At 66.4% G+C, this 55,497-nt stretch carries 54 protein-coding genes (1 of these 54 only partly in view); 23 read left to right on the top strand and 31 right to left on the bottom strand.

Annotation, left to right across the window (positions count from 1 at the left end; genetic code table 11):
- The 22 genes from EP380_RS09740 to EP380_RS09635 all read right to left on the bottom strand — a co-directional run.
- On the bottom strand, positions 1-10 hold the 5' end (the start) of the coding sequence (locus EP380_RS09740; protein ID WP_127598303.1) for a DUF1467 family protein. It extends 260 nt beyond the left edge of the window; the window shows 10 of its 270 coding nt (coding positions 1-10); its start codon is at positions 8-10; the stop codon falls past the left edge of the window.
- A gap of 30 nt (positions 11-40) precedes the next feature.
- Positions 41-445, bottom strand: a complete 405-nt coding sequence (gene mce / locus EP380_RS09735) for a methylmalonyl-CoA epimerase (RefSeq protein ID WP_127598301.1) — start codon at positions 443-445, stop codon at positions 41-43.
- Between the two features lie 65 nt (positions 446-510).
- Positions 511-2,184 carry a ribonuclease J gene (locus tag EP380_RS09730; RefSeq protein WP_106569604.1) on the bottom strand — a complete coding sequence of 558 codons (1,674 nt, stop codon included), beginning with the start codon at positions 2,182-2,184 and terminating at the stop codon, positions 511-513.
- Positions 2,185-2,201: 17 nt separating this feature from the next.
- Complete coding sequence (locus tag EP380_RS09725; protein ID WP_106569605.1) at positions 2,202-3,032, bottom strand: biotin--[acetyl-CoA-carboxylase] ligase; 831 nt, start codon at positions 3,030-3,032, stop codon at positions 2,202-2,204.
- Positions 3,033-3,036: 4 nt separating this feature from the next.
- Entirely contained in the window at positions 3,037-4,473 is a 1,437-nt protein-coding gene (gene nuoN / locus EP380_RS09720; RefSeq protein ID WP_106569606.1) for an NADH-quinone oxidoreductase subunit NuoN, read from the bottom strand.
- Between the two features lie 12 nt (positions 4,474-4,485).
- Positions 4,486-6,003: an NADH-quinone oxidoreductase subunit M gene (locus EP380_RS09715; RefSeq protein ID WP_127598299.1), complete on the bottom strand. Its 1,518-nt coding sequence runs from the start codon at positions 6,001-6,003 to the stop codon at positions 4,486-4,488.
- Between the two features lie 3 nt (positions 6,004-6,006).
- A complete protein-coding gene (nuoL, locus tag EP380_RS09710) occupies positions 6,007-8,007 on the bottom strand; it encodes an NADH-quinone oxidoreductase subunit L (RefSeq protein WP_127598297.1) in 2,001 nt (666 codons plus the stop codon).
- Between the two features lies 1 nt (position 8,008).
- On the bottom strand, positions 8,009-8,317 hold the full coding sequence (gene nuoK / locus EP380_RS09705; protein ID WP_106569609.1) for an NADH-quinone oxidoreductase subunit NuoK: 309 nt from the start codon (positions 8,315-8,317) through the stop codon (positions 8,009-8,011).
- Positions 8,318-8,328: 11 nt separating this feature from the next.
- Complete coding sequence (locus EP380_RS09700) at positions 8,329-8,949, bottom strand: NADH-quinone oxidoreductase subunit J (RefSeq protein WP_127598295.1); 621 nt, start codon at positions 8,947-8,949, stop codon at positions 8,329-8,331.
- 115 nt (positions 8,950-9,064) lie between these two features.
- A complete protein-coding gene (gene nuoI / locus EP380_RS09695; protein ID WP_106569611.1) occupies positions 9,065-9,556 on the bottom strand; it encodes an NADH-quinone oxidoreductase subunit NuoI in 492 nt (163 codons plus the stop codon).
- Between the two features lie 2 nt (positions 9,557-9,558).
- Positions 9,559-9,750, bottom strand: coding sequence for a hypothetical protein (locus tag EP380_RS09690; protein ID WP_127598293.1), 192 nt, complete (start codon positions 9,748-9,750; stop codon positions 9,559-9,561).
- 1 nt (position 9,751) lies between these two features.
- Positions 9,752-10,798 carry an NADH-quinone oxidoreductase subunit NuoH gene (nuoH, locus tag EP380_RS09685; RefSeq protein WP_127598802.1) on the bottom strand — a complete coding sequence of 349 codons (1,047 nt, stop codon included), beginning with the start codon at positions 10,796-10,798 and terminating at the stop codon, positions 9,752-9,754.
- Between the two features lie 9 nt (positions 10,799-10,807).
- Positions 10,808-12,889, bottom strand: coding sequence for an NADH-quinone oxidoreductase subunit NuoG (nuoG, locus tag EP380_RS09680; RefSeq protein ID WP_127598291.1), 2,082 nt, complete (start codon positions 12,887-12,889; stop codon positions 10,808-10,810).
- A 65-nt stretch (positions 12,890-12,954) separates the two neighbouring features.
- Positions 12,955-13,650, bottom strand: a complete 696-nt coding sequence (locus EP380_RS09675; RefSeq protein ID WP_238719811.1) for an NADH-ubiquinone dehydrogenase — start codon at positions 13,648-13,650, stop codon at positions 12,955-12,957.
- Between the two features lie 79 nt (positions 13,651-13,729).
- A complete protein-coding gene (gene nuoF / locus EP380_RS09670) occupies positions 13,730-15,034 on the bottom strand; it encodes an NADH-quinone oxidoreductase subunit NuoF (protein WP_106569615.1) in 1,305 nt (434 codons plus the stop codon).
- A gap of 10 nt (positions 15,035-15,044) precedes the next feature.
- Complete coding sequence (locus EP380_RS09665) at positions 15,045-16,241, bottom strand: NADH-quinone oxidoreductase subunit E (RefSeq protein ID WP_106569616.1); 1,197 nt, start codon at positions 16,239-16,241, stop codon at positions 15,045-15,047.
- A complete protein-coding gene (locus EP380_RS09660; protein WP_106569617.1) occupies positions 16,241-17,431 on the bottom strand; it encodes an NADH-quinone oxidoreductase subunit D in 1,191 nt (396 codons plus the stop codon). The genes EP380_RS09665 and EP380_RS09660 overlap by 1 nt, the downstream gene beginning before the upstream one ends.
- Positions 17,428-17,859, bottom strand: coding sequence for a GFA family protein (locus EP380_RS09655; RefSeq protein WP_106569618.1), 432 nt, complete (start codon positions 17,857-17,859; stop codon positions 17,428-17,430). The genes EP380_RS09660 and EP380_RS09655 overlap by 4 nt, the downstream gene beginning before the upstream one ends.
- A 7-nt stretch (positions 17,860-17,866) precedes the next feature.
- Positions 17,867-18,052: a hypothetical protein gene (locus EP380_RS09650; RefSeq protein WP_106569619.1), complete on the bottom strand. Its 186-nt coding sequence runs from the start codon at positions 18,050-18,052 to the stop codon at positions 17,867-17,869.
- Between the two features lie 15 nt (positions 18,053-18,067).
- The gene (locus EP380_RS09645; protein WP_106569620.1) at positions 18,068-18,667 is read right to left on the bottom strand and encodes an NADH-quinone oxidoreductase subunit C; all 600 of its coding nucleotides are present in this window, start codon (positions 18,665-18,667) and stop codon (positions 18,068-18,070) included.
- Between the two features lie 16 nt (positions 18,668-18,683).
- Positions 18,684-19,265, bottom strand: coding sequence for a NuoB/complex I 20 kDa subunit family protein (locus EP380_RS09640; RefSeq protein ID WP_106569621.1), 582 nt, complete (start codon positions 19,263-19,265; stop codon positions 18,684-18,686).
- Complete coding sequence (locus tag EP380_RS09635) at positions 19,256-19,621, bottom strand: NADH-quinone oxidoreductase subunit A (protein WP_106569622.1); 366 nt, start codon at positions 19,619-19,621, stop codon at positions 19,256-19,258. Before EP380_RS09635 ends, EP380_RS09640 begins: the two co-directional genes overlap by 10 nt.
- 345 nt (positions 19,622-19,966) lie before the next feature.
- Between EP380_RS09635 and EP380_RS09630 the strand changes: the two genes are divergently transcribed.
- On the top strand, positions 19,967-21,169 hold the full coding sequence (locus EP380_RS09630) for a winged helix-turn-helix domain-containing protein (protein WP_127598800.1): 1,203 nt from the start codon (positions 19,967-19,969) through the stop codon (positions 21,167-21,169).
- 131 nt (positions 21,170-21,300) lie between these two features.
- Here EP380_RS09630 and EP380_RS09625 read toward each other — a convergent pair whose 3' ends face one another.
- On the bottom strand, positions 21,301-21,708 hold the full coding sequence (locus EP380_RS09625) for a DUF6481 family protein (RefSeq protein WP_106569976.1): 408 nt from the start codon (positions 21,706-21,708) through the stop codon (positions 21,301-21,303).
- A 221-nt stretch (positions 21,709-21,929) separates the two neighbouring features.
- On the bottom strand, positions 21,930-22,154 hold the full coding sequence (locus EP380_RS09620; protein ID WP_106569623.1) for a hypothetical protein: 225 nt from the start codon (positions 22,152-22,154) through the stop codon (positions 21,930-21,932).
- 360 nt (positions 22,155-22,514) lie between these two features.
- Between EP380_RS09620 and topA the strand changes: the two genes are divergently transcribed.
- From topA to EP380_RS09575, 9 genes are all read left to right on the top strand, one after another.
- Positions 22,515-25,136 carry a type I DNA topoisomerase gene (topA, locus tag EP380_RS09615; protein ID WP_127598289.1) on the top strand — a complete coding sequence of 874 codons (2,622 nt, stop codon included), beginning with the start codon at positions 22,515-22,517 and terminating at the stop codon, positions 25,134-25,136.
- A complete protein-coding gene (gene rnr, locus EP380_RS09610) occupies positions 25,133-27,421 on the top strand; it encodes a ribonuclease R (RefSeq protein WP_127598287.1) in 2,289 nt (762 codons plus the stop codon). Before topA ends, rnr begins: the two co-directional genes overlap by 4 nt.
- Positions 27,422-27,856, top strand: coding sequence for a DUF983 domain-containing protein (locus EP380_RS09605; protein WP_106569626.1), 435 nt, complete (start codon positions 27,422-27,424; stop codon positions 27,854-27,856).
- Complete coding sequence (locus EP380_RS09600) at positions 27,853-28,626, top strand: NUDIX hydrolase (protein ID WP_127598285.1); 774 nt, start codon at positions 27,853-27,855, stop codon at positions 28,624-28,626. The genes EP380_RS09605 and EP380_RS09600 overlap by 4 nt, the downstream gene beginning before the upstream one ends.
- A gap of 20 nt (positions 28,627-28,646) precedes the next feature.
- The gene (locus tag EP380_RS09595; RefSeq protein WP_127598283.1) at positions 28,647-29,822 is read left to right on the top strand and encodes an MFS transporter; all 1,176 of its coding nucleotides are present in this window, start codon (positions 28,647-28,649) and stop codon (positions 29,820-29,822) included.
- A gap of 91 nt (positions 29,823-29,913) precedes the next feature.
- Positions 29,914-31,395 (top strand): ABC transporter substrate-binding protein, encoded by a 1,482-nt coding sequence (locus EP380_RS09590; RefSeq protein ID WP_127598281.1) that lies wholly within the window; start codon positions 29,914-29,916, stop codon positions 31,393-31,395.
- 46 nt (positions 31,396-31,441) lie between these two features.
- The gene (locus EP380_RS09585; RefSeq protein WP_127598279.1) at positions 31,442-32,386 is read left to right on the top strand and encodes an ABC transporter permease; all 945 of its coding nucleotides are present in this window, start codon (positions 31,442-31,444) and stop codon (positions 32,384-32,386) included.
- The gene (locus EP380_RS09580; protein ID WP_106569631.1) at positions 32,386-33,255 is read left to right on the top strand and encodes an ABC transporter permease; all 870 of its coding nucleotides are present in this window, start codon (positions 32,386-32,388) and stop codon (positions 33,253-33,255) included. Before EP380_RS09585 ends, EP380_RS09580 begins: the two co-directional genes overlap by 1 nt.
- Positions 33,255-34,880 (top strand): ABC transporter ATP-binding protein, encoded by a 1,626-nt coding sequence (locus tag EP380_RS09575; RefSeq protein WP_127598277.1) that lies wholly within the window; start codon positions 33,255-33,257, stop codon positions 34,878-34,880. The genes EP380_RS09580 and EP380_RS09575 overlap by 1 nt, the downstream gene beginning before the upstream one ends.
- 12 nt (positions 34,881-34,892) lie before the next feature.
- Here the strand turns inward: EP380_RS09575 and EP380_RS09570 are convergent, their stop codons facing one another.
- Complete coding sequence (locus tag EP380_RS09570) at positions 34,893-35,354, bottom strand: tellurite resistance TerB family protein (protein ID WP_106569633.1); 462 nt, start codon at positions 35,352-35,354, stop codon at positions 34,893-34,895.
- A 138-nt stretch (positions 35,355-35,492) separates the two neighbouring features.
- Here EP380_RS09570 and EP380_RS09565 point away from each other — a divergent pair, with 138 nt between their 5' ends.
- Positions 35,493-36,329 carry a helix-turn-helix domain-containing protein gene (locus EP380_RS09565; RefSeq protein WP_127598275.1) on the top strand — a complete coding sequence of 279 codons (837 nt, stop codon included), beginning with the start codon at positions 35,493-35,495 and terminating at the stop codon, positions 36,327-36,329.
- Between the two features lie 170 nt (positions 36,330-36,499).
- On the top strand, positions 36,500-36,667 hold the full coding sequence (gene rpmG, locus EP380_RS09560) for a 50S ribosomal protein L33 (RefSeq protein WP_106569635.1): 168 nt from the start codon (positions 36,500-36,502) through the stop codon (positions 36,665-36,667).
- 456 nt (positions 36,668-37,123) lie between these two features.
- Here the strand turns inward: rpmG and EP380_RS09555 are convergent, their stop codons facing one another.
- Both EP380_RS09555 and EP380_RS09550 read right to left on the bottom strand, forming a co-directional pair.
- A complete protein-coding gene (locus EP380_RS09555; RefSeq protein ID WP_106569636.1) occupies positions 37,124-38,497 on the bottom strand; it encodes a PleD family two-component system response regulator in 1,374 nt (457 codons plus the stop codon).
- A gap of 37 nt (positions 38,498-38,534) precedes the next feature.
- Positions 38,535-38,906, bottom strand: coding sequence for a response regulator (locus tag EP380_RS09550; protein ID WP_106569637.1), 372 nt, complete (start codon positions 38,904-38,906; stop codon positions 38,535-38,537).
- A 194-nt stretch (positions 38,907-39,100) separates the two neighbouring features.
- Between EP380_RS09550 and EP380_RS09545 the strand changes: the two genes are divergently transcribed.
- Together EP380_RS09545 and EP380_RS09540 are read left to right on the top strand one after the other, a co-directional pair.
- Positions 39,101-39,397: a DUF3572 domain-containing protein gene (locus tag EP380_RS09545; RefSeq protein WP_127598273.1), complete on the top strand. Its 297-nt coding sequence runs from the start codon at positions 39,101-39,103 to the stop codon at positions 39,395-39,397.
- Complete coding sequence (locus tag EP380_RS09540) at positions 39,394-40,047, top strand: hypothetical protein (protein WP_127598271.1); 654 nt, start codon at positions 39,394-39,396, stop codon at positions 40,045-40,047. The genes EP380_RS09545 and EP380_RS09540 overlap by 4 nt, the downstream gene beginning before the upstream one ends.
- 34 nt (positions 40,048-40,081) lie before the next feature.
- Here EP380_RS09540 and EP380_RS09535 read toward each other — a convergent pair whose 3' ends face one another.
- Entirely contained in the window at positions 40,082-40,657 is a 576-nt protein-coding gene (locus EP380_RS09535; protein ID WP_106569640.1) for a GNAT family N-acetyltransferase, read from the bottom strand.
- A 65-nt stretch (positions 40,658-40,722) separates the two neighbouring features.
- On the opposite strand from EP380_RS09535, the gene EP380_RS09530 reads away from it, so the two are divergent.
- From EP380_RS09530 to EP380_RS09515, 5 genes are all read left to right on the top strand, one after another.
- Positions 40,723-42,048 (top strand): DNA polymerase IV, encoded by a 1,326-nt coding sequence (locus tag EP380_RS09530; protein ID WP_106569641.1) that lies wholly within the window; start codon positions 40,723-40,725, stop codon positions 42,046-42,048.
- Positions 42,049-42,164: 116 nt separating this feature from the next.
- Positions 42,165-42,926, top strand: coding sequence for a class I SAM-dependent methyltransferase (locus EP380_RS09525; protein ID WP_127598269.1), 762 nt, complete (start codon positions 42,165-42,167; stop codon positions 42,924-42,926).
- 467 nt (positions 42,927-43,393) lie between these two features.
- Positions 43,394-43,600: a cold-shock protein gene (locus EP380_RS09520; protein ID WP_106569643.1), complete on the top strand. Its 207-nt coding sequence runs from the start codon at positions 43,394-43,396 to the stop codon at positions 43,598-43,600.
- Positions 43,601-43,852: 252 nt separating this feature from the next.
- The gene (locus EP380_RS23560) at positions 43,853-43,999 is read left to right on the top strand and encodes a hypothetical protein (RefSeq protein WP_164749815.1); all 147 of its coding nucleotides are present in this window, start codon (positions 43,853-43,855) and stop codon (positions 43,997-43,999) included.
- 104 nt (positions 44,000-44,103) lie between these two features.
- A complete protein-coding gene (locus tag EP380_RS09515; protein ID WP_127598267.1) occupies positions 44,104-44,340 on the top strand; it encodes a hypothetical protein in 237 nt (78 codons plus the stop codon).
- A gap of 286 nt (positions 44,341-44,626) precedes the next feature.
- Here the strand turns inward: EP380_RS09515 and dnaE are convergent, their stop codons facing one another.
- The 3 genes from dnaE to EP380_RS09500 form a co-directional block, all read right to left on the bottom strand.
- Positions 44,627-48,109, bottom strand: coding sequence for a DNA polymerase III subunit alpha (gene dnaE, locus EP380_RS09510; protein ID WP_238719838.1), 3,483 nt, complete (start codon positions 48,107-48,109; stop codon positions 44,627-44,629).
- Between the two features lie 246 nt (positions 48,110-48,355).
- Entirely contained in the window at positions 48,356-50,368 is a 2,013-nt protein-coding gene (locus EP380_RS09505; RefSeq protein WP_127598262.1) for an acetyl-CoA carboxylase biotin carboxylase subunit, read from the bottom strand.
- 82 nt (positions 50,369-50,450) lie between these two features.
- Positions 50,451-50,882: a potassium channel family protein gene (locus EP380_RS09500; RefSeq protein WP_106569647.1), complete on the bottom strand. Its 432-nt coding sequence runs from the start codon at positions 50,880-50,882 to the stop codon at positions 50,451-50,453.
- Between the two features lie 288 nt (positions 50,883-51,170).
- Between EP380_RS09500 and ugpB the strand changes: the two genes are divergently transcribed.
- The 4 genes from ugpB (at position 51,171) to ugpC (ending at position 55,353) form a co-directional block, all read left to right on the top strand.
- Entirely contained in the window at positions 51,171-52,487 is a 1,317-nt protein-coding gene (gene ugpB / locus EP380_RS09495; RefSeq protein WP_106569648.1) for a sn-glycerol-3-phosphate ABC transporter substrate-binding protein UgpB, read from the top strand.
- A gap of 67 nt (positions 52,488-52,554) precedes the next feature.
- Positions 52,555-53,436 (top strand): sn-glycerol-3-phosphate ABC transporter permease UgpA, encoded by an 882-nt coding sequence (gene ugpA, locus EP380_RS09490; RefSeq protein ID WP_127598260.1) that lies wholly within the window; start codon positions 52,555-52,557, stop codon positions 53,434-53,436.
- 8 nt (positions 53,437-53,444) lie between these two features.
- Positions 53,445-54,281: a sn-glycerol-3-phosphate ABC transporter permease UgpE gene (gene ugpE, locus EP380_RS09485; protein ID WP_127598799.1), complete on the top strand. Its 837-nt coding sequence runs from the start codon at positions 53,445-53,447 to the stop codon at positions 54,279-54,281.
- A gap of 7 nt (positions 54,282-54,288) precedes the next feature.
- Positions 54,289-55,353: a sn-glycerol-3-phosphate ABC transporter ATP-binding protein UgpC gene (gene ugpC / locus EP380_RS09480; RefSeq protein WP_127598258.1), complete on the top strand. Its 1,065-nt coding sequence runs from the start codon at positions 54,289-54,291 to the stop codon at positions 55,351-55,353.
- Positions 55,354-55,497 lie beyond the last annotated feature (144 nt).

The following is a 55,497-nucleotide window of genomic DNA, read 5'->3' as shown; positions in this document are numbered from 1 at the left end:
CCCAGCTCATCGTCAAAATTCCTTTCCAGCGACCGGCGGCTCAGGCCTGCTCCAGCTCGACCAGCGTTCCGGCAAAATCCTTCGGATGCAGGAACAGCACCGGCTTGCCGTGAGCACCGGTCTTCGGCTCGCCATCGCCCAGCACGCGCGCGCCGTCGGCCTTCAGCCGGTCGCTGGCGGCGAGAATGTCATCGACCTCGTAACACAGATGATGCATGCCGCCGGCGGGATTCTTGGCCAGAAACGCGGCGATCGGCGACGCATCGCCGAGCGGTTCCAGCAACTCCACCTTGGTGTTGCCGAGGTCGACGAAGACGACGGTGACGCCGTGATCGGGCAGCGCCTGCGGATCGGACAGCTTCGCGCCGAGCGTGTCGCGATAGACCGCGCTGGCGGCGGCAAGGTCCGGCACGGCAATGGCGACGTGGTTCAGTCTTCCCAGCATCCGCTTCGTCCTTTTGGCCCCGGCCGGTCGCCCCGAAGGCGACGGCCTTTTTCGCACGCCATGGTTTAGCGCGTGACGAACACCGTCACCACGGGCTTTTTGCCCCAGCCGTCGCGGGCGGCGTTGCGTACCGCGCGGCGGACCGATTCCTGAAGCTGGTCGAGGTTCTTACGCCGCACGCGCGGGATCGATTCCACCGCGCCGATCGCCGCGTCGAGCATCACATCCTCAAGGAGCTCGCCGTTGCGGTCCTCCCCCGGCACGCCGTAGGAGACGATGTCGGGATCGCCGGCAAGCTCGTAGCGCTCGTCGAGCACGACATTGATGGCGACATGGCCGACGAAGGACAGCTTGCGCCGGGCGCGGATGCCGACCGCCTCCTCGCTGCCCAGCAGATAGCCGTCCTTGTAGATGCGGCCGGCCTCGACTTCGTCGACGATCTCGGGCGCGCCAGGCGCCAGGCGCAGCATGTCGCCGTTGCGGATCTGCGAGACCGACGGCACGCCGGCCATGGCCGCGAGCGAACCCTGCGCCACCAGATGGGCGGCCTCGCCGTGCACGGGCACCAGGTTTTGCGGCCGGACCCATTCGTACATGCGCTTGAGCTCGCTGCGCCGGGGATGGCCCGACACATGCACGAGCGCGTCGTCGTCCTCGATGATGCGGATGCCCTGGTCGATCAGCCGGTTCTTGATGTCCAAGATTGCCTTTTCGTTGCCCGGAATCGTGCGCGAGGAATAGATCACCGTGTCGCCCGGCGCCAAGGCGACGTTGCGCAGTTCCTCGCGGGCGAGCTTGGCCAGAACGGCGCGCGGCTCGCCCTGGCTGCCGGTGCACAGGATGACCAGCTTGTCGCGCGCGATCTGGCCGTATTCCTCCTCGTCGGCGAAGTCGGGCAGACCGTCGAGATAGCCGAGCTCCGTGGCGACGTTGATGACGCGCTTCATCGAGGAGCCCATGACGATGACGCGGCGGCCGGCCTCGTGGGCGGCCTCGGCGACCGAGCGGATGCGCCCGACATTGGAGGAGAAGCTGGTGACGGCGACGCGCCCCTCGGCCTTGACGATCAGGTCGCGCAGACCGTCGCCGACGGCCTCCTCGGACGGCGAGTCGCCCTCGCGCATGGCATTGGTCGAATCGCAGACCAGCGCCAGCACGCCCGCGTCGCCCAGCGCCCTGAACCGCGCCTCGTCGGTCTTTTCGCCGATGGTCGGCGCCGGATCGATTTTCCAGTCGCCGGTGTGGATCACCGTGCCGAGCGGCGAGGTGATGGCGAGCGAGACCGGCTCGGGGATCGAATGGGTGACGGTGACCGCCTCGATGTCGAACGGGCCGACCGTAAACCGGTCGCCAGCGCGGTAGATCTCGATCGGGATTTTCGGCTGGCGGCCCTGTTCATAGTCGCGCTTGGCTTCCAGCAGGCCGGCGGCGAACGGCGTCATCCACACTTTCGCGCCGAGCCGCGGCCACAGGTCGAGCAGCGCGCCGTAATGGTCCTCGTGGGCATGGGTGATGACGATGCCGCGCAGGCGGTCCTTCTGGCCTTCCAGAAAGCTGATGTCGGGCAGGACAAGGTCGGCGCCGGGAAGATCCGGGCCGGGAAAGGTAACGCCGCAATCGACGACGATCCACTCGCGCGCATGCGGCGGACCGTAGCCGTAAAGACCGAAATTCATGCCGATCTCGCCGACGCCGCCGAGAGGCAGGAAGACGAGCTCGTTCTTGTCTTTTTTCGCCATGCGTTGCGTCCTTCCGCTTAATCCGCGGCAGCCGAGGCGATCACTCCGAAATGGACGTCGCCGGCCGCTATCTTCCACTGTTTACCGTGCCGGTCGCGCACCACGAAGCGGCATTCGGCATCGATGGTCTCGAAAACCCCGCGCACGATCTCTCCGTCGACGCGAACGGCCACCTCGCTGCCGAGCCCGGCGGCGCGCTCGAGCCAGGTCCGGCGCACGGCGTCGAGGCCCCTGCCCGCATCCCAGATCCGTTCGGCCGCGAGCCAGGCGTCCGACAGCGCCAGAAACAGCGTGTGCGCGTCGCAGCCGGCGCCGAGCGCCGCAAGCGACGTCGCCGGATACGGCACCTCGGCGGGATGGGCAACCACATTGACGCCGATGCCGATCGCGACCGCGAAGCCGCCCGTCTCAAGCATGGTCGATTCCAGCAGGATGCCGGCAAGCTTGGCGCCGCCGGCAAGCACGTCGTTGGGCCATTTGAGCTCGAAGCGCCCCCCGCCGCGCGCATCGCCGCCGTCGGCGCCGATCGCGATCCGCCCGGCTGCGGGCACGCACGCCTCCAGCGCATCGCCGAGCGCCAGGCCGGCGACGAAGCCGAGCGTGGCGGCCTGCGGCAGCGGGCAGCAATCGACCAGAAGCAGGGTCGCGGCGAGATTGCCGCGCGGCGTCGCCCAGACCCGCCCGCGGCGCCCGCGCCCGGTCTCCTGTTGCGACGACACGACCCACAGCCGGCCCGGATCGCCAGCCCGCGCCCGCTCGAGCGCGGTCGCGTTGGTCGAGCCGATCGTGTCGAACGCTTCGAGGCGAAATCCGGCGGCCGCGGCCGGCGGAGACAGAACGAAGCTCATCCGGTCAGAAAAAGGTCTTTGCCGCCGCTTCGGCCATGGTGCCGACCGGACCGCCGATCAGCACGTAAAACAGGACGAAGGCGCCGGAAAGCCCTAGGACCAGCCGCAACTCGCCCGCCATCGGCACGAAGGCGCCGACCGGCTCGTCGAACCACATGATCTTGATGATGCGCAGATAATAATAGGCGCCGACCACCGAGGCGAGCACGCCGATCACCGCGAGCGCGTAGAGCTGGGCGTCGATCGCGGCCAGGAATACGTACCATTTTCCCCAGAAGCCGGCGAGCGGCGGGATGCCGGCGAGCGAGAACATCAAGATGGTGAGGATGGTCGCCATGACCGGATTGGTCGAGGCCAGGCCGCCGAGCTCGTCGATCTGCTCGACATTGCCCTCCTTGCGGCGCATGGCCAGGATGAAGGCGAAGGTGCCGAGCGTCATCACCAGGTAGATCAGCATATAGATGACCACGCCGCGCACGCCGGCCTCGGTGTTGGCGGCAAGCCCGACCAGCGCGTAGCCCATATGGCCGATCGAGGAATAGGCCATCAGCCGCTTGATGTTGCGCTGGCCGATGGCGGCGAAGGCGCCGAGCAGCATCGAGGCGATGGCCACGAAGACGATGATCTGCTGCCAGTCGGGGGCGACCGGTTCGAAGGCGCCGACGGTGACGCGCACGATCAGCGCCATCGCCGCCATCTTGGGTGCTGCGGCGAAGAACGCGGTCACCGGCGTCGGCGCGCCTTCATAGACGTCGGGCGTCCACATGTGGAACGGCACGGCGGAGATCTTGAAGGCGAGGCCGGCCAGCACGAAGACCAGGCCGAAGACGAGCCCGAGCTGGCGCTCGCCGCCCGACAGGACGGCCGCGATCTCGTCGAAGCCGGTGTGGCCGGTATATCCGTAGACCAGCGACATGCCGTAAAGCAGCATGCCGGAGGACAGCGCGCCGAGGACGAAATATTTCAGGCCGGCCTCGGTGGAGCGGACATTGTCGCGGTTGATGGCCGCGATCACGTAAAGCGCCAGCGACTGCAGTTCGAGGCCGAGATAAAGCGCGATCATGTCGTTGGCCGACACCATCAGCGCCATGCCGAGCGTTGCCAGCAGGATCAGGACCGGAAATTCGAACTTGTCGAATTTTTCCGCCTTGGCGAAGCCGACCGACATGATCAGCGTCAGGATGGCGCCGACGAAGGTGAGGAACTTCATGAAGCGGGCGAACGGATCGCTGACGAAGGCGCCGTTGAAGGCGGCGCCGTCGCCGCCGAAAAACAGCATCCAGGCGGTCGCGCCGGCCAGAACGGCCACCGCCAGGCCGGTGACCAGCGTGTTGGAGCGCTCGTCGCCGAAGACGCCGACCATCAACAGCGCCATCGCCGCCACCGCCAGAAACAGTTCGGGCGTCGCGAGGATCAGGCTTTGGGAAAGTTCAGCCGACATCGTGTGAAACCCCTACTGCGCCAGCCCGGCCGCTGCGGTGGACTGTCCCGCCTCGATCGAGGCGGTGACGTTGTTGACGAGAGCCTCGACGGAGGCCGCGGTGGCGTCGAAGATCGGCGCCGGATAGACGCCGAAGAAGATGACGAAGATCACCAGCGGATAGATCACCATCTTCTCGCGCATCGACAGGTCGAGCATGCCCTTCAGGCTTTCCTTGGTCAGCTTGCCGAAGATCACGCGGCGGTAGAGCCACAGCGCGTAGGCCGCCGAAAGGATGACGCCGGTGGCCGCAAACAGCGCCACCCAGGTATTGACCTTGAACACGCCGAGCAGCGTCAAAAACTCGCCGACGAAACCGGACGTGCCCGGAAGGCCGACATTGGCCATGGTGAAGATCAGGAACACCACCGCGTATTTCGGCATGTTGTTGACCAGCCCGCCATAGGCCTCGATCTGGCGGGTGTGCATGCGGTCGTAGATGACGCCCACGCACAGGAACAGCGCGCCGGAGACCAGGCCGTGCGACAGCATCTGGAAAATGCCGCCCTGGATGCCCTCCTGGTTGAGCGCGAAGATGCCCATCGTGACGTAGCCCATATGGGCAACCGAGGAATAGGCGATCAGCTTCTTGATGTCCTCCTGCATCAGCGCGACCAGCGAGGTGTAGATGATGGCCACCACCGACAGCGCGAACACGAAGGGCGCGAAATCGGCCGAGGCGAGCGGGAACATCGGCAGCGAAAAGCGCAGGAAGCCGTAGCCGCCCATCTTCAACAGGATGCCGGCCAGGATGACCGAGCCCGCCGTGGGCGCCTCGACATGCGCGTCGGGCAGCCAGGTGTGAACCGGCCACATCGGCATCTTGACCGCGAAGGAGGCGAAGAAGGCGAGCCACAGCCATGTCTGCATGCCGGCGGGGAAATCGTGCGCGAGCAGCGTGGGGATGTCGGTCGTGCCGGCCTGCCAGTACATCGCCATGATGGCCAGAAGCATCAGCACCGAGCCGAGCAGCGTGTAGAGGAAGAACTTGAAGCTGGCATAGACGCGCCGCTTGCCGCCCCACACGCCGATGATGATGAACATCGGGATCAGGCCGGCCTCGAAGAAGACGTAGAACAAGACGATGTCGAGCGCGCAGAACACGCCGATCATCAGCGTCTCCAGGATCAGGAAGGAGATCATGTACTCCTTGACGCGCTTGTCGACCGATTCCCACGAGGCCAGGATGCACAGCGGCATCAGGAAGGTCGTGAGGATGACGAACAGCATCGAGATGCCGTCGACGCCCATGTGATAGGCGATGCCGCCGCCCAGCCATTCGGTCTTCTCGACCATCTGGAAACCGGGATTGGTATTGTCGAAACCGGCCCAGATGAACAGCGACAGCAAAAAGGTGAAGCCGGTCGTGAACAGGGCGACGTTGCGGATGTTACGGCGCGCGGACGCCCCCTCGTCCCGGATCATCAGGATGAGGAAGGCGCCGACCAGCGGCAGGAACGTGACCGTGGTGAGGATGGGCCATTCGGTCATGATTTAGAACGAGCTCCCGAGCATCATCCAGGTGACGAGGGCGGCGACGCCGATCAGCATCGCGAAGGCGTAGTGGTAGAGATAGCCGGTCTGCAGCTTGACCACCTTGTTGGTGACGTCGATGACGCGGGCCGAGACCCCGTCGGGCCCGAGCCCGTCGATCACCTTGCCGTCGCCGGTCTTCCACAGGAAGCGGCCGAGCCGCATGGCCGGCCTGACGAACACGAAATCGTAGAGCTCGTCAAAGTACCATTTGTTGAGCAGGAAGGCGTAGAGGCCCCGGTGCTGCGCGGCGAGCTGCTTGGGCGTCTCCGGCGAGCGGATGTAGAACTGGTAGGCGACCAGCAGCCCCAACAGCATGGCCACGAAGGGCGACAGCTTCACCCACAGCGGCACCTCGTGGAAGTCGTGCAGGATGTGGTTGTCGGGCAGCGTGAACAGCGCCCCCTTCCAGAACGCGTCGTAGCCGTCGCCGACAAAGGCCCCGTAAAAGACCACGCCGGCAAACAGCGCGCCGACCGCCAGGAGGAACAACGGCAGGAGCATGACCGGCGGCGATTCGTGCACGTGGTGCATGACGTCGGCAGACGCGCGCGGCTTGCCGTGGAAGGTCATGAAGATCAGCCGCCAGGAATAGAAGCTGGTGAAGACGGCGGCCACGACCAGCAGCGTGAAGGCGATGGTGGCCATGGCGTTGTGGCCGACAAAGGCGCCCTCGATGATGGCGTCCTTGGAAAAGAAGCCGGCCGTGCCGATGACGGTCGCGGGAATGCCGACGCCGGTCAGCGCCAGCGTGCCGATGATCATCATCCAGTAGGTGGTCGGGATCAGCTTCCTGAGCCCGCCCATCTTGCGCATGTCCTGCTCGTCGGAGACGGCGTGGATGACCGAGCCGGAGCCGAGGAACAGCAGCGCCTTGAAGAAGGCATGCGTGAACAGATGGAAGATCGCGGCGGAATAAAAGCCGAGCCCCAGCGCGACGAACATGTAGCCGAGCTGTGAACAGGTCGAATAGGCGATGACTCGCTTGATGTCGTTCTGCACCAGGCCGACGGTTGCGGCGAAGAAGGCGGTGAAGGCGCCGACGAAGGTGACCACCAGGAGCGCGGTGTGCGACAATTCGAAGATCGGCGACAGGCGCGCGACCATGAACACGCCGGCCGTGACCATGGTGGCGGCATGGATCAGAGCGGAGACCGGCGTGGGGCCTTCCATGGCGTCCGGCAGCCAGGTGTGCAGCGGCACCTGGGCCGACTTGCCCATCGCGCCCAGGAACAGAAGCAGGCAGACCACCGTCAACGCGGCGTGCCGGTCGAGTTCGTAGCCGAGGAAATTCAGCACCGAACCGGCCTGCGCGCCCGCCTCGCCCGCCGCCTCGGCGGCCGGCATGAACGACTGGGTGTTGGCGAAGATGGTGTCGAAATTGACCGAGCCGAACAGTACGAAGACGCCGAAAATGCCGAGGATGAAGCCGAAATCGCCGACCCGGTTGACGACGAAGGCCTTGATGGCGGCGGCGTTGGCGGTCGGTTTCTTGTACCAGAAGCCGATCAGCAGATAGGAGGCAAGGCCGACGCCCTCCCAGCCGAAGAACATCTGCACCAGATTGTCGGACGTCACCAGCATCAGCATGGCGAAGGTGAACAGCGACAGATAAGCGAAGAAGCGCGGCCGGTGCGGGTCGTGGTGCATGTAGCCGATCGAGTAGATGTGGACCAGCGCCGAGACCGTGTTGACGACGACCAGCATGACCACGGTCAGCGTGTCGATGCGGAACGACCAGGCCACGTCGAGCGTGCCGGACTGGATGAAGCGCATGACCGGCACGGTGAACGCCTCGCCATCGCCGAAGCCGACGGTGAAGAACGCGACCCAGGACAGGACGGCCGCGATCACCAGAAAGCCGGAGGTGATGTATTCGCTCGCCTTGGCGCCGATCGAGCGGCCGAACAGGCCGGCGATCAGGAAGCCGAAAAGCGGAAGAAAGACGATGGCGTGATACATGTCAGCCCTTCATCATGTTGACGTCTTCGACGTCGATGGAGCCGCGGTTGCGGAAGAAAACGACAAGGATGGCAAGCCCGATCGCCGCCTCGGCGGCGGCCACCGTCAGCACGAACAGGGCAAAGACCTGACCGACGAGGTCGCCGAGCACCGCCGAGAAGGCGACGAAGTTGATGTTGACGGCCAACAGGATCAACTCGACCGACATCAGGATGATGATGACGTTCTTGCGGTTGAGGAAGATGCCGAACACGCCGAGCGTGAACAGCACGGCCGAGACGGTGAGGAAATGCGCGATACCGATCGTCATGACTGCCCCCGTCAGATGCCCTTGCCGGTTTCCACGTCGACGACCTCGATCGCGGTCTCTGGCGTGCGTGCCACCTGAGCCGGGACCGACTGGCGCTTGACGCCCTCCTTGTGGCGGAGCGTCAGCACGATCGCGCCGATCAACGCCACCAGCAGGACAAGGCCGGCGATCTGGAAGAAATAGATGTAGTCTGTGTAGAGAATGTCGCCGAGCGCGGCCGTGTTGTGGCGCACGTCCGGCGCCGGCGTCGGCTGCGCGACCGCGGTGGCGAGCTCGGGAACAAAGGCGTAGCCGCCGACCACCACGACGATCTCGGCGGCCAGGATCAACCCGACAAGCGCCCCGATCGGCGCATATTGCAGCGCGCCGCGCTTCATCTCGGCGAAATCGACGTCGAGCATCATGACGACGAACAGGAACAGCACCGCAACCGCGCCGACATAGACCACCAGCAGAATCATGGCGAGGAATTCGGCGCCGGTGAGCAGGAACAGCCCGGCGGCGTTAAAAAAGGTCAGGATCAGATAGAGCACCGAATGCACGGGATTGCGCGCGGCGATGACCATGAAGGCCGCCGCCACCGCGATGAAGGCGAACAGATAGAAAAAGATCGCCTCGAGTCCTGTCAGCATGGGTTCCCCCAATTCTCCGCAGCGGGGAAACGCCCCGCATCATTCCGGCCTTTCGCGCCAGGCGAAAACCGCGTTGTCCTTAGACCAGCCGTCCGCGCCCGTCCATGTCGAATGGCTATCTGTAGGGCGAGTCCAACGCAATGTTGCGCGCGATCTCGCGTTCCCAGCGGTCGCCGTTGGCGAGCAGCTTGTCCTTGTCGTAGTAGAGTTCCTCGCGCGTCTCGGTCGCGAACTCGAAATTCGGTCCCTCCACGATCGCGTCGACCGGGCAGGCCTCCTGGCAGAAGCCGCAATAGATGCACTTCACCATGTCGATGTCGTAGCGCACCGTGCGCCGGGTGCCGTCATTGCGCCGCGGCCCGGCCTCGATGGTGATCGCCTGGGCGGGGCAGATCGCCTCGCACAGCTTGCAGGCGATACAGCGCTCCTCCCCATTGGGATAGCGGCGCAGCGCATGCTCGCCGCGAAAGCGGGGCGACACCGGCCCCTTCTCGTGGGGATAGTTGAGCGTGTGCTTGGGCGCGAAGAACTGCCGCATGGCCAGGAAGAACGCGCCGACGAATTCCTTCAAAAGCAGCGACTTTGCGGCTTGGGCGAGCGCTGACATGACTATTCTCCAGCAATCAACGGGGCGATGAAAAAGCCCACGATCGGCAAGAGCACAAGCTGGCTCAGGCCGGTGACGTTCAAGACGCGCTTCGTCTCCGGCAGATCGACGCGCGCGGCCAAAAGCCTCAGCAGCGCGAGGTCGGCTACCGCGATCACGAGCCCGACAAGGGCGCCGATGAGGCCCGCGCCCATCCTATGCCACCAGTCCGGTGAGTTTCAGGAAGGCGGCGGTGGCGACGACCATAAACAGCGAGATCGGCAAAAACACCTTCCAGCCGAGGCGCATCAACTGGTCGTAGCGATAGCGCGGCACAATGGTCTTCACGATGGCGAAGAAGAAGAAGACGAAGCAGATCTTGAGCATGAACCAGACGATTCCGGGCACCCAGGTGAAGGGCGCGAAATCGAACGGCGGCAGCCAACCGCCCAGGAACAGGATCGTCATCAGCGCGCACATCAGCATGATGGCCACGTATTCGCTGAGCATGAACAGCAGGTACGGCGTGGAGGAATATTCGATCATGTGGCCGGCGACCAGCTCCGACTCGGCCTCGACCAGGTCGAAGGGCGGCCGGTTGGTCTCCGCCAGCGCCGAGATGAAGAAGATCACGAACATCGGGAACAGGCCGAGCCAGTGCCAGTCCAAGAAGCTGTTGGGCAGACCGGCCATGGTGCCCAGACCGTCGCGCTGCGACAGGACGATGTCGGTCAGGTTGAGCGAGCCGACGGCCAGAAGCACGGTGACGATGACGAAACCGATCGAGACCTCGTAGGACACCATCTGCGCGGCCGAACGCAACGCGCCGAGGAAGGGATATTTGGAGTTCGAGGCCCAGCCGGCCATGATCACGCCGTAGACCTCGAGCGAGGAGATGGCGAAGATGTAGAGAATGCCGACATTGATGTTGGCGATCACCCAGTTTTCGTCGAACGGCACCACCGCGAAAGTGGCCAGCGCCAGCACGGTGGTAACGAGCGGCGCGAGCAGGAAGACGCCCTTGTTGGCGCCCGAGGGGATCACCGGCTCCTTGACGACGAATTTCAGCAGATCGGCGAAGGACTGCAGCAGCCCCCAGGGGCCGACGACGTTGGGACCGCGCCGCAGCATCACCGCCGCCCAGATCTTGCGGTCGGCGTAGAGGATGAACGCGATGAAGACCAACAGCGCGACGATGACCAGCAAGGACTGACCGACGATGATCAGCCCCGGCAGCACGTAGGTGGTGAAGAAGAGGTCCATCGTCATGCCTTACTCAGCCGCCTGCTTGAAGCCGCCCCTGGCCATGGCGGAACATTCCGCCAGCACGGCAGAGGCGCGGGCGATCGGGTTGGTGAGATAAAAATCGGCCACCGAGGAAGTGAGCGCGCTCTTGTTGAGGCGCCCGCCGGCGGAGGCCAGCCTGGCGACATCGGCCGGGTCGCCGGCGGCGATCCGGTCGATCTCGGCGAAATGCGGATGGTCCCGGTAGAGCGCGGCGCGCAATTGCTGCAGCGAATCGAACGGCAGCTTCTTGCCGAGCACGTCGGACAGCGCCCGCAGGATCGCCCAGTCCTCCTTGGCCTCGCCCGGCGCGAAGCCGGCGCGATTGGTCATCTGCACCCGGCCCTCGGTGTTGACATAGGTGCCGGACTTTTCGGCGTAGGTCGCGCCCGGCAGGATGACGTCGGCGCGATGCGCGCCGGCATCGCCGTGGCTGCCGATATAGACGGTGAAGGCGTCGCCGATCCGGTTCATGTCGAACTCGTCGGCGCCGAGCAGGACCAGGACGTCGAGCGCGCCCATCATTTCGGCCGCGCCCTTGCCGCCGGCCTGCGGCACGAAGCCGAGATCGAGCCCGCCGACGCGCGCGGCGGCGGTGTGGAGCACGCCAAACCCGTTCCAGTCCGCGCCGAGCGCGCCGCACCCGTCGGCGACCTTGGCGGCGAGCCCGAGCAGCGCCGCGCCGTCGGAGCGGGAAAGCGCGCCCTGCCCGACGATCACCATTGGCCGCTTGGCCTTCTTCAGGACCTGGAAGAACTTGCCCTTGCCGCCGGCGAGCTCCTTGAGCGCCTCACCGCCGGAACCCAGCGCCTCGTAGTCGTAGCGCAGATCGCCGACCTCGCCGACGACGCCGACGGGAAAACCGCCCATGCGCCAGCGCTTGCGGATGCGGGCGTTGAGCACGGAGGCCTCGAAGCGCGGATTGGCGCCGACGATCAACAGCGCGTCGGCCTGTTCGATGCCCTCGATGGTGGGGTTGAACAGATAGCCGGCGCGGCCCTTTTTCGGATCGAGCGCGGCGCCGTCCTGGCGGCAGTCAATATTGCCCGAGCCGAGCGCGGCCATGAGCTGCTTGAGCGCGAACATCTCCTCGACCGTCGACAGATCGCCGGCGATCGCGCCGATGCGCTCGGCCGGGGCGGCGGCGACCTTTTCGGCGATCGCGGCGAAGGCCTCGTTCCACGACGCCGGCGCGAGCCGGCCGTCGCGGCGGATATAGGGCCGGTCGAGGCGCTGGGTGCGGATGCCGTCCCACACGAAGCGGGTCTTGTCGGAAATCCACTCCTCGTTCACCTGTTCGTTGACGCGCGGCAGAATGCGCATCACCTCGCGGCCGCGCGTGTCGATCCGGATCGCCGAGCCGACCGCGTCCATGACGTCGATCGATTCGGTCTTCGACAATTCCCACGGCCGGGCCTGAAAAGCGTAGGGCTTGGAGGTCAGCGCGCCGACCGGACACAGATCGATGACGTTGCCCTGAAGCTCCGAGGTCATCGCCTTTTCGAGATAGGTGGTGATCTCGGCATCCTCGCCGCGGCCGATCAGGCCGAGCTCGGAAATGCCGCCGACCTCGGTGGTGAAGCGGATGCAGCGCGTGCAGTGGATGCAGCGCGTCATGATCGTCTTGACCAGCGGGCCGATATATTTGTCCTCGACGGCGCGCTTGTTTTCCTTGAAGCGCGAGGAATCGACGCCGAAGGCCATGGCCTGGTCCTGCAGGTCGCATTCGCCGCCCTGGTCGCAGATCGGGCAATCGAGCGGGTGGTTGATGAGCAGGAACTCCATCACCCCCTCGCGCGCCTTCTTGACCATCGGCGTGTTGGTGAACACTTCCGGCAGCTCGCCGTTCGGGCCCGGACGCAGGTCGCGCACGCCCATGGCGCAGGAGGCGGCCGGCTTGGGCGGCCCGCCCTTCACCTCGACCAGGCACATGCGGCAATTGCCCGCTATCGACAGCCGCTCGTGGAAGCAGAAGCGCGGCACTTCCGCGCCCGCGTCCTCCGCCGCCTGAAGCAGCGTGTAGTGATCGGGCACCTCGATTTCCTTGCCGTCGACCTTGAGTTTCGTCATCTCGTGCCCCCGACGCCGAGCGCCGTTTCGCCTTTCAATCGCCGGGGCAACCCCCGGCCCTTCGCCTAGTTGCCGTTGCCGGCAGACAGTTTCTTCGCCTGGCCGCGCCAGTCGTCACGCTCGATGCGGCCCTTGAAACCGAGCGCCTCGTCGAGGCGCGCGATCTCGTCGTCGGTCAGCGCGGCGACCTGCGCATAGCTGCGGATGCCGCGCCGGTTCAAGACCTGCTCGAGTTTCGGGCCGACGCCCGAAATCGCTTTGAGATCGTCGGCGGCGGTGTCAGCCGCCGGTGCCGCCGCGTCCTCATAGCGCGCCTTGGCGGCGCTCACCCGCGCCGTGTCGTCGGCGATCGCGCGCGCCACCTTGCCGCTGGTTTCGGCAAGGTCGCGGGCCACATGCTCGACATCGGCGGCCAGCGTCTCGACGGCGGCGCGCATGCGCGCGCGCGGCGAGGCCGGCGCCTTGTAGGCCGGTTCGCCGGCAGACCCGTCATCGCCGGCAAGGCCGTGCTCGGACATCCGCCTGGCCGCCTCCATCGAGCCGGCGACAGCGCCCATCCACAGGCCGAAAGCCTGTCCGGCAACGCCGATGCCGATCGCCGTCATCGCCGCGCCGGCGGCCAGCGGATGCGCGGCCAGATTGACGGCACCGCGAAATTCCTTCGGCATCAGCTCGGAAAAATCCTGCGACATCTTTTCCAATCCGGCTTTCACTTCCTTCACATCAGGCAGCAACGCGTGGGGCATGAAATAGGGCGACATGGCCTGTCTCCTTCCGTTTCGGTTTCCCCCGGTCGTTTCCCGTCCCTTCCTGCGCGTGTCCGTGACGTCTTGTCGATCCTTATTCCGCCGCCGCCAGCGCCGGGCGGGCGCGATCGGCATTGCGCGAGAACTCGTCGATGCGGCGCTCGATCTCGGGGCGGAAATGACGCACCAGGCCCTGGATCGGCCAGGCGGCGGCGTCGCCCAGCGCGCAGATCGTGTGGCCCTCGACCTGCTTGGTGACGTCGAGCAGCATGTCGATCTCGCGCTTTTGCGCCTCGCCGCGCACCAGCCGCTCCATCACGCGCCACATCCAGCCGGTGCCCTCGCGGCAGGGCGTGCACTGGCCGCAGCTTTCGTGCTTGTAGAAATAAGACAGCCGCGCGATCGCCTTCACGATGTCGGTCGACTTGTCCATGACGATGACGGCGGCGGTGCCGAGACCGGATTTCAGGTCGCGCAACCCGTCGAAATCCATCGGCGCGTCGACGATCTCGTGCGCCGGAACCAGCGGCACCGACGAGCCGCCGGGAATGACGGCGAGCAGATTGTCCCAGCCGCCGCGAATGCCGCCGCAATGGGTCTCGATCAGCTCGCGGAAGGAAATCGACATCTCCTCCTCGACCGTGCAGGGTGTCTCGACGTGACCCGAGATGCAAAACAGCTTCGTGCCGGCATTGTTCTGGCGGCCGAAGGAGGAGAACCAGGCCGCGCCGCGGCGCAGGATGGTCGGCGCGACCGCGATCGATTCGACATTGTTGACGGTCGTCGGGCAGCCATAAAGACCGACATTGGCCGGGAATGGCGGCTTCAGCCGGGGCTGGCCCTTCTTGCCCTCGAGGCTTTCCAGCAGCGCCGTTTCCTCGCCGCAAATATAGGCGCCGGCGCCGTGATGGACAAAAACGTCGAAATCCCAGCCGTTCTTGTTGTTCTTGCCGAGCAGGCCGGCGTCATAGGCCTCGTCGATGGCGCGCTGCAGCGCCTCGCGCTCGCGGATGAACTCGCCGCGCACATAGATGTAGGCGGCATGCGCGCCCATGGCGAAGCCGGCGATCAGGCAGCCCTCGACCAGCGTATGCGGGTCGTGGCGCATGATGTCGCGGTCCTTGCAGGTGCCGGGCTCGGACTCGTCGGCATTGACGACCAGATAATGCGGCCGGCCGTCCGACTGCTTGGGCATGAAGGACCATTTCAGCCCGGTCGGGAAGCCGGCGCCGCCGCGGCCGCGCAGGCCGGAGGCCTTCATCTCGTCGATGATCCAGTCGCGGCCCTTGGCGATCAGGCCCTTGGTGCCGTCCCAGTGGCCGCGCGCCATCGCGCCCTTCAACGAGGTGTCGAAGCGGCCGTAAATATTGGTGAAGATGCGGTCCTTGTCTTGCAGCATGACTGTCTCCTCACCTCGGCTTCTTGCCGAAAACGCGGACATATTCGGCCTCGCCGCCCTTGGCGAGCGCCTTGGCCTGCTTGATCCACTCCTCGCGCTCGATGCGGCCGTGGAACTTCAGGAACCCGTCGACCCAGGCGCGCTCGGCCTTGGTCCAGCGCGCAACCTGGCCATAGGTGAAGATGCCGAGCTCGTGCAGGGTCTTTTCGATCTTCGGTCCGACTCCGGAAATCAGGCGCAGATCGTCGGGGGCGGCCGGGCGCTCCATGCCGATCGGGCGGTCCTTGTCGAGCAGAGACGGTTTTTGCGGCTTGGCGCTCGCCGACTTGGCGGGGGCCGTGCGGGCCTTGCGCGGCTTGTCGGCCCCCTCCACGGCGGGTTCGGCCTTGTTGGCCGCGCGCCGATCGGCCTTCGGCGCCGACACGCTGGCCGCCTTCTCGCCATTGGCGCTCGCCTTGACCCTGGACGGGGTCTTGACCGCCGGGCTGGTCTCGATGGCGTCGGTCTTCGGCTTTGCCGACTTCGACGGCGGCACCGGATCGCCCTTGGCCTTGCGCGACGCGGACGGCTTGGCGCGCGTCGCCTTCAAAACCGCCTTCTCGTCGGTCAGGCTGGTGAAACCGGTTTCGGGCGCGGAGAAGAAACGCTCGGTCTGCGGGCCGGGCTTGACGTCCTTGCCGTTGCCGGCCGCGAAGGCGTCGATGATCTCGCCGAGCCGCTCGGGCGTCAAATCCTCGTAGCTGTCCTTGAAGATCATGATCATCGGCGCGTTCACGCACGCGCCCTGACACTCGACCTCTTCCCACGACAAGGTGCCGTCGGCATTGGTGTGGAACGGCTCGGGGTGGATCTTGTCGCGGCACACCTGCATCAGCGCCTCGGAGCCGCGCAGCATGCACGGCGTCGTGCCGCAGACCTGGATATGGGCACGGGTGCCGACCGGCTTCAACTGGAACTGAGTGTAGAAGGTGGCAACCTCGAGCGCGCGGATATAGGGCATGTCGAGCATGTCGGCGATCGTCTCGATCGCGGCGCGCGTGACCCAGCCCTCCTGCTCCTGGGCGATCATCAAAAGCGGGATGACGGCGGACTGCTCACGCCCCTTGGGATATTTCTTGACCCATTTCTTCGCCTCCGCCGCGTTCGCACGGTTGAAGGCGAAGGCGGCTGGCTGAACGGCTGGCTCTGCGAGACGGCGGACGCTCATTATCTGTCGACCTCTCCGAAAACGATGTCGAGGGAACCGAGAACGGCGGAGACGTCGGCCAGCATGTGGCCGCGGCACAGAAAATCCATCGCCTGCAAATGGGCAAAGCCCGGCGCGCGCAGCTTGCAGCGATAGGGTTTGTTGGAGCCGTCGGAGACGAGATAGACGCCGAACTCGCCCTTCGGCGCCTCGACGGCGGCATAAACCTCGCCCTCGGGCACCCGGTAGCCCTCGGTATACAGTTTGAAATGATGGATCAGGGCTTCCATCGACCGTTTCATGGCGGCGCGCTTGGGCGGCACGACCTTGCCGTCGGTGTTGGAAACCGGCCCGGTCTTCTGCGTGCCGAGCAGCCGGTCGACGCACTGGCGCATGATGGCGGCCGACTGGCGCATCTCCTCCATGCGGATCAGATAGCGATCGTAGCAATCGCCGTTCTTGCCGATCGGGATCGAGAACTCCATCTCCGAATAACATTCGTAGGGCTGCGCCTTGCGCAGGTCCCAGCGCGCGCCCGACCCGCGCACCATGACGCCGGAAAAACCCCAGTCCCAGGCGTCGTCGAGCTTGACCACGCCGATGTCGACATTGCGCTGCTTGAAGATACGGTTGTCGGTCAGGAGATCGTCGAGATTCTTGACCGTGGTCATGAACGGATCGATCCAGTTGCCGATGTCCTCGACGAGCTGGTCGGGAATGTCCTGATGCACGCCACCGGGGCGGAAATAGGCGGCATGCATGCGCGCCCCGCAGGCGCGCTCGTAAAACACCATCAGCTTTTCGCGCTCCTCGAAGCCCCACAGAGGCGGGGTGAGCGCACCGACGTCCATCGCCTGGGTGGTGACGTTCAACAGATGCGACAGGATGCGGCCGATCTCGGAAAACAGCACCCGGATCACCTGGCCGCGCTTGGGCACCTCGATCTCGAGCAGCCGCTCGACGGCGAGCGCGAAGGCGTGTTCCTGGTTCATCGGCGCGACATAGTCGAGCCGGTCGAAATAAGGCACGGCCTGCAGATAGGTCTTGTGCTCGATCAGCTTTTCGGTGCCGCGATGCAAAAGGCCGATATGCGGATCGACGCGCTCGACCACCTCGCCGTCGAGCTCCAGCACCAGGCGCAGAACGCCGTGCGCGGCGGGATGCTGCGGGCCGAAATTGATGTTGAAGTTGCGGACGGAATGCTCGGTCATTGCGCGCCCTCGCTGGAATTCGGCGCAAACAGCGCGAAAACTTCGGCCTCGGTCATGGTGCGCGTCTCGTTGGCGAAACTGTAATTGGCGGGCTTGCGATCGATAAAGATCTGGCTGTCGAAGCGGAACGCCTCCGGATCGTCGAAAGCGTGGATCGACACGTGCTGGTTGGCGCCGTCCTGGGTCTGCCACAGAAGGGTCGCGCCGCAGGACCGGCAGAAAAGCCGCTCGCCCCAATCCGAGCCGCGATAACGGCCGAGCGCCTCTTCGGCCTCGAAGCGCACGCTCGAGCCGCAGTCGGTCGACATGAAGGTGCCGCCCGTCCAGCGCCGGCACATGCCGCAATGACACACACCCATGGTCTCACCGACCGGGGTGGCGGTAAAACGCACCGCGCCGCAAAGACATTGTCCGCTGAGCGTCGTCATCGGCCGATCACCCCTGCCCGAACAGCGCGCCGCCGCCAAACAGCCACAGCGCCAGACCGGCGACGGTCAACGCCACCAAAATCTTGCCGACCGTGTCGTTGACGAACGGCCGACCCGCGATCCGCGTCCACACATACCACACCGCGCCAACCACGATCGCCGCGAGAAGGATAAGGACGACAAGGCGCGCCATGGCGGTTCATCCCCATCACTTGGCCTTCTCGTCGCCGGGCAGCACGTAGTCGGTGCCTTCCCAGGGCGAGAGGAAGTCGAAATTGCGGAATTCCTGCTTCAATTCGACCGGCTCGTAGACGACGCGCTTGGCCTCGTCGTCGTAGCGCACCTCGACAAAGCCGGTGAGCGGAAAATCCTTGCGCAGGGGATGGCCCTCGAAGCCGTAATCGGTCAACAGGCGGCGCAGGTCGGGATGGCCCGAAAACAGGATGCCGTAGAGATCGTAGGCCTCGCGCTCGAACCAGTCCGCCCCCGGATAGACCGGGGTGGCGGAGGGAACGGGCGTGTCCTCGTCGGTCATGACACGAAGGCGCACGCGCAGGTTCTGGCGCGGCGACAACAGGTGATAGACCACGTCGAAGCGCTTTTCGCGCGCCGGATAGTCGACGCCGCAAATGTCGATCATGGAGACGAACTGGCACTGGACGTCGCGCTTGAGGAAGGCGAGCACTTCCAGCACGTCGCCCGGCGCCACCGTCAGCGTGAGTTCGCCGAAGGCCACGACAGCATCCTCGATACGCCCGTCGAGGCGTTCGGACACGTAGGCGGCCAGGTCTTTCAGCGCTTCGCTCATTTGCCGATCCCGAAATCTAGCGCTCGATCGTGCCGGTGCGGCGGATCTTCTTTTGCAGAAGCAAGATGCCGTAAAGCAGCGCCTCCGCCGTGGGCGGGCAACCGGGCACGTAGATGTCGACCGGCACCACCCGGTCGCAGCCGCGCACCACCGAATAGGAATAATGGTAGTAGCCGCCGCCATTGGCGCACGAGCCCATCGAGATGACGTAACGCGGCTCGGGCATCTGGTCATAGACCTTGCGCAGCGCCGGCGCCATCTTATTGGTCAGCGTGCCGGCCACGATCATGACGTCGGACTGGCGCGGGCTGGCGCGCGGGGCGACGCCGAAGCGCTCGGCGTCGTAGCGCGGCATCGACACATGCATCATCTCGACCGCGCAGCAGGCCAGGCCGAAGGTCATCCACATCAGCGACCCCGTGCGCGCCCAGGTGACGAGCGATTCCGAAGAGGTGACGAGAAAACCCTTGTCGGCCAGCTCGCTGTTGATGTCGCCGAAAAACGCGTCGTCGGCGCCGATCGGCTTGCCCGTGTTCGGATCGATGATGCCCTTGGGCCGCGGGGCGACGAGGGTGTCTGAACCGGAGGTCAATCCCATTCCAGCGCTCCCTTTTTCCATTCGTAGATAAAGCCGATCGTCAGGACGGCAAGGAAGACCATCATCGACCAGAAGCCGAGCCAGCCGATCTCGCCGAACGACACCGCCCAGGGAAACAGGAACGCGACCTCGAGGTCGAAGATGATGAACAGGATCGATACCAGATAGAACCGCACGTCGAACTTCATGCGCGCGTCGTCGAAGGCGTTGAAGCCGCATTCATAGGCGGAGAGCTTTTCGGGATCCGGGTTCTGGTAGGCGACGATGAAGGGCGCCGCCAGCAGGGCAATGCCGATGACAAGCGCCACGCCGATGAAAATCACGATCGGGAGATATGAAACGAGGAGTTCGTTCATTGCCCAGCCTTCCGGAGCCTTTCCGCGCCTTTTGCCGCCCTTCGGCGCGCTCAAGGCGCCGAAAATCGTCGGGCGACGCGACGGAGTTCATGCTCATGTTGCAACGCGGCGACGGTTAGCGCAGCCATCACAGCGAAGCAAGTCAAACCTTGGCAAAATCGCGGTAGCCCGCCTCGCCCCCCAACCGCGAGGCGGACGGCGGGGCGCGCCACAAGCCCGCACCGGGCCTGATGACAGGATTGGCAGCAGACGGCCGCGCCGCCGCCGCTTTCGGGTTGACGGGAGGGCATACGCGTCGTCTCGTCGCACGAACCGTCATCGCCCCCGGAAACCATGCCGCGCATCATGAAAGACAGCCTGTCGCTCGCCGCCGCCCGGCGCATCGCACTCGCCGCCCAGGGTTTTGCCGATTCGCGACCGCCACAGGTCGGCGACTTCCGGCCGATAGGCCGGGTGCTGCGCCATACCGGCCTGTTGCAGATCGATTCCGTCAGCGCCGTGGTGCGGGCGCACTACATGCCCGCCTTCTCGCGGCTCGGCCCCTACCCGATGGCGCTGATCGATCGGGCCGCCTGGAAGCGGCCGCGCCGGCTGTTCGAATATTGGGCGCACGAAGCCTCGCTGCTGCCGGTGGAGATGTGGCCCTATATGCAGTGGCGGATGGACAAGGCGCGCCGCAACCAGGGCATCTACAAAGGCCTGGCCGCGTTCGCGCGGGAAAACCGCGCCTATATCGAGCGCATTTACCAGGAGGTCGCCGCGCGCGGACCGATCGCGGCGTCCGATTTCGAGGATCAGAAGGGCAGCGGCGGCTGGTGGGGCTGGAGTGAGGTCAAACAGGCGCTGGAATGGCTTTTTTGGGTCGGCCGGATCACGACCGCGACGCGTCGCGGGTTCGAGCGCTGCTACGACCTTCCCGAACGGGTCATTCCCGCCGCGATCCACGACGCCAAAACACCCGAGCCGGCCGACGCGATACGCCATCTGCTGCGCGTGTCGGCGCGCGGGCTCGGCGTGGCCACGGCCGCCGATCTGCGCGACTATTTCCGGCTGTCGCCCAAAGACGCCGACCCGCGGCTTGACGAACTGGTCGAGACCGGCGACCTGCTGCCGGTGCGCGTGGAGGGCTGGTCGCAGAAAGCCTTCCTGACCAAGGATGCGCGCACGCCGCGACGGGTCGGCGGCCAGGCACTGCTGGCGCCGTTCGATCCGCTTGTGTGGGAACGCGGGCGTGCGCAAAGACTGTTCGGCTTCCGCTACCGCATCGAGATCTACACCCCAGCCGACAAGCGGGTGCACGGCTATTACGTGCTGCCGTTCCGGCTCGGCGAAGCGATCGTGGCGCGCCTTTGCGTCAAGGCCGACCGCGCGGCGTCGACGCTGCGGGTCAATACCGCCTTCGCAGAGCCGCACGCGCCGGCCCATACCGCCGAGGCGCTGGCCGGCGAACTGCGCAGCCTGGCGCACTGGCTGGGCCTGGAGCGCGTCGAAACGCGGGCGCAGGGCGACCTGGCCGACCCGCTGGCCGACGCGCTGCGGTCAGGCTGAGGCCGGCTCGGCCGAGCCCGCGCCAACGCCAAGACGCGCGGCGACCGCGATCGCCACGCCGGTCTTCGGACCGTGCGCCAAACGACGGGGATAGTCGACCGCGACAGCCGGGAGCCGCCGCAGAGCGGACCTCAGCCGATCTTGCGCACCCGCGCCTTGCGGGCGGCGTAACGCGCGTCACGCTTAGCCTTGAGGGCGGCGTCGTCGACGAGGCTCTCGGCACGCTTGGCCAATTCCTCGGCGCGGCGTTGCTGCTCCAGACGACGCTCTTCTTCCTCGCGCGCCAGTCGCTCGGCCTCGAGCGCGGCCTCGCGCTCGGCCTTCAGGCGCGCTTCCTCGGCGCGCTTGGCCTGCCGCTCGGCTTCACGTTGCTTGCGGCGCTGTTCACGCGCCTCCGCAATCGCCTTGCGCTCGGCGATACGCGCCTGCACGGCCGGGTCGTCTTCGCTGGGTCTGTTCTTGAACTTTTCCAGAAGCGCGGCCTTGGCGGCCATCGCGTCGTTGCGTCTTTGGACGAAATCCTTGTCCTGCTTCTTCAATTCCAACCTTTAATCTTTCTGCTGATCCGATTGCGGCGCATACATGCTGCGAGGGGAACTCCGGATCAAGCCCCCAAGGCGATCTTTTTGACCGCTCCACCGATTTGGACGGCGAAACACCGCCTATCGCCGCCGCGTCACGGCGACACAAGCCGGCCGGCCGTCAATCCGGAAGGACAGGCCCGGCGGCGCGACGGCGCCTCGACAAAACTATTGCGGGATTATTGCCGGCGCGTGCCGTGCGGGCTCGAATAGGGGTCGTCGCCGCCATTGTTGCGCCGGGATCTTTCGCCGCGATTGATGTCGCTGGCTTCGACATAGGCCATTTCGATCAGATATGCGAGCATTTCCAACTGTTCCGCCTCGGCCATGGTCCGCAACTGTGCCAGCATAGACTGCATGAAGTCCAGCGTCTCGGTTCTGCGGTAGGTCCGGTTCTGCGTCATTGCGAAATGGCCAGCACCTTTTGTTTTTCTTATTCGATAATCGTTGGTCCGTTTCGATAGTCGTTGATCCGTGCGTTGAAGTATGCGTCGGCACAAGGGCGATCCGCCCCGGCAGGGCCTGCCTGGCGACGACTTGTCGCCCTTTTTGCACTTCTACAACTACACTTAGCATCGTCACTTTGGGTTGTAAATCTCCATGCGCGCACCCCGATGCAAATCCCTGGTTGCCGAAGCTCCAATTTGGGTGCCGGGACTTGACCCCGCCCGAAAGCCCCGCCATGTGACGCACTGATTTGGCCCAAGAACGGCGTGCACGGACACATTCCGGCGCCGGCGGCGCCACAGGGACATCGCATAGATATGGACGTCGTCATCGTCGAATCGCCGGCCAAGGCGAAAACAATCAACAAATATCTCGGTCGGGATTATAAGGTTCTGGCGTCGTTCGGCCATGTGCGCGACCTGCCGGCCAAGGACGGCTCGGTGCTGCCGGACGAGGATTTTTCGATGTCCTGGCAAGTCGACGGCCCCGCCTCCAAGCGGCTGAGCGATATCGCCAAGGCGGTCAAGGAGGCCGACGGCCTGGTGCTCGCCACCGACCCGGATCGCGAAGGCGAGGCCATTTCGTGGCACGTGCTGGAGGTGCTGCGCCAAAAACGCGCCCTGAAGGACAAGCCCGTGCGGCGCGTGGTCTTCAACGCGATCACAAAAAAGGCCGTGCTCGACGCGATGGCCAATCCGCGCGACATCGACGTGCCGCTGGTCGACGCCTATCTCGCCCGGCGGGCGCTCGACTATCTGGTCGGCTTCACGCTGTCGCCGGTGCTGTGGCGCAAGCTGCCCGGCGCCCGCTCGGCCGGGCGCGTGCAGTCGGTGGCGCTGCGGCTGGTGTGCGACCGCGAGGCGGAAATCGAGCGTTTCGTGCGCCAGGACTATTGGCAGATCGCCGCCAGCCTGACGACGCCGCGCCAGGAAGGTTTCGAGGCCCGGCTGACCGCCTTCGACGGCAAAAAACTGCAAAAGCTCGACATCGACAGCCAGGAGCAGGCCGACACCATCAAGGCGATGCTGGACGCGGCCTCGTTCACGGTCGCCGACGTCGAAGCCAAACCCACCCGCCGCAACCCGCCGCCGCCCTTCACCACCTCGACGCTGCAGCAGGCGGCCTCCTCGCGCCTGGGATTTTCGGCCTCGCGCACCATGCAGGTCGCGCAACGGCTTTATGAAGGCCTGGACGTCGACGGCGAAACCACCGGCCTGATCACCTATATGCGAACCGACGGCGTCCAGATCGCGCCGGAGGCGATCGAGGCCGCGCGCGGCGCGATCGCCGACACGTTCGGCGCCTCCTACGTGCCAGACAAGCCCAGGGTCTATTCGACCAAGGCCAAGAACGCCCAGGAGGCGCACGAGGCGATCCGCCCGACGGATTTCTCGCGCACGCCGGAGCAGATGCGCGCGATCCTGGACAGTGACCAGGCGCGGCTTTACGACCTGGTGTGGAAACGCGCCATCGCCAGCCAGATGAACGCCGCCGAGATCGAGCGCACGACCGTGGAGATCGAGGCGCGCGAGGGCGCCCGCATGGCGGGGCTGCGCGCCGTCGGCTCGGTGGTCAAGTTCGACGGGTTCCTGGCCGCCTATGCCGACCGGCGCGACGAGGACAGCGAAGACGAGGAGGACCGCCGGCTGCCGCAGATCGAGGCCGGCGAGAGCGTCGCCCGCGACAAAATCGATGTCACCAAGCACACGACCGAGCCGCCGCCGCGCTATTCGGAAGCCTCGCTGATCAAGAAGATGGAAGAGCTCGGCATCGGCCGGCCCTCGACCTATGCCGCGACGCTGAAGACGCTGGAGGATCGCGGCTATGTCGAGATCGACAAGCGCCGGCTGATCCCGGAGGCCAAGGGGCGGCTGGTGATCGCCTTTCTGGAAAGCTTTTTCGAGCGCTACGTCGAATACGACTTCACCGCCGCGCTGGAGGAAAAGCTCGACGAGATTTCCGACGGCAAGCTCGCCTGGAAGGACGTGCTGCGCGAATTCTGGCGCGATTTTTCGGCCGCGGTCGCCGACATCAAGGAACTGCGCGTCACCGAGGTGCTCGACGCGCTCAACGAGGAACTGGCGCCGCTGGTGTTTCCGGCCCGCGAGGACGGGGGCGAGCCCCGCGCCTGCCCGCGCTGCGGCACCGGCCAGCTTTCGCTGAAGCTCGGACGCTACGGCGCCTTCGTCGGCTGCTCCAACTATCCCGAATGCGGCTATACGCGCCAGCTCGGCGACGGCGCCGACGGCAACGGCGCGAGCGGCGACACCGGCGACAAGGCGCTGGGCGTCGATCCCTACACGGATGAGCCGATCGCGCTGAAATCGGGCCGGTTCGGCCCCTATGTTCAGCGCGGCGAAGGCAAGGAGGCCAAACGGTCCAGCCTGCCCAAGGGCTGGACGCCGGACACGATCGACCTGGAGCGCGCGCTCGCGCTGCTGTCGCTGCCGCGCGATGTCGGCCAACATCCCGAGACGCAAAAAATGATCTCGGCCGGAATCGGCCGTTACGGGCCGTTCCTGTTGCATGACGGCACCTATGCCAATCTCGAATCGGTCGAGGACGTCTTCAGCGTCGGCATCAACCGGGCCGTCACGGTGCTGGCCGAAAAGCAGGCCAAGGGCGGCGCGCGGCGCGGCGCGGCCACGGTTTTGAAGGATCTCGGCGACCATCCAGACGGCGGCGGCAAGGTGACCGTGCGCGACGGGCGCTACGGGCCTTACGCGAATTTCGGCAAGGTCAACGCCACCCTGCCGAAAGGCAAGGATCCGGCCAGCGTCACGCTCGAGGAGGCGGTCGCGCTGATCGCCGAACGGGCCGGCAAGACAAAGTCGGGCGGCGCGAAGAAGACAAGCAAGGCCAAGAAGCCCGCCGCCGGCAAGACCGGCGCGAAGACCAAGAAAACCGCCAAGGCGGGCGGCCCATCGGACGCTTCGTGAGCCGCGGCGCGAAAGGATCCCAACCAGGCGGCGGCAAGGACGTCGCCCGCCCGGCGCGCGAGGACGTGCTGCGCTTCATCGCCGACAATCCCGAACGGGCGACCAAGCGCGATATCGCCAAGGCCTTCAAGCTCAAGGGCCAGGACCGGATCTGGCTGAAGCAGTTGCTGCGCGAGTTCGAGGCCGAGGGCCTGCTGGCCAAGCAGGGCAAGAAGCTGAGCCGGCCGGGCGCGCTGCCGCCGGTCGCCGTGCTCGACATCTTTGGCCGGGATGCCGATGGCGGCCTGCTGGCCCGCCCGTCGGAAAGCCGCGAGGAAGACGGGGAGCCCGTGGTGATCTCGGTCGGTCAGGCGCGCGGCGGCAAGGCGACCACGGCAGGCGTCGGCGACCGCGTTCTGGCGCGTCTTTTCATGCGCGAGCGGCCGGACGGGCCCGCCTATACCGCGCGGGTGATGAAGGTGTTCGACAAGCGCCGCGACGCCATCCTGGGCGTGATCGCCAAGCGCGAGGACGGGGGTTTTGTCGCCCAGCCGGTCGAACGGCGCCAGCCGGAAGTCGAGATCGACGCGTCCTTCCTGAACGGCGCCGAAACCGGCGACCTTGTCGAACTGGAAACCCGCCGCCCGAACCGCTACGGCCCGGCGCGCGGCAAGGTGCTCGCCGTGATCGGGTCGCTGACCAGCGAAAAGGCGGTGTCGATGATCGCGCTGCACGCGCACGACATTCCGCATGTGTTTCCCGCCGAGGTACTGGGCGAGGCCGAGGCCGCCGAACCGGCGGGCATGGCCGGCCGGGAGGACTGGCGCGACGCGGCGCTGGTGACCATCGACCCGGCCGATGCGAAAGACCACGACGACGCCGTCTGCGGCCATGCCGACGACGATCCGGCCAATCCGGGCGGCGTGGTCGCCACGGTGGCGATCGCCGATGTCGCGGCCTATGTGCGCACCGGCTCGGCCCTCGACCGCGAGGCGCAGAAACGCGGCAATTCGGTCTATTTTCCGGACCGGGTGGTGCCGATGCTGCCCGAGCGCATCTCCAACGATCTGTGCTCGCTGCGCGAGGGCGAGGACCGACCGGCGCTGGCGGTGCGCATGGTGTTTGCCGCCGACGGGCGCAAGCTCAGACATTCCTTCCACCGCGTCATGATGCGCTCGGCGGCCAGGCTCGCCTATCCGCAGGCGCAGGCCGCCATAGACGGCGCCCCGGACGACAAGACGGCGGCGCTGCTCGACACCGTGCTGAAACCGCTGTGGGAGACCTATGCGGTGCTCAAACGCGGACGCACGGCCCGCAAGCCGCTGGAACTCGACCTGCCGGAACGCAAGATCCTGCTCGACGACGAGGGCAAGGTCGATCGCGTCATGGTGCCGGAGCGGCTCGAGGCGCACAAGCTGGTCGAGGAGTTCATGATCCAGGCCAATGTCGCGGCCGCCGAGACGCTGGAGGCCAAGCGCCAGGCCCTGGTCTACCGCACCCACGACGCGCCCTCGCTGGCCAAGCAGGAATCGCTGCGCGAGTTTTTGAAAACGCTCGGCCTGTCGCTGGCGCGCGGCGCGCAACTGCGCCCGGCGCAGTTCAACACCATTCTGGAGCGCGTGCGCGGCGAGGACCACGAACAACTGGTCAACGAGGTGGTGCTGCGCTCGCAAAGCCAGGCCGAATACGCGCCCGACAATATCGGCCATTTCGGCCTCAATCTGAAACGCTACGCCCATTTCACCTCGCCGATCCGCCGCTACGCCGACCTGATCGTCCACCGGGCGCTGATCGCCGCGCTGGGGCTGGGCAAGGACGGGCTGACGCCGGGCGAAGAAGCGCGGCTGGACGACATCGCCGCCCTGATCTCGGCGGCCGAACGCCGCGCCATGGCGGCCGAGCGCGACACGGTCGACCGGCTGATCGCCGGCCATCTGGCCACCCGCCGCGGCGACACGTTCGAGGCGCGCGTGTCGGGCGTGACCAAGGCGGGACTATTTGTCCAATTGCCGGCATACGGCGCGGATGGCTTCATACCGGTGTCGTCGCTCGGTGGCGACTACTATATATACGATGAAACGGCGCATTCGCTCGTCGGCGACAGGAGTTCGAAAGGTTTCCGCCTGGGCGACCGGGTCGATGTCAGGCTGGTCGAGGTCGCGCCGCTGGCGGGCGCCCTGCGCTTCGAGATGCTCAGCGACGCGCGCCCCCTGCCACCGGCCACACGCTCCTTCCACAAGGCGAAAAACCGGGCACACACACGATCATCGCGGCGCACCAGCCGGGCCCGCGACAGGAGAACATAGATGGACGCACGGAAATTCGGCGGCGCGGCCGCGACAAAGACAACCGACCGGCCGCTGTGGCAGGCGATGAAGCGCGGCTTTCTGGGGCGCTGCCCCAAATGCGGCGAAGGCCGCATGTTCGCCCGCTTCCTGCGCACCGCCGAACGCTGCGATGCCTGCGGCGAGGAATTTCACCATCACCGCGCCGACGACCTGCCGGCCTATCTGGTCGTGGTCGTCGTCGGCCACGTGATCGTGGGCGCCTTCATGGGCGTGGAAGCGACGACGACGTTGTCGACCTGGCAGCATCTGGCGATCTGGGTGCCGATCACGATCCTGTCGGCGCTGGCGCTGCTGCAACCGACCAAGGGCGCGGTCGTGGGGCTGCAATGGGCGCTGCGCATGCACGGTTTCGGCGGGCCCGCCGAAGAACTCGAGACCCATCCGGAATTATGAGCGGGCGCAAGCGGGAGAGCCGGAACGTGAAGGACGGCATGAGCCGGGCCGACGTGGACCGGGTCGAATCGAAGGATTTCGCCCTCGGCGGCAAGCCGATGCGCCCGCGCGACGCCGCAACGCTGATCCTGCTCGACCGCGACGGCGCCGAAACCCGCGTCCTGCTCGGCCGGCGGCACCGGGCGCACGCCTTCATGCCGGGCAAATTCGTGTTTCCGGGCGGCCGCACAGACCCGACCGACAGCCGCGTGGCGATCGCCGCGCCGCTGCATCCGGACGAGGAGCAGCGCATCGCCGGCACCGGCGCACGCGCCACCCCGGCCCGGGCACGCGCCATCGCGCTGTCGGCGATCCGCGAGGCCTACGAGGAGGCCGGCCTGCTGATCGGGCGGCGCGAAGCCTTCCAGACCCGGCATTCCGGCTGGCAGGGTTTTGCCGAGCACGGCGTGCAACCGGCGCTCGACCGGCTGCGCTTCGTCGCCCGCGCCATCACCCCGCCCGGAAGGGTGCGGCGCTTCGACACCCGCTTCCTGGCCGCCTGGCGCTCCGACGTCGCCTGCGAGCTCGACGATGGCGGGCCGACCAACGAGCTCGAGGAGCTGGTCTGGCTGCCGCTGTCGCAGGCCAGAGAGGCCGATATTCCCGCCATCACGCGCACCGTGCTCGACGAATTGCAGGCCCGGCTGAAAGACGACCCCGAGCTCGAGCCGGGCCGCGAGGTGCCGTTTTACCGCATGCTTCACAACCGCTTCGTGCGGGCCATGATCTGACCGGCGGAAAAATCAGCACGATGGCGGGGGGCGCTGCGGCGGACGAGGAAATCGAAACGGTGCGCTGGCTGGCGCTCGGCGCGGCCATCGCCTCGATCAGCGCCGTGGGCATGGCGATCGGCCTGGGCGTGCCGCTGCTGAGCGTGATCCTGGAAAATCGCGGCTTCTCGGCCACCGCGATCGGGCTCAACACCGGCGTAGCCGGTCTCGCCTCGATCGCCATGGCGCCGCTGGCGATCCCGATCGCGGCGCGGTTCGGCGTCGTGGCGACCATGCTGGTGGCGATCGTGGCCGGCGCCTTTTCCTTTATCGGGTTTTACTTCGCGACGGATTTCTGGATGTGGTTTCCGCTGCGCGTCGTGCTGCATGCGGCGATCACCGCGCTGTTCATCCTGTCGGAATTCTGGATCAGCGCCTCGGCCCCGCCGCACAAGCGCGGCCTGGTGCTGGGCATCTACGCCACCGTGCTGTCGCTGGGCTTCGCCTTCGGACCGTGGCTGTTTTCGCGCCTGGGCAGCGACGGCATCCTGCCGTTCGTGGTCGGCTTCACCATCACGCTGGCATCGGCGGTGCCGGTGGTCGCGGCCTGGCGCGAAAGCCCGGCCATCGGCGGCGCGGCCCGTCGCGGCAGCTTCTTGAGCTATGTCTTCCTGGTTCCGACCGCGACCGCGGCGGTGCTGGTGTTCGGCGCGGTGGAGACCGGCGGGTTCGCGCTTTTTCCCGTCTACGGCAACCGGATCGGCTATTCGGAGGCCGACGCCGCGCTGCTGTTGACGATGATCGGGCTTGGAAACGTGCTGCTGCAGATTCCGATCGGCATGATCAGCGACCGCATGGCCGACCGGCGCACCCTGTTGGCGGTGTGCGCGGCGATCGGGCTCGCCGGCATGATCGTTTTGCCGATGGTGTCGCTCGACTGGTATGTGGTGGCCGCGGTTTTGTTCGTGTGGGGCGGCGTGGTGGCCGGGCTCTACACGGTGGGGCTTGCCCATCTCGGGGCGCGCCTGACAGGGCGTGACCTCGCCTCGGCCAACGCCGCCTTCGTGTTCTGCTACGGGCTCGGCATGCTGGTCGGGCCGCAGGTGACCGGCATCGGCATGGATATTCTGGGCGCGCACGGCTTCGCGTGGTCGCTGGCGCTGTTCTTCGTGTGCTATCTGGCGCTGGTGGCGGCGCGGCTGCGCGGCCGCGGCTGAGGGCATGGCAAGCCTTGCGGCCACAAACGCGATTTACTCACGCGCGATTTCGCGCTTTGATCCAATCCGAACCGCTATGGGAGCAAGACCGATGACAATGTGGAAATCCGTCCTGGCCGCGACGGCCCTTGCGCTGGCCTCGAGCACGTCCGTGTTCGCCGCGAAGACCGACCTGGTTGTCGGCGTGGTGCTGGAACCGCCGCATCTCGACCCGACGGCGGGCGCGGCCGCGGCGATCGACGAGATCGTCTACGCCAACGTGTTCGAGGGCCTGACGCGGATCGGCCGCGGCGGCGAGGTTGCGCCGGCCCTGGCCGAGAGCTGGGAGATTTCCGACGACGGCAAGGTCTACACCTTCAAGCTTCGCGCCGGCGCGACCTATCACGACGGCAGCGCTTTCGACGCCGAGGACGTCAAGTTCTCGCTCGAGCGCGCGATGGCGGAAGACTCCACCAACGCCCAAAAAGGGCTTTTCGCGGCCATCGACACGGTCGAAATCGTCGATCCGACCACGGTCAAGGTGACGCTGAAACAGCCGCAGGGCTCGTTTTTGTACAATCTGGGCTGGGGCGACGCGGTGATCGTGGCGTCCGAATCGGCCGAGGGCAACAAGGAAAACCCGGTCGGCACCGGGCCGTTCAAGTTCGACAACTGGGCCAAGGGCTCCTCGATCACCCTGTCGAAGGCCGAGGGCTACTGGGGCGAGCCGGTCGCGCTCGACACGGTCGAATTCCGCATCATTCCCGACGCGGCCGCCGCCGTGCCGGCGCTTCTGACCGGCGACGTACACGCCTTCCCCAACATGCCGGCCGGCGACGCCCTGCCCCAGATCGAGGCCGACCCGCGCTTTGTCGTGGTGGTCGGCTCGACCGAGGGCGAGACCATTCTTTCGACCAACAACAAGAAGGCGCCGTTCGACAATCTCAAGGTGCGGCAGGCGATCGCCCACGCGCTCGACCGCGAGGCGATCATCGCCGGCAACGGCTCCGGCTTCCGCACGCCGATCGGCTCGCATTTCTCGCCCGGCAACGAGGCCTATGTCGACCTGACCGGCACCTATCCGCACGATGTGGAAAAGGCCAAGGCGCTGCTGAAGGAAGCCGGTTTCGAAGACGGCTTCAAGGCGACGCTGAAGCTGCCGCCGCCGTCCTATGCGCGCGACGGCGGCCAGATCGTGGCCTCGCAATTGCGCGAGGTCGGCATCGAGCTCGAGATCATTCCGGTGGAATGGGCGCAATGGCTCGACCAGGTGTTCAAGGCCAAGGATTACGACCTGACGATCGTGTCGCATACCGAGCCGAACGATATCGGCATCTATGCGCGCGACGACTATTATTTCCAGTACGACAATCCCGAATTCGACGCCGTGATCGCCGAGCTGGACGTCACCTCCGAACAGGCCAAGCGCAACGAACTCTACGCCAAGGCGCAGACGATCATCGCCGAGGACGCCGTCAACGGCTACCTGTTCCAGCTGCCCAAGATCGGCGTGTGGGACGCCAAGCTCGAAGGCATGTGGGAGAACTCGCCGGTGCAGGCAACCGACCTGACCGACGTGAAGTGGGCCGAATAACGGATGTCTCTCCCTCCCCCTCGCGGGGAGGGAGACGCAAGGCCCAATGATCGCATTTCTCGCCAAGCGCATCGCCGTCGGGCTTCTGACACTGGTCGTGGCCTCGATCGTGGTTTTCGCCGTGCTGGAGATCGTGCCGGGCGATCCGGCGCAGCTCATGCTGGGCATGAACGCCACCGAGGAGGCGCTGGCCGCGCTGCGCGAGCAGATGGGCCTCAACCAGCCGGTGGTGACGCGCTATCTCGGCTGGGTGAGCGGGCTCGTGGTCGGCGATTTCGGCCGTTCCTTCACCTATTCCAGCCCGGTGATCGAACTCGTCGCGGAGCGGGCCGTCGTGTCGCTGCCGCTGGCGCTGATGGCGCTTATTCTATCGACCGCGATCGCCATTCCCGTCGGGCTGTTCGCGGCCGCCAGACGCGGCAAGGCGGCCGACACGCTCGCCATGGGCGCGGCGCAGTTCGGCGTCGCGGTGCCGAATTTCTGGTTCGCGTTGATCCTGATCTACGTGTTCGCGGTGTGGCTGCGGCTGGTGCCGGCCGGCGGGTTCTCGGGCTGGGAGAACGGGCTTCTCAGCGGCTTGCGGGCGCTGCTCCTGCCGGCGATCGCGCTTGCCCTGCCGCAAGCGGCGATCCTGGCCAGGGTGACGCGCTCGGCGCTGCTGGAGGTGCTGGGCGAGGACTATATCCGCACCGCCCGCGCCAAGGGCATGCCGCGCAAAGCGGTGTTGTGGCGCCACGCGCTGCGCAACGCCATGATCCCGGTGCTGACCATTCTGGGCCTGCAATTCGCCTTCCTGCTCGCCGGCACGATCATCATCGAGAACGTGTTCTACCTGCCGGGGCTGGGACGTCTGGTGTTCCAGGCCATCACCCAGCGCGACCTGATCGTCGTCGAGGGCGTGGTGATGCTTCTGGTGGCGAGCGTGGTCATCGTCAACATTCTGGTCGATATCTGCTACGCGCTCGTCGATCCGCGGCTGAGGACGCGCTGATGGCCGCCGAACCGCTCGACCTGCCGCAACCCGAACAGGGGCTCCTGGCGGCGGCGTTTTCCAACCGCTCCTTTGTCGCCGGCTTCGCGATCACCACCCTGATCACGGCCATGGCCGTGGTGTCGCTGGTGTGGACGCCGTTCGACGTGACAAGGCTGGTGCCGGCCGACCGCATGCAGGGCCTGTCGTGGACGCATCCGTTCGGCACCGACCATTTCGGCCGCGACATCCTGTCGATGATCATGGTCGGCTCGCGCAACTCGATCGCGGTCGCGGTGGTGGCGGTGTGCATGGGCATGGGCATCGGCGTGCCGCTCGGCTGCTGGGCGGCGGCGCGCGGCGGGCTGATCGACGAGGCGCTGATGCGGTTCAACGATCTCGTCTTCGCCTTCCCCGCGCTGCTGTCGGCCGTGCTGATCACCGCGATTTTCGGACCCGGCGCGATCAACGCCATCATCGCGATCGGCATTTTCTACATCCCCGTCTTCGCACGCGTGGCGCGCGCCGGCGCGCTCGCCCTGTGGCCGCGCGAGTTCATCCTGGCCGCGCGCGCGGCCGGCAAGAACAAAGTGCTGATCACCATTGAGCACATCCTGCCCAACATCGCCTCGATCCTGCTGGTCCAGGGCACGATCCAGTTCGCGCTCGGCATCCTGGCCGAAGCGGGGCTTTCTTATGTCGGGCTCGGCGCGCAGCCGCCGATGCCGTCCTGGGGCCGCATGCTGTTCGACGCCCAGACGCGCATGATCGTGGCCCCGCACCTGGCGCTGTTTCCCGGCCTGGCGATCGTGGTCACCGTGCTGGGCCTGAACCTGCTCGGCGACGGGCTGCGCGACGTGCTCGACCCGAAACTGAGACGTCAACGCTGATGGCGCTTCTGGAGATCGAAAAGCTGACGCTGAAGATCGGCGACGCGCCGATCCTGAACGCCGTCGACCTTGCCATCGAAGCCGGCCGGACCATGGGCCTGGTCGGCGAATCGGGATCGGGCAAGTCGATGACGGCGCTCACCGTCATGCGGCTGCTGCCGCACGCGGCCGAGGCCAGCGGCCACGTCACCTTCGACGGCATCGATATTCTGGCGGCGCCGGAGGCGGCGATGTGCCGGCTGCGCGGCGACGATATCGGCATGGTGTTCCAGGAGCCGATGACGGCACTCAACCCGGTCAAGACGATCGGCGAACAGGTGGCCGAAGGCATACGCTGGCACACCGGCGCCAACCGGGCCGACGCCGAGGCCTCGGCGCGCCGGATCCTCGACCGGGTCGGCCTGCCGGAGGCGCAGTTTCCGCTGTCGCGCTATCCGCACCAGCTTTCCGGCGGCCAGCGCCAGCGCGTGGTGATCGCGATCGCCTGCGCGCTGAAGCCAAAACTGCTGATCGCCGACGAACCCACCACCGCGCTCGACGTGGTGCTGCAGGCGCAGATCCTCGACCTTCTGCGCGACCTGGTGGCGGAAAACCACATGGGGCTGCTTCTGATCAGCCACGATTTGGCGGTCGTCACCGACATGGCCGACCGGGTGACCATCATGCGCCACGGCACGGTGATGGAGGACGGCGAGACCGCGCCGACGCTCGCCGCCCAGGTCCACCCCTATACGCGCCAGCTCGCCGAGGCGTCGATGCACGTGCCGGCCCGGCCGCACCGCGCCGCGGCGGATGCGTCCGGGCCCAACCTGCTGGAGGTCGACACGGTGGTGCGCGACTATGCCGGGCGGCGACGCTCGCCGTTTTCGCGCCCGGTCCCGTTCCGCGCCGTCGACGGCGTCTCGTTCGCACTCAAGCCCGGCCAGTCCGTGGCGCTGGTCGGCCGCTCGGGCTGCGGGAAATCGACGCTGGCGCGGATGATCCTGGCCCTCGACCGGCCGAGCGCCGGCGAAATCCGCTTCCTCGGCGAGACGCTGACGGGCAAGAGCGAGGCGGCGCTGAAACCGGCGCGGCGCAACATGCAGGTCGTGTTCCAGGACCCGTACGGCTCGTTCAACCCGCGCCACAAGGTCGAACGCCTGGTCGCCGAACCGCTGCACCTGCTCGACGAGGCGCCCACGCCGACAACGCGCCGCGAGATGGTGGCGCACGCCCTGCACGAGGTCGGGCTCAGGCCGGACGACATGCAAAAATATCCGCACGAGTTTTCCGGCGGCCAGCGCCAGCGCATCTCGATCGCGCGCGCGCTGATCACGCGGCCGAAGCTGATCGTGGCCGACGAGCCGGTGTCGGCGCTCGACGTGTCGATCCGCGCCCAGGTGCTCGACCTGTTCGCCGATTTGAACCAGCGCCTGGGCGTCGCCTATCTGTTCATCACCCACGACCTGACGGTGGCGCGCGCGATCACCGACGAGGTGATGGTGATGCATGACGGCAAGATCGTGGAGGAAGGCAAGACCGACGCGGTGCTCGACGATCCGCGCTCGGACGCGGCCAAGGCGCTGGTGGCCGCCGCGCCGGACCTGAAACGCGCGATCCGGCGGCGCCTGGCAGAACAGGGATAAGACTGGCGCGGGCTACTGCGCGGGATCCGCGTCTGCCTCGCCGTGCACGTCGCCGCCGACAACATCCGACGGGTCGAGGTCGAGCACGTCGAGCGTGCGGCGCAAAAGCCTGACTTCATGCTCGCTCAGATCCGAATCGGATTTGGCGATCTCGGCCATATGGCGGGCAAGGTCGACGCGGCGCTGCCGGTCGAGCGTGCGAAAAAGCGCCAGCGCCTGCGAGCCGGTCGTCTCGTAGCCGAAATCGTGCAGGTAGCGAATCACGCTTTTCAGGCTGTCCTCGCCGATGCCGAACGCCTCGCGGCAGATGCGCCGGAACGTCTCCAGCTCCTTCTCGTCGACCTCGCCATCGGCCAGGATCATGCGAAACAGCAACAAAAGCTCGGCCGACAGCACCGGATCGTCGGCAACACGGCGCACGGCCGGATCGCCCTCCAGCAAAACACGCAGCTTGGCTAAAAACCCTTCGGCCATCGACCACCCTCCCCAGCAGCAGCATCACACTATTGCGGTTTGCGCCGTGTGCAAGCCCGAAGCCGCGGCCAGCCGCAATGCCGGGCTTTTGCGCGACGGCGGCTTGGCCTACCATGCGCGCTGGCGAAAAGGCACGATATGGCAGAAGATCCCCGACACGCCCCGTCCCGCGCCCCGCAGCCGGACGCCACCACGGTGCTGGTGCAGCATCGGGTGCCGGTCGATCTCGGCGGCGAGGTGATCAGGATCGTCGGCTATCGCGAAAACGGCCACGCGCTCGCCCATGCCGTGGAGATGGCGCCGCTGGCGGTGCCGCTGATCGTGGGATTCGGCGAGCCGTTCCGGATCGCGCTCGGTCGCGCGCCGACCGCCGACGAGCGCTACAACAGCTTCACCTCGGGGCTTTATCCCGGTTTCGTGCTGATCGACTCGACCGGGCGCGCCGAATGCATCCAGATCGACTTCACCCCGCTCGGAGCACGGCGGTTCTTCGGCATTCCGATGTGCGAGATCGCGCGGCGCATGGTGCAGCTCGACGAGCTCGGCGACCCCGACATCACCGACCTGCGCGACCGCCTCGGCGAACATGGCGACTGGCGGCACCGGTTCGCGGCGGTGGAGACGCTGCTGCGCCGCCGGCTGGCGGCGGCGGCACCACGGCACGGCGCGACCGCCTGGGCCTATCAACGCATCCTTGCCAGCCACGGCACGGTGCGCATCGGCGCCCTGGCCCGCTCGCTCGACTGCTCGCGCAAACATCTCAACCAGCGCTTCGGCGAGGAGATCGGCATCGGGCCGAAAGCCACCGCGCGCATGGTGCGCTTCAACCGCGCGCTGACGATCGCCCGGCGCGCCGAGACGGCCGACTGGGCCCAGATCGCGGCCGATTGCGGGTATGCCGACCAGGCCCACCTGGTGCGCGAGTTCCGCGTGTTTTCGGGCGCGTCACCGTCCGCGCTGCCGTCATTTCCGTGACGGCGCGGCAAAAAAAGCGCGACACCGGAGCCGCCCGGGCACGGCGGCCTTGACTTTCGGGGGCGCTTGTATATGTCTCCGCCAACTCTGCACGGCCTGTCGACGTAAGTCGCGTCCCCGAGGGTGGGTTCCAAGCCGGCTGAATTTCGCGAGAACAACGGACGAACGTCATGGCCAAAGCCGCAAACCTGAAGATCAAGCTCCTGTCGACCGCCGATACCGGCTTTTTCTACGTCACCAGCAAGAACAGCCGGACGAAGACGGAAAAGATGTCGTTCCGCAAATACGATCCGATTGCCAAGAAGCATGTCGAGTTCAAGGAAACGAAGATCAAATAGGCCGCCGCAACGCCGGCACCTGGATGACGCCGCCTGCAAGGGCGGCGTTTTTTGTTGTTCGGAGCCGCTCACCCCGCGCCCCGGCAGAGCGACGGCAACGGCATGAGACGGGCCTCGTTTCGCGCGCTGCCGCGCGCGGGACACAGGCGCCCTGCCCTGATGCTCGCAATGAGAGGAAAAGGGGGCCGGCCGGCAATCTGACAGCGGTACGAGGAGGCCACTGAGAGTCAGAGCCGACCGGCCAACCCCACGGAACCCAGGAGATGCGGCGGACCTGAGCATCATGGGGTATGACGAGAGGTCCGCGTGAAAACCGTCACCGAACACTCTTGTTCCGAGGATTTCTCGCGCAATGCGAGGAAGAAATCAACTATTTATTAAGGATATGCGACAGCTTGCTTACGTTAACGTAAACAAGCCGGCCATGGCCCGGCCCGGCGGCCCAGAGAACGGGACTCAGGCCGCCGCCGAAACGACCCGGTTGCGGCCGCCGTGCTTGGCCTCGTAAAGGGCGAGATCCGCCCGCTTGAGCAACCCGGCGGCGGTATCGCCCGCGCCGTCGAGGGCAGCGATGCCGGCGCTGACCGTCAACCCCACAGCGACCTGGTCCGGCCCCACGGCGAAGGGCGCGGCCTCGATCTCGGCGCGCACGCGCTCGCCGATCCTGGCCGCTGCCCGCGCGTCGGTGTCGGGCATGACGACGACGAACTCCTCGCCGCCATAACGGCAGGCAAGGTCGATGCCGCGCACGTTTCGGCGCAGCCGCTCGGCGAATTCGCGCAGCACCTCGTCGCCGCCGTCGTGGCCGTAGGTGTCGTTGACGGTCTTGAAGCAGTCGAGATCGGTGATCATCACCGACAGGGGGCGCCCGCCCGCCCTGGCGCGCTCGACCAGCGTGTCGAGATGACTGTCGAGATAGCGGCGGTTGTGCAGGCCGGTCAGCCCGTCGGTGACGGCCATGGCGATGGTTTCGGTGACATTGGCGCGCAAGCGGTCATTGTAGCGCTTGCGCCGGACCTGGGTGCGCAGCCGGGCGATCAGTTCCTGACGGTCGAGCGGCCGCACGATATAGTCGTTGACGCCGAGCTCGAGCGCGCGGGTGACGCGCTGCTGCTCGTCCTTGTCGGCGATCAGGATAATGGGCACGAACCGGGTGCGGTCGAGCGAGCGCAGTTGCGAGCACAGCCGCAGCGGGTCGAAGCGGGCAAAACCGGTCGACACCAGAACGCAATCGAAATTGCCTTCGGCGATCTGGAAACAGGCCGCCTGCGGGTCGGGCTGGACCATCGGCGTGACATAGGAGGCCAGCAGGCCGGTGACGGCCGCCGCCGCTTCGGCGTCATCGTCCACCACCAGCACGCGCGGGCTTTCCTCGTCGGCCGGCACGATGTCGGCAAGCAGCGGCTCGATGCCGATCATGCGCGTGGTCGCCGCGCGCAGGCGCAGCTCGTCGGACAGCATCTTCAGCCGCACCAGACTCTTGACCCGGGTCAGGAGCTGGAGGTCGTTGACCGGCTTGGTCAAAAAATCGTCGGCACCGGCCTCCAGACCGCGGATGCGGTCGGCGACCCGGTCGAGCGCGGTAACGATGACGACGGGAATATGGGCGGTCGCCGGGTTCTGCTTGAGCCGGTGGCAGACTTCGAAACCGTCCATGTCCGGCATCAGGATGTCGAGCAGCACCACGTCGACCTTGCCGCCCCGGCACAGTTCCAGCGCCTCGGGGCCGGAGGTCGCCGTCAGCACCTCGAAATATTCCGCCAGAAGCCGCGCCTCCAGCAGTTTCAGGGTCGCCGGGATGTCGTCAACGACGAGGATGCGTGCGGTCATGGTCCGGTTCCGTTCGCTCGGCGTGAAAATGAGCCCGTCAGGCGTCGCCCAGATAGGATCTGATCGTCTCGATGAACTTGCCGACCGAGATCGGCTTGGAAATATAGGCCTCGCAGCCGCCCTGGCGGATGCGCTCCTCGTCGCCCTTCATGGCGAACGCCGTCACGGCGATGACGGGAATGGCGTGCAGATCGTCATCCTCCTTCAGCCATTTCGTCACCTCCAGGCCCGACACTTCCGGCAACTGGATGTCCATCAAGATCAGGTCCGGCCGGTGCCGGCGCGCGAGATCGAGCGCCTCGAGCCCGTTGCGCGTGCGCACCGTGGCGTAGCCACTGGCCTCGATCAGGTCGCGGAAGAGCTTCATATTGAGCTCGTTATCCTCGACGATCATCACAGTCTTCGACATGCTCGCCCCACCCTGACGACAGGTTCTTCGGGCCGCGTTGCCGGCGTTCGGGCCGGAAAAGCGCGATTCTCCCTAAAGACAGCCTATCGCGATTTGATTGACGAAAGGCAAACCCCTTGCCAGGCCGCGACCGGCTTGCCTGCCGGCCGTCGAGCGGCTAGGTCTGGCCGCGTCCAGCGATCCGGATCCTGCCCATGCCCGCCAGCGCCAATTCCCCAGCCGCCGAAGCGCTCGCCATCCAGGCGCTCGGTTTCATCGCCGCCGATCCGGTGCTTTTGCCGCGCTTCCTGGCGCTGACCGGCATCGAGGCGGACGCGATCAGGCGCGCGGCGGCCGAGCCGGGTTTTTTGGCGGGCGTGCTGAATTTCCTGCTCGCCCACGAGCCGACGCTGACGGCATTTTGCCAGGCGCACGACATCGACCCGGCGGCGGTCGGCCAGGCCCAACGCGCCCTGCCCGGCGGCAACGACGATTTTCTGGCCTCGACATGAGCGACGATCCCGAAACCGCCCGCCAGATCGCCGAACTGGCGCGCGACAGCCGCCCGCTTGTGGTGCTCGACGTCGACGACGTGATTTTGGAGTTCATCCGGCCGTTTCCGCGCTTCCTCGCCGCAAAGGGCTACGCGCTGGGGCTGGAAACGTTCCGCCTGCACGGCAACGTCACCGAGATCGACACCGGCGCCGTGGTTGACCGGGAGACCGTTTCGGGCCTGCTCAGCGCCTTCTTCGCCGCCCAGGCCGAGTGGCAGACAATGGCGGCGGGCGCGGCCGAGGCGCTGGAAACGCTGTCGGCCGGCGCCGAGATCGTGCTGTTGACCGCCATGCCGCACCGCCATCGCGCGGTCCGGCGCGCCCATCTCGAGACGCTGGGGCTGACCTATCCGCTGCTGACCACCGAAATGGCCAAGGGCCCGGCGATCGCCGCGCTCAGGGGCGACGGCCGGCGCCCGGTCGCCTTCGTCGACGACCTGCCGCACAATTTGAGCTCGGCCCGCGCCAGCGTCGCCGACGCGCATCTGTTCCACCTGATGGCCGACAATGCGCTGCGCCGGCTCCTGCCGCCGCCGGCCGAGGGCATCGCCGTGGTCGAGGACTGGCCGGACGCAACGCCGAAGATCGCCGGCGCGCTGCGGCTTTGACCTTCGGGCGGCGGCCCTGCCCGCAGCCGCGGCGCTACAACACCAGACGCATCAGCGGCCGGCCGGCCTTGCGCTCGGCGACGCGCTCGAAGCCGGCCTTTTCGAACACCCGGGCCGAGCCGACGAACAGGCCGACCGGGCGCGTGCTTTTGGATTCGGTTATCGGGCAGGCATCGATCAGCCGCGCGCCGCCGGCCCGCGCGTGATCGATGCCGGCGGCCACCAGACGATGGGTCAGGCCCCGGCCGCGCGCCTTGCCGCGGACGAAAAAGCACGACACCGCCCACACGCCGGCATCGTCGCGTTCGTCGGGCGACAGCGGCGCCGAGACGCGGCCCTGATTGTTCCATTCCGGCACGTCGGCGCGCGGGCCGATCTGCATCCAGCCCATGCCGACGCCGTCCTCGAGCGCGATCAGGCCGGGCGGCGGCCCGGTCTCGACCCGGGTCTTGAAGTGGGCGCGGTTGCTTTCGCGGTTGTTGTGCCGCCGGGTCGCCGGCGGCAGGCGAAAATGCGTGCACCAGCAGCCGTAACAGGCGCCCTGGCGGCCAAACAAATCCTCCAGCGCCGGCCACAGATCGGCGGTCAGCGGTTCGATCCGTGCGGCCATGCGATCCCCTTCCCGGCCGCTTGTCTCGCCGGCCCGTCTCGACTAATATTTTGTTTGTTCCGTTTATGTTCGCAGCCATGACGTTTGCTGTCAACGATCCCGAGGCCGGTTTTTGCCGCGACTGCCTGCGCCCGCAGGCGGAGGCGGCGGCACGGCGCTGCGCGGCCTGCGGCAGCCCACGGCTCGTGCGCCACGGCGAACTCTACGACCTGTCGATCGCGCATATCGACTGCGACGCGTTCTACGCCGCGGTGGAAAAACGCGACCGGCCCGAATTGCGCGACCGGCCGCTGATCATCGGCGGCGGCAAGCGCGGCGTGGTGTCGACGGCCTGCTATATCGCCCGCATCAACGGCGTGCGCTCGGCGATGCCGATGTTCAAGGCGCTGGAGGCCTGTCCGGAGGCCGTGGTGCTGAAACCCGACATGGAAAAATACGCCCGGGTCGGGCGCGAGGTGCGCCAGATGATGCAGGCGCTGACGCCGCTGGTCGAGCCGCTGTCGATCGACGAGGCGTTTTTGGACCTCACCGGCACGCAAAAGCTGCACGGCACGGCGCCGGCGATCGTTCTGGCGCGGTTCGCGCGCCAGGTCGAGCGCGAGATCGGCATCACCGTCTCGGTCGGGCTGTCCTACTGCAAGTTTTTGGCCAAGGTCGCCTCCGACTTCAACAAGCCGCGCGGCTTTTCCGTCATCGGCCGCGCCGAGGCGCTCAATTTCCTGGCCGACCAGCCGGTGACGCTGATCTGGGGCGTCGGCAAGGCGTTCGCCGCAACGCTGGCGCGCGACGGCATCACGCGGATCGCGCAACTGCAGACGATGGAACGCGCCACGCTGATGAAGCGCTACGGCACGATGGGCGAGCGCCTCTACCATCTGGCGCGCGGCCAGGACACGCGCGCGGTGCATGCCGACCACGACGCCAAGAGCGTGTCGGCCGAAACCACCTTCGACACCGACCTGGCCGCGCCCGGCGAGCTGGTGCCGGTGCTGCGGGCGCTGTCGGAAACGGTTTCGGCGCGGCTGAAGAAGGCCGGCATCGCCGGCCACACGGTGACGCTGAAGCTGAAAACCCACGATTTCAAGACCCGCACCCGCAATCGCCGGCTGTCGGACCCGACGCGGCTCGCCGACCGGATCTTTTCGACCGGTCTGGCGCTTCTGGAAAAGGAGACCGACGGCACGCGCTACCGGCTGATCGGCATCGGCGTGGCCGATCTCGCGCCCGACGACCGCGCCGACCCGGCCGACCTGGTCGACACGGCCGCGCGCAAGCGCGCACTCGCCGAGGGCGCGATCGACGCGCTGCGGGACAAGTTCGGCAACAAGGCGGTGGAAACCGGCTACACGTTCGGCAAGGGCAATCGCGGCCGCCCGCAGCGCGAGAGCTGAGGAAGGACGGCGCAGGCGCGGGAGGACGGCCGGCGCGACACGCGCGGCTCGCCAGCCGGCCGTTTTGCCGCTACTGTGAGACACCCTGGACCGTCCTCGAGCGCGGAAGACCGATCATGACGAAGCAGGCCGCATCGCAGTTCGAAACCCTCGCCGCACTCTACGAGGACATGGCGCGCTGGCCGTTCCGCCGCGACATCGAGATTCCGAGCGTGATGGGCGTGCTCGGCGATTTGTCGGGCAAGGACGTGCTCGATTTCGGCTGCGGCACGGGCATGTATGCACGCTGGATCAAGGATCGCGGTGCGCGCCGGGTCGTCGGCTTCGATCTGGCCGAGGGCATGCTGTCCTTCGCCCGCCGGCAGGCCGCGGCGCAGGGCTACGACATCCAGTTCGTCGACGCGTTGACGGCCGATCTCGAGGGGCAGTTCGACGTCGTCGTGGCGATCTATGTGCTGCCCTATGCCGGCAGCCGCGACGAACTCGACGCCATGTGCGCCTCAATGGCCAAGCTTTTGCGCCCCGGCGGCCGGCTCGTCACGTTGCCGATCCATCCCGACTACCACCCCGATCCCGACTTCTACTGGCCGCTCGGCCTGTCCTACGCGGCCGACGATCCGGCGAACGCACCGCACGAGGACGGCGGCGTGATCCACGTCTCGCTGTCGCGGGGCGAGCAGAGCGCCGCCTTCGACGCCTGGTACTGGTCGCGCGGCTCGATCGAGGCGGCGATGCGGGCGGCCGGCCTCGGCCCGGTCACCTGGCATGCGCTGACGCAGGCCGACGGCACGCAGCCCGACGTCGACCCGGCCTTCCTGCGCGCCTTCCTCGCCCGACCGCACGCCGTCGTCACCGAAGCCGTACGCGTGGCGGGTTAGAGGCGTTCTGCTTTTCACGGGGCTCGCAAATCGGCTCCAACTTCTTGTCTTGACGCGTTGGCGGACGACGAACCGGTTTCCACTTCGCCTGGAAACGCTGTAGACCCCGCAGACCGATCAGGCCGCGCGCAAGCGCACACTCGTCGAGGGCGCGATCGACGCGCTGCGGGACAAGTTCGCCAACAAGGCGGAGGAGACCGGCTACGCGGTCGGCAAGGGCAATCGCGGCCGCCCGCAGCGCGAGCGCTGAGCGCGGGCGCGGCCGGGCGGCGGCGTGAGACCGGATTTCGGCCAGGCCCTTGAATAAGCCGCAATTGGTGTCTATCTAAAGGTTATCGTTATTTGGGCCAGGCTTGGCTTTTCGCGGCGTCAGAGGCTTTCGACCCGCCAATCTCATTCCAGAAATCGATATATTTTCTCGCGCGGCGCGGCACGATCGCGGCGCATCGTTTCCAAGGAATGAGTCCATGCATACCGGTACCGTAAAATTCTACAATGGCCAGAAGGGTTTTGGCTTCATCACCCGCGAAGATGGCGAAAAGGACGTGTTCGTCCATATCAGCGCGCTCGACCGCGCCGGTCTCGGCGGTCTGGTTGAAGGCCAAAAGCTCGAATTCGACCTCGAGGACGACGGCAAGGGGCGCCAGTCCGCGGCGAACCTGAAGGTCGTATAAAACACGCACCGGATACGGGAGAGCTGACCACGGATGTACTGGCAGCTTTCCTTCCGGATCGCGCGCCGGCTCACGCCGGCACCAGGAAGCGGGGAGCAATTCCCCGCTTTTTTGTTGACCGGACCATGTCCTGCGACCGCGCCAGTCGGTGTCGGAATCAAGACATGCCCACGATCAAAGGCGGAAGCGCGACGCGAAACGCGACACGTGCGATCCGCCCCATCATCAACCCGCCCATGAGGAGCGACCGCGATGGCCAAGGGCCAGCAACGCAGCAACCGGGAAATCCGGAAACCGAAAAAAGACAAGAAACCGCCGGTGGCGCCAGCACCGTTCGGATCCGCGGTCAGGCTGGCCACGGACGGCACCGCGACCGGCACGCGCGCGAAAAAGAAATAACCGCCGCGCCCGCGACGGCCGCGACAGGCCCACACGAACACAGGCTCGCGCCCTTTCCTACGGGGCGCGGCCGCTTCCGCAAAACCAGATCAAGGGTTCCACCGATGCGCTCGATTTCCGATTTCACCGTCGCTCCCCGTTCACGCTCGGCCACCACCAAGGCCGAACAGACCACGGCGGTCGCGCAATCGATCATCCAGGAGGAAGTGTCGGCCCGCGACAAGAAGACGGCCCGGCTGCGCGAAATGCGCCTGGCGATGGCCGAAAAGACGGCCGGCGAGGTTAAGGCCGCGCCGACGCGCGCCAAGCGCGCGCCGCGCAAGAAGCCGGTCGCCTCCTGACGGGTCGATCCCTAGGACGATCCCCCTTGTTGTCTTTTCCAAGCCTTGCCTGGCTGCGCCCGCGCAAGCGCAGGAAAAGATTTTCTCCCCCGCATAAGGGAACCAGTGACGTGCTGGTGCTTGCGAAGCCAGGCCTTAGAGCCGTTCTGCTTCTCACGGATTCGCAGACCGGCTCTAACTTATTGTTTTAACGCGTTTTTGAACGGCGAACCGGCTTCCACTCCGCCTGGAAACGCTATAGACGTCGCAAGAGGGGAAAACCCGCGCGGCCGTCCTGAGGCGCACCCTAAACCAGTTCGACGTCGACCACGCCGGGCACGGCGCGCAGCGCCGAGGCGATCTGCGGCGAGATGCGGTAGCGCTCGGGCAACGCGATCTCGACCTCGCCGGCGCCGTCCTGCTTGATCAGCACCAGCGACACCTCGCCCTCGCCGCGCTGGCCGAGATGGCCGGCGAGCGCGGCGGCCGGACCGGCGTCGCGCAGGAAGATCCTGAGCGCCTTTTGCAGCCGGCTCGCCTCGTCCTCCAGCGACTGCACGGTCTGGATGCGCAGATTGACGCCTTCCGGCCGGTCCTCGGCCGCGACCGTGATGACCACCGAGCGACCGGCCTCCAAAAGGTCGCGGAACTGGGCCAGCGCCTCGGAAAACAGCACCGCCTCGAACTGGCCGCTGACATCGGAGAAATTGACCACGCCCATCTTGTTGCCGGTGCGGGTCTTGCGCTCCTGTTTCGAGGTGACAGTGCCGGCCAGCCGTCCGGCCGACGCGCCGCGCTTGACGGCGGCGGAAAACTCGGTCCAGTTCTGCACGCGCATCTTCTTGAGCGCGTCCTTGTATTCGTCGAGCGGGTGGGCGGAGAGATAAAAGCCGACCACCTGGAACTCGCGATGCAGCCTTTCGGCCGGCAACCAGGGCGCGGTGTCGGGCAGGCGCAGCCGTTCCGGCTCGCCGGCGAGCGCGGCACCGAAAATGTCGGACTGGCCCGAGAGCGCGTTTTCGGCCGCGCGCTGGGCAAGCCCCATCATCAGCTCGACGCCGGCAAACAGCGCCGCGCGCTCGCGCCCGAAACAGTCGAGCGCGCCGGCCTGGACCAGACTTTCGAAGACGCGCTTGCCGACGATGCGCGGATCGACCCGGCCGCAAAACTCCTCCAGGCTTGAAAACGGCTTTTCGCGGCGTTTTTCCACGATGTGCTCGACCGCGGCGTCGCCGACGCCCTTGATGGCGGCCAGCGAATAGAAGATGCGATTGTCGCCGACCTCGAAATCGCGGTGCGAAGTCTGCACCGAGGGCGGCACGACCTCGATGCCGAGGCGGATGGCGTCCTGACGGAAATCGGCCAGCTTGTCGGTGTTGCCCATGTCGAGCGTCATCGAGGCGGCCAGGAACTCGACCGGATGATGCGCCTTCAAATAGGCGGTCTGGTAGGAGACGATCGCATAGGCGGCGGCGTGCGACTTGTTGAAGCCGTAATCGGCGAACTTGGCCAAGAGGTCGAAGATGAAGTCGGCCTGCTGTTTGGAAACGCCGCGCTCGGTGGCGCCGTCGACGAAGATCGCGCGCTGCTTTTCCATCTCGGCGCGGATCTTCTTGCCCATGGCGCGGCGCAGAAGATCGGCCTGTCCGAGCGTGTAGCCGGCCAGTTCCTGGGCGATCTGCATCACCTGTTCCTGGTAGACGATGACGCCCTGGGTCTCCTGAACCAGATGGTCGATCTTGGGATGGATCGAGGCGATCTCCTCCTCGCCATGCTTGCGGGCGTTGTAGGTGGGAATGTTCTCCATCGGGCCGGGGCGGTAGAGCGCGACCAGGGCGATGATGTCCTCGATGCGGTCGGGCTTCATGCCGATCAGCGCCTTGCGCATGCCGGCCGATTCCACCTGGAAGATGCCGACCGTCTCGCCGCGCGCCAGCATGGCGTAGGTGTCGGCGTCGTCGAGCGGAATCTTCGACAGATCGATCTCGACGCCCTTGCGGCGGATCAGCTTGACCGCCGTTTCCAGCACGGTCAGCGTCTTCAGGCCGAGAAAGTCGAACTTGACCAGGCCGGCATCCTCGACCTTCTTCATGTTGAACTGGGTGACGGGCATGTCGGAGCGCGGATCGCGGTACATCGGCACCAGTTCCGACAGCGGCCGGTCGCCGATCACGATGCCGGCGGCATGGGTGGAGGCGTGGCGGTAGAGCCCCTCCAGCTTCTGCGCCATCTCCAGGAGCTGCTCGACGATCGGCTCCTTTTCCTGCTCCTCCTGGAAACGCGGCTCGGCGGCGATGGCGTCGGCGAGCTTGACCGGATTGGCGGGGTTGGCCGGCACCATCTTGGTCAGCCGGTCGACCAGCCCGTAGGGCATTTGCAGCACACGGCCGACGTCGCGCAGCACCGCGCGCGCCTGCAAGGTGCCGAAGGTGATGATCTGGGCAACCTGGTCGCGGCCGTATTTTTCCTGGACGTAGCGGATGACCTCGTCGCGCCGATCCTGGCAGAAATCGATGTCGAAGTCGGGCATCGACACGCGGTCGGGATTGAGGAAGCGCTCGAACAGCAGCGAAAAGCGCAGCGGGTCGACATCGGTGATGGTGAGCGCGTAGGCGACCAGCGAGCCGGCGCCGGAGCCGCGGCCGGGACCGACGGGAATGTCGTGTGCCTTGGCCCATTTGATGAAGTCGGCGACGATCAGGAAGTAGCCGGGAAACTTCATCCGCTCGATGACGCCGAGCTCGTAGTCCAGACGCTTGGCGTAATCCTCGCGCGTATAGCCCTCGGACAGGCCCTGGTCGGCGATCCGGCGCTCCAGCCCCTCGTGCGCCTGGCGCCTGAGCTCGTCGGCCTCCGCCTTTTCGGCCGCCTCCGGGTCGTCGGTCGAGCCGGTGGTGAAGCGCGGCAGGATGGGGGCGCGGTTTTCAGGATAATAGGAACAGCGCAGCGCGATCTCCACCGTGTTGTCGATCGCCTCGGGCAGATCGGCAAACAGGGCCGCCATCTCGGCCTGGCTCTTGAGATAGTGGTCCGGGGTGAGCTTGCGGCGCTCGTCGACGGCGATCACCGTGCCCTCGGCGATGGCGATCAGCGCGTCGTGCGCCTCGTAATCCTCGCGGGCGGGGAAAAACGCCTCGTTGGTGGCCACCAGCGGCAGGTCGTGGCGGTAGGCGAGATCGATCTGGGCCGCCTCGACGGCGCGGTCGTAGCCCTCGTGGCGCTGCAGCTCGACATAGAGCCGGTCGCCGAACAGGTCGCGCAGATGCAAGAGCCGGGCTTCGGCCAGCGGCGCGTGGTCGGCGGCAAGCGCGCGGCCGATCGGCCCGGCCGCGCCGCCGGTCAGGCAGATGAGCCCGGGCGCGCTCTCGGCCAACCAGCCGCTGGTGATATGCACGGGCGCGCCGGCCGGCGTTTCGAGATAGGCGCGGCTGACCAATCGCACGAGGTTGGCGTAACCGGTCTCGTCGGCGGCGATCAGCACCAGGCCGGCAAGGTCGGGACGGGCGTCGCGCGCGGCGCGTTGACTGGACGGGTCCTCGCCCTCGAAAAGCGTGTCGAGCTGGCAGGCCATGATCGGCTGGACGCCGTCCTTGACCGCCTTTTGGGCGAATTCGAGCGCGCCGAACAGATTGTTGGTGTCGGCGACCGCGATCGCCGGAGCCCCGTCCTTGACCGCGTGGCCGACGATCTTGCCGAGCGGCAGCGCGCCCTCCAGCAGCGAATAGGCCGAATGGACGCGCAAATGGATAAACGGCCGCGCCGCCGGCGCTGGAGACGCCGCCGCCTGCATGGCGGCGCGCAAGAGCGGATCGCGCGGGGGACGTGGTGATGCCATCGGTCGGTCTTCCGTTCGCTGTGGCCGGACTCAGGCCGTCGGAGCGGATTGTTTCCGATCGCGCGGCGGCGGTCGAGAGGCAGGACGCGGTTTGTCCCAAGCTTCGTGACACGGGCGTTGCCGGCCGCGACCGGACCGGGTCCGACACAGTCCGGTCGCAGCCAGGGTTATTGCGGTTGCGGGGCGCGGCGGCCGCGAGCCCTATTCGAATTCCATGATGACGGCGTCGACGGACAGGCTGTCGCCGGCGACGGCATGGATCTTGAGCACGGTCAGGTCGCGTTCGGCGCGCAGCACGTTTTCCATCTTCATCGCCTCGACCACGGCCAAGGTCTCGCCGGTCTTGACCTCCTGGCCTTCCGCAACCGCGACCGACACAACCAGACCCGGCATCGGGCACAACAGCATGTTGGAGGTGTCGGGCGGCAGCTTCTTCGGCATCAGCCGGTCGAGTTCGGCAGTGCGCGGCAACATGGCCCGGGCGTTGACCGACAGGCCCTGCCAGGCGATGCGCATACCGTTCAAGACCGGGCGCAACTGGGCGATCACCGCCCGCCCGCCGACCCGGCCTTTCCACACGATCTCGCCCGGCCGCCAGGACGAAGACACCGTCACCGGTTCGCCGCCCTCCACCCGCATGTCGACCTCCAGCGGCAGCGAGACCATGCCTTCGCCGACGGAGAGCGCGATATAGTCGTCGTCGAGCCTGACCACCCAGTCCGGCTTGGTCGCGCCCGAATGCGGCGCGAGCCGTCCGCACAGCCTGTCGAGACGGTCCTTGCGCAGCAGTTCGACGGCCAGCGACACCGCCGCCAGAACCGCCCTCTCCTCGTCATTGGGCATCGCGGGGGCAAAGCCGTCTGGATATTCCTCGGCGATGAAGCCGGTCGACAGCCGCCCCTCGCGCCAACGCGGATGGCGCATCAGCGCCGACAGGAAGGGTATGTTGTGCTCGATGCCGTCGACGACGAATTCGTCGAGCGCGTCCGACATCGCCTCGATCGCCGTCGCCCTGTCGGGCGCCCAGGTGCACAGCTTAGCGATCATCGGGTCGTAGAACATCGAGATTTCCGCGCCCTCGGTCACGCCGGTGTCGTTGCGCACGACGACGTCGCCATGGCGGCCCTCGGACGGCGGGCGGTAGCGCGTCAGCCGGCCGATCGAGGGCAGGAAGTTGCGGTAGGGATCCTCGGCGTAGAGCCGGCTTTCGACCGCCCAGCCGTTCAGCCGGACATCGTCCTGGGAAAGCGCGAGCTTTTCGCCGGCGGCGACGCGAATCATCTGTTCGACCAGATCGATGCCGGTGACGAGCTCGGTCACCGGATGCTCGACCTGGAGGCGCGTGTTCATCTCCAGGAAATAGAAATTGCGGTCCTTGTCGACGATGAACTCGACCGTGCCGGCGCTCTGATAGTCGACGGCCCTTGCGAGCGCGACGGCCTGCGCGCCCATCGCCGCGCGCGTTTCGGCGTCGAGAAATGGCGACGGCGCCTCCTCGACCACTTTCTGGTTGCGGCGCTGGATGGAGCATTCGCGCTCGCCGAGATGGATGGCGTTGCCATGGCCGTCGGCCAGAACCTGGATCTCGATATGGCGCGGCTCGACGATGAACTTCTCGATAAAGATGCGGTCGTCGCCGAACGAGCTCCTGGCCTCCGAGCGGGCGCGGTCGAACCCGTCGCGGACCTCGTTTCTGGTCCAGGCGATTCGCATGCCCTTGCCGCCGCCGCCGGCCGAGGCCTTGATCATCACCGGATAGCCGATCTCGTCGGAGATGCGTTCGGCATGGTCGGCGTCCTCGATCTCGCCCAGGAAGCCGGGAACGGTGCTGACTTTGGCCTCGCTGGCGAATTTCTTCGATTCGATCTTGTCGCCCATGGCGCGGATCGCCTTCGGCTTGGGGCCGATGAAGACGATCCCCTCGGCCTCCAGCGCCTCGCAGAACGAGGCGCGCTCCGACAAGAACCCGTAGCCGGGATGCACCGCCTGGGCGCCGGTCTTCTTGCAGGCGGCGACGATTTTGTCGGCCACCAGATAGCTCTCGGCGGCGGCGGGCGGGCCGATATGCACCGCCTCGTCGGCCATCTCGACGTGAACGGCGTCACGGTCGGCGTCGGAATAAACGGCGACGGTGGCGATGCCCATCTTCCGCGCCGTCTTGATGACCCGGCAGGCGATCTCGCCGCGATTGGCGATCAAAATCTTCTCGAACATCAAACAGCCCCCCCTCCGCATGGACTGTTGTTTTAGGGAATAGAGCAGCCGGCCTCAAGCAGGGGCAACGGGCGGGCGGCGGCTAAAAATGCACGCCGCGGCGAAACGGCCCGATCCTGATGCCGGCGGCGATCAGATAGGCGGTCGACCAGCCGATCAGCAGGAAGCCGTTGACACCCTCCAGGCCGGCAAACAGCCGCCAGTGATGGGCCGGCACGACGTCGCCGTAACCGAGCGTGGAAAACGACACGACCGAGAAATAGAGCGCGGTTTCGAACCCCTCGACCACGCCCAGCGCGTAATGGGCGATGGCCCACAGCCACACTTCCACCGTCATGACCGCGAACAGGCCGATGACGATCGAGACCATGGCCAGGATGCGGCTGCGGCGTCCGTCCATGCGCACGAGCCCGGTCAGGCGCCCGATGGCGTGGGTGAGCGCGATCAGGCCGAGCGTATGAATGACGACGGTCGCGGAAATGACCGCTGTGCCGAGCAGGAGATTGACGAACATCGCGCCAAGTTAGCGCGATTCGTCGAAAAAGAACCGCATCGCACCGCGCCGCAGACCGGCGTGGCGCCGTCCCCCGGCACCGGCACCGCCGGCCCACGAGAGCGGCTGAGATGGCGCCGCGCGCGCAAGGCGCCAATTCGGCGTATCCAGGCGGCGTCGATCTTCAATTGACTCGTATCGGAGAAAGGTGAAACCTTCGCTCTTCCGGCGGGGATACCCCGACCAAAGGCCGCGGTAGCGGATGACTGATCGATCCGACCGAGGCACCATAATGCGGGAGGAAAGCTCATGACGTTCAAGACCCTCGTACTGGCCGGCGCCGCGTTTGCAACGGCGGCGCTGCCCGGCGCGGCCTCGGCGGCGACGGAAATTCAGTGGTGGCATGCCTTTACCGGCCGGCTCGGCGAGTTGCTGGCCGAGCAGGTGGAGAAATTCAACGCCTCCCAGTCCGATTACACCGTGGTCGCGTCCCACAAGGGCAATTATTCCGAGACGCTGAATGCCGGCATCGCCGCCTTCCGGGCCGGCGAGCAGCCGCACGTGCTGATGGTGTTCGAAGTGGGAACGGCCACGATGATGGCGGCCGAGGGCGCGATCAAGCCGGTCTACGAGGTGATGGCCGAGGGCGGCGCGCCGTTCGACGCCGACGGTTATCTGGGCGCGGTCAAGGGCTATTACACCACGCCCGACGGTCAGATGCTGTCGCTGCCCTACAATTCGTCGACGCCGGTGCTCTACGTCAACCGCGACGCGCTGGAGGGCGCCGGGCTCGATCCGGACATGGACCTGTCGACCTGGGACAAGGTCGGCGAGGCGCTGGATGCGCTGAAGGCGTCCGGGCACGGTTGCCCGCTGACCACGGCCTGGCAGAGCTGGGTGCACCTGGAAAACCTGTCCGCCTATCACAACGTGGCGTTCGCCACGAAGGAAAACGGTTTTACCGGCCTCGACACCGAACTGGCCTTCAACGGGCCGGTACAGGTCAAGCATATCGACACGATGGGGCAATGGGCCAAGGACGGCAAGTTCATCTATGCCGGGCGGCGCAACGAAGGCGGCGCCAATTTCCGCGGCGGCGAATGCGCGCTCTTCACCGAATCCTCGGCCGGCTACGCGGGCGTGAAGGCGGAAGCGGAGTTCGATTTCGAGATCCGTCCCCTGCCCTACTGGTCCGACGTCGACGGCGCGCCGCAAAACACCATTATCGGCGGCTCGTCGCTGTGGGTGCTGTCCGGCCACGAGGCGGAAGACTACAAGGGCGTGGCGGCGTTCCTGAGCTTCCTGTCGAGCGCCGATATCCAGGCCAAATGGCATCAGGACACCGGCTATCTGCCAATCACCACCGCAGCCTACGAAAAGACCAAGGCGGACGGGTTCTACGACGCCAATCCCGGCACCGACATCGCCATCATCCAGATGACCGGCAAGGCGCCGACCGGCAATTCGAAGGGCCTCAGGCTCGGCAGCTTCGACCAGATCCGCACCATCATCGACGAGGAGCTGGAGGCGGTGTGGACCGGCGACAAGTCGGCCCAGGACGCGCTCGACAACGCGGCGGAACGCGGCAACCAGCTTCTGCGCCGCTTCGAACAGGCCAACCGCTGATCCAATCCCGCCTGCGCGCGGGGACGGCATAACGCCGCCCCCGCGCCCGCCGCGGCCGCATCGCATCATGGAAAAACGCGTCACCTTCAAGGGATGGACCCTGCCGCTGCTGCTGGTCATGCCGCAGGTGGCGGTGACGGCGGTGTTCTTCTTCTGGCCGGCCGGCCAGGCGATCTACCAGTCGGCCTTCATTCCCGATCCGTTCGGCCTGCGCACGCAATTCGTCGGTTTCGGCAATTTCATCTTCCTTCTCACCGACCCCTATTATCTGGCCTCGTTCCGCACCACGGCGGTGTTTTCCATCCTGGTGACGGTGGTTTCGATGGCGACCGCGCTGTGGCTGGCGGTGATGGCCGACCGGATCATCAAGGGGTCTGGCACCTATCGCACGCTTTTGATCTGGCCCTACGCGGTCGCGCCGGCGGTGGCCGGCGTGTTGTGGCTGTTCATGTTCAGTCCCAATGTCGGGCTGGCGAGCTGGTATCTCGCCGCCCTCGGCTACCGTTGGAACCACGTGCTCAACGGCAACGAAGCGATGACGCTGGTGGTGCTGGCGTCCGCCTGGGGGCGCATCAGCTACAATTTCCTGTTCTTCCTGGCAGGGCTGCAGGCGATCCCCAAAAGCGTGATCGAGGCCGCCGCGATCGACGGGGCGCGGTTCTGGAAACGGTTCTGGACCATCGTGTTCCCGCTCTTGTCGCCGACCACCTTCTTCCTGCTGGTGGTCAACGTGGTCTACGCCTTTTTCGAGACTTTCGGCGTCATCCACACGATCACCGCCGGCGGCCCGCGCCAGGACACCACGATCCTGGTCTACAAGGTCTATGCCGACGGGTTCGTCGGCCAGGATCTGGGCTCCTCGGCCGCGCAGTCGGTGATCCTGCTGGTGGTGGTCGGGGCGCTGACCATCGTCCAGTTCCGCTATATCGAACGACGGGTGCACTACTGATGTCGGGCATGGTGGAAAAGACCGGGCGCGGCCTGTGGCTGACCCATCTGGGGCTCGTTGCGGGAATCGCCTTCATCTGCTTTCCGATCTACCTGGCCTTCGTCGCCTCAACGGTGCAGAACCACGAAATCGTGCGCCCGCCCATGCCACTGGTGCCCGGCGGCTATTTCGTCGAGAACTACTCCAAGGCGCTCCTGTCGGGGGTCAACGCCCCGGTCTGGCGCATGCTGGTCAATTCCACGGTCATGGCGCTCGGCATAACCATCGGCAAGATCGTGATCTCGCTGCTGTCGGCGTTCGCCATCGTCTATTTCCGCTTCCCGCTGCGGAAAACGGTTTTCTGGCTGATTTTCATGACGCTGATGCTGCCGGTCGAGGTGCGCATCGTGCCGACCTACGAGGTGGCGGCGAATTTCGGCATGCTGAACAGCTATTCCGGGCTGATCCTGCCTTTGATCGCCTCGGCGACGGCGACCTTCCTGTTTCGCCAGTTCTTCATGACCGTGCCGGACGAGCTCGCCGAAGCCGCGCGGGTCGACGGCGCCAAGCCGATGCGATTTTTCATCGACATCCTGTTGCCGATGTCGCGCACCAACATCGCGGCGCTGTTCGTGATCCTGTTCATCTATGGCTGGAACCAGTATTTGTGGCCGCTTCTGGTCACCACCGATCCGTCGATGAACACAATCGTCATGGGCATCAAGCAGATGTTTCCCTCCGGCGACGACTGGGCCGACTGGCCGGTGATCATGGCGACCGCGATCCTGGCGATGATCCCGCCGGTGGCGGTGGTGATCTTCATGCAGAACCTGTTCATCAAGGGTCTGGTCGAGACCGAGAAATAGAGCGCCCATGTCGACGATCAGCCTGAAATCGATCCGCAAATCCTACGGCAAGACCGAGGTCATCCACGGCATCGACGCCGAGATCGCCGACGGCGAGCTGATCGTCATCGTCGGCCCGTCGGGCTGCGGAAAATCGACGCTTTTGCGCATGGTCGCCGGACTGGAAACCGTCACCAGCGGCGAGATCGCCATCGACGGCAAGCGGGTCAACGAGCTCGAGCCGATGGACCGCAACATCGCCATGGTGTTCCAGAGCTACGCGCTCTACCCGCATATGAGCGTGTTCGACAACATGGCCTACGGGCTGAAGATCGCCGGCAGGCCGAAGGCGGAGATCGCCGAGCGCGTGGCGAAAGCCGCCCAGATGCTGCAGCTGGAAGAGTTCCTGCAGCGCAAGCCGCGCGAATTGTCGGGCGGCCAGCGCCAGCGCGTGGCGATGGGCCGGGCGATCGTGCGCAAGCCGGCGGCGTTTCTGTTCGACGAGCCGCTGTCCAATCTCGACGCCAAGCTGCGCGTGCAAATGCGCCTCGAAATCAAGGGCCTGCAGCGCGATCTTGGCGTGACGTCGCTCTATGTCACCCACGACCAGGTGGAGGCGATGACGCTCGCGGACCGGATGATCGTGATGAATGCGGGCGTGGCCGAGCAGATCGGCGCGCCGCTCGACGTCTATCAGGACCCTGAAACGGTGTTCGTCGGCGGCTTCATCGGCTCGCCGCCGATGAATTTTATCACGCCGCGCATCTTTGCCGGCAACGGCACCGCCCTGCCCGCCGCGCTCACGCGCGCGGTCGGGTCGGGCGGTGAGGATATGCTGATCGGGCTGCGGCCCGAGCACATGGCGCTGTGCGCGGCCGACGAGGCGATGCTTGAGGGCACGATGCGCTATGTCGAGCCGCTCGGGGCGGAGACCCTGGTCCATGTCGCGCTTGGCGACGGCACCCAGATCACCGTGCGCCAGGAAGGCATCGCCGAGGTGCCCGAAGCCGGCGCGGCCTGCCCCATGCGCTTCGATCCGGCCTATCTGTGCCTGTTCGACGGCGACGGCAAACGCGTGAGAACGGGCGCGTGAGAACGGGCGCGTAAAAACCGGCGTCGCGCTGCCCGGCGGCGGACGGCTTGAAGAGGGCGCGAATTCCTGAAACCCTGCGCCCGACGGATCGCGAAGGAGCAAGGCCATGAAGACACGTGCGGCTGTTGCGGTTGGGGCGGGCCA

This window comes from Nitratireductor alexandrii, assembly GCF_004000215.1.
GTDB classification, from domain to species: domain Bacteria; phylum Pseudomonadota; class Alphaproteobacteria; order Rhizobiales; family Rhizobiaceae; genus Mangrovimarina; species Mangrovimarina alexandrii.
This window is presented reverse-complemented; position numbering and strand designations above follow the sequence as displayed.

Bases quoted from the DNA above. Each gene is read 5' to 3' on its own strand.
- mce (WP_127598301.1), bottom strand. From the start codon at position 445: ATGCTGGGAAGACTGAACCACGTCGCCATTGCCGTGCCGGACCTTGCC.
- EP380_RS09730 (WP_106569604.1), bottom strand. From the start codon at position 2,184: ATGGCGAAAAAAGACAAGAACGAGCTCGTCTTCCTGCCTCTCGGCGGC.
- EP380_RS09725 (WP_106569605.1), bottom strand. From the start codon at position 3,032: ATGAGCTTCGTTCTGTCTCCGCCGGCCGCGGCCGCCGGATTTCGCCTC.
- nuoN (WP_106569606.1), bottom strand. From the start codon at position 4,473: ATGTCGGCTGAACTTTCCCAAAGCCTGATCCTCGCGACGCCCGAACTG.
- EP380_RS09715 (WP_127598299.1), bottom strand. From the start codon at position 6,003: ATGACCGAATGGCCCATCCTCACCACGGTCACGTTCCTGCCGCTGGTC.
- nuoL (WP_127598297.1), bottom strand. From the start codon at position 8,007: ATGTATCACGCCATCGTCTTTCTTCCGCTTTTCGGCTTCCTGATCGCC.
- nuoK (WP_106569609.1), bottom strand. From the start codon at position 8,317: ATGACGATCGGTATCGCGCATTTCCTCACCGTCTCGGCCGTGCTGTTC.
- EP380_RS09700 (WP_127598295.1), bottom strand. From the start codon at position 8,949: ATGCTGACAGGACTCGAGGCGATCTTTTTCTATCTGTTCGCCTTCATC.
- nuoI (WP_106569611.1), bottom strand. From the start codon at position 9,556: ATGTCAGCGCTCGCCCAAGCCGCAAAGTCGCTGCTTTTGAAGGAATTC.
- EP380_RS09690 (WP_127598293.1), bottom strand. From the start codon at position 9,750: ATGGGCGCGGGCCTCATCGGCGCCCTTGTCGGGCTCGTGATCGCGGTA.
- nuoH (WP_127598802.1), bottom strand. From the start codon at position 10,798: ATGGACCTCTTCTTCACCACCTACGTGCTGCCGGGGCTGATCATCGTC.
- nuoG (WP_127598291.1), bottom strand. From the start codon at position 12,889: ATGACGAAACTCAAGGTCGACGGCAAGGAAATCGAGGTGCCCGATCAC.
- EP380_RS09675 (WP_238719811.1), bottom strand. From the start codon at position 13,650: ATGTCGCCCTATTTCATGCCCCACGCGTTGCTGCCTGATGTGAAGGAA.
- nuoF (WP_106569615.1), bottom strand. From the start codon at position 15,034: ATGCTGCAAGACAAGGACCGCATCTTCACCAATATTTACGGCCGCTTC.
- EP380_RS09665 (WP_106569616.1), bottom strand. From the start codon at position 16,241: ATGAGCGTCCGCCGTCTCGCAGAGCCAGCCGTTCAGCCAGCCGCCTTC.
- EP380_RS09660 (WP_106569617.1), bottom strand. From the start codon at position 17,431: ATGACCGAGCATTCCGTCCGCAACTTCAACATCAATTTCGGCCCGCAG.
- EP380_RS09655 (WP_106569618.1), bottom strand. From the start codon at position 17,859: ATGACGACGCTCAGCGGACAATGTCTTTGCGGCGCGGTGCGTTTTACC.
- EP380_RS09650 (WP_106569619.1), bottom strand. From the start codon at position 18,052: ATGGCGCGCCTTGTCGTCCTTATCCTTCTCGCGGCGATCGTGGTTGGC.
- EP380_RS09645 (WP_106569620.1), bottom strand. From the start codon at position 18,667: ATGAGCGAAGCGCTGAAAGACCTGGCCGCCTACGTGTCCGAACGCCTC.
- EP380_RS09640 (WP_106569621.1), bottom strand. From the start codon at position 19,265: ATGGGATTGACCTCCGGTTCAGACACCCTCGTCGCCCCGCGGCCCAAG.
- EP380_RS09635 (WP_106569622.1), bottom strand. From the start codon at position 19,621: ATGAACGAACTCCTCGTTTCATATCTCCCGATCGTGATTTTCATCGGC.
- EP380_RS09630 (WP_127598800.1), top strand. From the start codon at position 19,967: ATGAAAGACAGCCTGTCGCTCGCCGCCGCCCGGCGCATCGCACTCGCC.
- EP380_RS09620 (WP_106569623.1), bottom strand. From the start codon at position 22,154: ATGACGCAGAACCGGACCTACCGCAGAACCGAGACGCTGGACTTCATG.
- topA (WP_127598289.1), top strand. From the start codon at position 22,515: ATGGACGTCGTCATCGTCGAATCGCCGGCCAAGGCGAAAACAATCAAC.
- EP380_RS09605 (WP_106569626.1), top strand. From the start codon at position 27,422: ATGGACGCACGGAAATTCGGCGGCGCGGCCGCGACAAAGACAACCGAC.
- EP380_RS09600 (WP_127598285.1), top strand. From the start codon at position 27,853: ATGAGCGGGCGCAAGCGGGAGAGCCGGAACGTGAAGGACGGCATGAGC.
- EP380_RS09595 (WP_127598283.1), top strand. From the start codon at position 28,647: ATGGCGGGGGGCGCTGCGGCGGACGAGGAAATCGAAACGGTGCGCTGG.
- EP380_RS09590 (WP_127598281.1), top strand. From the start codon at position 29,914: ATGACAATGTGGAAATCCGTCCTGGCCGCGACGGCCCTTGCGCTGGCC.
- EP380_RS09585 (WP_127598279.1), top strand. From the start codon at position 31,442: ATGATCGCATTTCTCGCCAAGCGCATCGCCGTCGGGCTTCTGACACTG.
- EP380_RS09580 (WP_106569631.1), top strand. From the start codon at position 32,386: ATGGCCGCCGAACCGCTCGACCTGCCGCAACCCGAACAGGGGCTCCTG.
- EP380_RS09575 (WP_127598277.1), top strand. From the start codon at position 33,255: ATGGCGCTTCTGGAGATCGAAAAGCTGACGCTGAAGATCGGCGACGCG.
- EP380_RS09570 (WP_106569633.1), bottom strand. From the start codon at position 35,354: ATGGCCGAAGGGTTTTTAGCCAAGCTGCGTGTTTTGCTGGAGGGCGAT.
- EP380_RS09565 (WP_127598275.1), top strand. From the start codon at position 35,493: ATGGCAGAAGATCCCCGACACGCCCCGTCCCGCGCCCCGCAGCCGGAC.
- rpmG (WP_106569635.1), top strand. From the start codon at position 36,500: ATGGCCAAAGCCGCAAACCTGAAGATCAAGCTCCTGTCGACCGCCGAT.
- EP380_RS09555 (WP_106569636.1), bottom strand. From the start codon at position 38,497: ATGACCGCACGCATCCTCGTCGTTGACGACATCCCGGCGACCCTGAAA.
- EP380_RS09550 (WP_106569637.1), bottom strand. From the start codon at position 38,906: ATGTCGAAGACTGTGATGATCGTCGAGGATAACGAGCTCAATATGAAG.
- EP380_RS09545 (WP_127598273.1), top strand. From the start codon at position 39,101: ATGCCCGCCAGCGCCAATTCCCCAGCCGCCGAAGCGCTCGCCATCCAG.
- EP380_RS09540 (WP_127598271.1), top strand. From the start codon at position 39,394: ATGAGCGACGATCCCGAAACCGCCCGCCAGATCGCCGAACTGGCGCGC.
- EP380_RS09535 (WP_106569640.1), bottom strand. From the start codon at position 40,657: ATGGCCGCACGGATCGAACCGCTGACCGCCGATCTGTGGCCGGCGCTG.
- EP380_RS09530 (WP_106569641.1), top strand. From the start codon at position 40,723: ATGTTCGCAGCCATGACGTTTGCTGTCAACGATCCCGAGGCCGGTTTT.
- EP380_RS09525 (WP_127598269.1), top strand. From the start codon at position 42,165: ATGACGAAGCAGGCCGCATCGCAGTTCGAAACCCTCGCCGCACTCTAC.
- EP380_RS09520 (WP_106569643.1), top strand. From the start codon at position 43,394: ATGCATACCGGTACCGTAAAATTCTACAATGGCCAGAAGGGTTTTGGC.
- EP380_RS23560 (WP_164749815.1), top strand. From the start codon at position 43,853: ATGGCCAAGGGCCAGCAACGCAGCAACCGGGAAATCCGGAAACCGAAA.
- EP380_RS09515 (WP_127598267.1), top strand. From the start codon at position 44,104: ATGCGCTCGATTTCCGATTTCACCGTCGCTCCCCGTTCACGCTCGGCC.
- dnaE (WP_238719838.1), bottom strand. From the start codon at position 48,109: ATGCAGGCGGCGGCGTCTCCAGCGCCGGCGGCGCGGCCGTTTATCCAT.
- EP380_RS09505 (WP_127598262.1), bottom strand. From the start codon at position 50,368: ATGTTCGAGAAGATTTTGATCGCCAATCGCGGCGAGATCGCCTGCCGG.
- EP380_RS09500 (WP_106569647.1), bottom strand. From the start codon at position 50,882: ATGTTCGTCAATCTCCTGCTCGGCACAGCGGTCATTTCCGCGACCGTC.
- ugpB (WP_106569648.1), top strand. From the start codon at position 51,171: ATGACGTTCAAGACCCTCGTACTGGCCGGCGCCGCGTTTGCAACGGCG.
- ugpA (WP_127598260.1), top strand. From the start codon at position 52,555: ATGGAAAAACGCGTCACCTTCAAGGGATGGACCCTGCCGCTGCTGCTG.
- ugpE (WP_127598799.1), top strand. From the start codon at position 53,445: ATGGTGGAAAAGACCGGGCGCGGCCTGTGGCTGACCCATCTGGGGCTC.
- ugpC (WP_127598258.1), top strand. From the start codon at position 54,289: ATGTCGACGATCAGCCTGAAATCGATCCGCAAATCCTACGGCAAGACC.